At 52.5% G+C, this 57,671-nt stretch carries 45 protein-coding genes (1 of these 45 cut by a window edge); 13 read left to right on the forward strand and 32 right to left on the reverse strand.

Annotation, left to right across the window (positions count from 1 at the left end; all coding sequences use genetic code 11):
• Positions 1–51: 51 nt before the first annotated feature.
• The 26 genes from FAES_RS03805 to FAES_RS03935 all read right to left on the reverse strand — a co-directional run bounded on the left by FAES_RS03805 (position 52) and on the right by FAES_RS03935 (position 32,114).
• Complete coding sequence (locus FAES_RS03805; RefSeq protein WP_015329875.1) at positions 52–609, reverse strand: NADH-quinone oxidoreductase subunit J family protein; 558 nt, start codon at positions 607–609, stop codon at positions 52–54.
• 7 nt (positions 610–616) lie between these two features.
• Positions 617–1,177 carry a NuoI/complex I 23 kDa subunit family protein gene (locus FAES_RS03810; RefSeq protein WP_015329876.1) on the reverse strand — a complete coding sequence of 187 codons (561 nt, stop codon included), beginning with the start codon at positions 1,175–1,177 and terminating at the stop codon, positions 617–619.
• A 116-nt stretch (positions 1,178–1,293) separates the two neighbouring features.
• Positions 1,294–2,448, reverse strand: coding sequence for an NADH-quinone oxidoreductase subunit NuoH (gene nuoH / locus FAES_RS03815; RefSeq protein WP_015329877.1), 1,155 nt, complete (start codon positions 2,446–2,448; stop codon positions 1,294–1,296).
• 115 nt (positions 2,449–2,563) lie between these two features.
• Complete coding sequence (locus FAES_RS03820) at positions 2,564–3,646, reverse strand: NADH-quinone oxidoreductase subunit G (RefSeq protein WP_015329878.1); 1,083 nt, start codon at positions 3,644–3,646, stop codon at positions 2,564–2,566.
• A gap of 146 nt (positions 3,647–3,792) precedes the next feature.
• The gene (locus tag FAES_RS03825; RefSeq protein WP_015329880.1) at positions 3,793–4,797 is read right to left on the reverse strand and encodes an STELLO glycosyltransferase family protein; all 1,005 of its coding nucleotides are present in this window, start codon (positions 4,795–4,797) and stop codon (positions 3,793–3,795) included.
• Between the two features lie 134 nt (positions 4,798–4,931).
• Complete coding sequence (locus FAES_RS03830) at positions 4,932–5,633, reverse strand: glycosyltransferase (RefSeq protein ID WP_015329881.1); 702 nt, start codon at positions 5,631–5,633, stop codon at positions 4,932–4,934.
• A 40-nt stretch (positions 5,634–5,673) separates the two neighbouring features.
• Positions 5,674–7,344 carry a hypothetical protein gene (locus FAES_RS03835; protein ID WP_015329882.1) on the reverse strand — a complete coding sequence of 557 codons (1,671 nt, stop codon included), beginning with the start codon at positions 7,342–7,344 and terminating at the stop codon, positions 5,674–5,676.
• A gap of 157 nt (positions 7,345–7,501) precedes the next feature.
• Positions 7,502–8,842, reverse strand: a complete 1,341-nt coding sequence (nuoF, locus tag FAES_RS03840; protein ID WP_015329883.1) for an NADH-quinone oxidoreductase subunit NuoF — start codon at positions 8,840–8,842, stop codon at positions 7,502–7,504.
• A gap of 9 nt (positions 8,843–8,851) precedes the next feature.
• Positions 8,852–9,352 (reverse strand): NADH-quinone oxidoreductase subunit NuoE family protein, encoded by a 501-nt coding sequence (locus FAES_RS03845; protein WP_015329884.1) that lies wholly within the window; start codon positions 9,350–9,352, stop codon positions 8,852–8,854.
• Between the two features lie 57 nt (positions 9,353–9,409).
• Positions 9,410–10,654: an NADH dehydrogenase (quinone) subunit D gene (gene nuoD, locus FAES_RS03850; protein ID WP_015329885.1), complete on the reverse strand. Its 1,245-nt coding sequence runs from the start codon at positions 10,652–10,654 to the stop codon at positions 9,410–9,412.
• 118 nt (positions 10,655–10,772) lie between these two features.
• Positions 10,773–11,270: an NADH-quinone oxidoreductase subunit C gene (locus tag FAES_RS03855; protein ID WP_015329886.1), complete on the reverse strand. Its 498-nt coding sequence runs from the start codon at positions 11,268–11,270 to the stop codon at positions 10,773–10,775.
• 72 nt (positions 11,271–11,342) lie between these two features.
• Positions 11,343–11,888, reverse strand: a complete 546-nt coding sequence (locus FAES_RS03860; protein ID WP_015329887.1) for an NADH-quinone oxidoreductase subunit B — start codon at positions 11,886–11,888, stop codon at positions 11,343–11,345.
• 85 nt (positions 11,889–11,973) lie between these two features.
• Positions 11,974–12,348, reverse strand: a complete 375-nt coding sequence (locus FAES_RS03865) for an NADH-quinone oxidoreductase subunit A (protein ID WP_015329888.1) — start codon at positions 12,346–12,348, stop codon at positions 11,974–11,976.
• Positions 12,349–12,399: 51 nt separating this feature from the next.
• Positions 12,400–14,589 carry a sialate O-acetylesterase gene (locus FAES_RS03870; RefSeq protein WP_015329889.1) on the reverse strand — a complete coding sequence of 730 codons (2,190 nt, stop codon included), beginning with the start codon at positions 14,587–14,589 and terminating at the stop codon, positions 12,400–12,402.
• Positions 14,590–14,713: 124 nt separating this feature from the next.
• A complete protein-coding gene (locus FAES_RS03875) occupies positions 14,714–17,875 on the reverse strand; it encodes a T9SS type A sorting domain-containing protein (RefSeq protein WP_015329890.1) in 3,162 nt (1,053 codons plus the stop codon).
• 88 nt (positions 17,876–17,963) lie between these two features.
• Positions 17,964–18,968, reverse strand: coding sequence for a GTPase ObgE (obgE, locus tag FAES_RS03880; protein WP_041257521.1), 1,005 nt, complete (start codon positions 18,966–18,968; stop codon positions 17,964–17,966).
• Positions 18,969–19,098: 130 nt separating this feature from the next.
• Positions 19,099–19,680 (reverse strand): adenylate kinase, encoded by a 582-nt coding sequence (locus FAES_RS03885; RefSeq protein WP_015329892.1) that lies wholly within the window; start codon positions 19,678–19,680, stop codon positions 19,099–19,101.
• Positions 19,681–19,804: 124 nt separating this feature from the next.
• Positions 19,805–21,607 (reverse strand): tetratricopeptide repeat protein, encoded by a 1,803-nt coding sequence (locus tag FAES_RS03890; protein ID WP_041257523.1) that lies wholly within the window; start codon positions 21,605–21,607, stop codon positions 19,805–19,807.
• A 92-nt stretch (positions 21,608–21,699) separates the two neighbouring features.
• A complete protein-coding gene (locus FAES_RS03895) occupies positions 21,700–22,635 on the reverse strand; it encodes a PstS family phosphate ABC transporter substrate-binding protein (protein WP_015329894.1) in 936 nt (311 codons plus the stop codon).
• Between the two features lie 347 nt (positions 22,636–22,982).
• Positions 22,983–23,813 carry an energy transducer TonB gene (locus FAES_RS03905; RefSeq protein ID WP_015329895.1) on the reverse strand — a complete coding sequence of 277 codons (831 nt, stop codon included), beginning with the start codon at positions 23,811–23,813 and terminating at the stop codon, positions 22,983–22,985.
• Between the two features lie 3 nt (positions 23,814–23,816).
• On the reverse strand, positions 23,817–24,350 hold the full coding sequence (locus FAES_RS03910; protein WP_015329896.1) for an ExbD/TolR family protein: 534 nt from the start codon (positions 24,348–24,350) through the stop codon (positions 23,817–23,819).
• Positions 24,351–24,453: 103 nt separating this feature from the next.
• On the reverse strand, positions 24,454–25,080 hold the full coding sequence (locus FAES_RS03915) for an ExbD/TolR family protein (protein WP_015329897.1): 627 nt from the start codon (positions 25,078–25,080) through the stop codon (positions 24,454–24,456).
• Between the two features lie 53 nt (positions 25,081–25,133).
• On the reverse strand, positions 25,134–25,967 hold the full coding sequence (locus tag FAES_RS03920) for a MotA/TolQ/ExbB proton channel family protein (RefSeq protein ID WP_015329898.1): 834 nt from the start codon (positions 25,965–25,967) through the stop codon (positions 25,134–25,136).
• 515 nt (positions 25,968–26,482) lie between these two features.
• Positions 26,483–29,626: an efflux RND transporter permease subunit gene (locus tag FAES_RS03925; RefSeq protein WP_015329899.1), complete on the reverse strand. Its 3,144-nt coding sequence runs from the start codon at positions 29,624–29,626 to the stop codon at positions 26,483–26,485.
• A 75-nt stretch (positions 29,627–29,701) separates the two neighbouring features.
• Positions 29,702–30,787 (reverse strand): efflux RND transporter periplasmic adaptor subunit, encoded by a 1,086-nt coding sequence (locus tag FAES_RS03930; RefSeq protein ID WP_015329900.1) that lies wholly within the window; start codon positions 30,785–30,787, stop codon positions 29,702–29,704.
• Between the two features lie 73 nt (positions 30,788–30,860).
• Positions 30,861–32,114, reverse strand: coding sequence for a TolC family protein (locus tag FAES_RS03935; protein ID WP_041257529.1), 1,254 nt, complete (start codon positions 32,112–32,114; stop codon positions 30,861–30,863).
• Between the two features lie 144 nt (positions 32,115–32,258).
• Here FAES_RS03935 and FAES_RS03940 point away from each other — a divergent pair, with 144 nt between their 5' ends.
• A complete protein-coding gene (locus FAES_RS03940) occupies positions 32,259–32,984 on the forward strand; it encodes a hypothetical protein (RefSeq protein ID WP_015329902.1) in 726 nt (241 codons plus the stop codon).
• Between the two features lie 91 nt (positions 32,985–33,075).
• Entirely contained in the window at positions 33,076–35,118 is a 2,043-nt protein-coding gene (locus FAES_RS03945; RefSeq protein WP_015329903.1) for a kojibiose hydrolase, read from the forward strand.
• A 102-nt stretch (positions 35,119–35,220) separates the two neighbouring features.
• On the opposite strand, the gene FAES_RS03950 is transcribed toward FAES_RS03945, so the two are convergent.
• The gene (locus tag FAES_RS03950; RefSeq protein ID WP_015329904.1) at positions 35,221–35,892 is read right to left on the reverse strand and encodes a TetR/AcrR family transcriptional regulator; all 672 of its coding nucleotides are present in this window, start codon (positions 35,890–35,892) and stop codon (positions 35,221–35,223) included.
• Between the two features lie 219 nt (positions 35,893–36,111).
• Between FAES_RS03950 and FAES_RS30595 the strand changes: the two genes are divergently transcribed.
• Positions 36,112–37,083 carry a ferredoxin--NADP reductase gene (locus FAES_RS30595; RefSeq protein ID WP_262493758.1) on the forward strand — a complete coding sequence of 324 codons (972 nt, stop codon included), beginning with the start codon at positions 36,112–36,114 and terminating at the stop codon, positions 37,081–37,083.
• Here FAES_RS30595 and FAES_RS03960 read toward each other — a convergent pair.
• On the reverse strand, positions 37,047–40,196 hold the full coding sequence (locus tag FAES_RS03960; RefSeq protein WP_015329906.1) for a ligand-binding sensor domain-containing protein: 3,150 nt from the start codon (positions 40,194–40,196) through the stop codon (positions 37,047–37,049). The two genes, FAES_RS30595 and FAES_RS03960, sit on opposite strands and share 37 nt — an antisense overlap.
• Positions 40,197–40,450: 254 nt before the next feature.
• The gene (locus FAES_RS03965; protein ID WP_015329907.1) at positions 40,451–42,070 is read right to left on the reverse strand and encodes an ArnT family glycosyltransferase; all 1,620 of its coding nucleotides are present in this window, start codon (positions 42,068–42,070) and stop codon (positions 40,451–40,453) included.
• Positions 42,071–42,793: 723 nt separating this feature from the next.
• Here FAES_RS03965 and FAES_RS03970 point away from each other — a divergent pair.
• The 10 genes from FAES_RS03970 to FAES_RS04010 all read left to right on the forward strand — a co-directional run bounded on the left by FAES_RS03970 (position 42,794) and on the right by FAES_RS04010 (position 54,523).
• Complete coding sequence (locus FAES_RS03970) at positions 42,794–43,654, forward strand: polysaccharide biosynthesis/export family protein (RefSeq protein ID WP_229364417.1); 861 nt, start codon at positions 42,794–42,796, stop codon at positions 43,652–43,654.
• A gap of 41 nt (positions 43,655–43,695) precedes the next feature.
• Positions 43,696–46,023: a GumC family protein gene (locus FAES_RS03975; RefSeq protein ID WP_015329909.1), complete on the forward strand. Its 2,328-nt coding sequence runs from the start codon at positions 43,696–43,698 to the stop codon at positions 46,021–46,023.
• 36 nt (positions 46,024–46,059) lie between these two features.
• Positions 46,060–46,752, forward strand: coding sequence for a sugar transferase (locus tag FAES_RS03980; RefSeq protein WP_015329910.1), 693 nt, complete (start codon positions 46,060–46,062; stop codon positions 46,750–46,752).
• A complete protein-coding gene (locus FAES_RS03985; protein WP_015329911.1) occupies positions 46,742–48,040 on the forward strand; it encodes a flippase in 1,299 nt (432 codons plus the stop codon). The genes FAES_RS03980 and FAES_RS03985 overlap by 11 nt, the downstream gene beginning before the upstream one ends.
• Positions 48,041–48,110: 70 nt before the next feature.
• Positions 48,111–49,304: a glycosyltransferase family 4 protein gene (locus tag FAES_RS03990; RefSeq protein WP_015329912.1), complete on the forward strand. Its 1,194-nt coding sequence runs from the start codon at positions 48,111–48,113 to the stop codon at positions 49,302–49,304.
• Positions 49,258–50,373: a glycosyltransferase family 4 protein gene (locus FAES_RS03995; protein WP_015329913.1), complete on the forward strand. Its 1,116-nt coding sequence runs from the start codon at positions 49,258–49,260 to the stop codon at positions 50,371–50,373. Before FAES_RS03990 ends, FAES_RS03995 begins: the two co-directional genes overlap by 47 nt.
• Positions 50,374–50,396: 23 nt before the next feature.
• On the forward strand, positions 50,397–51,650 hold the full coding sequence (locus tag FAES_RS04000; protein ID WP_041257534.1) for an O-antigen ligase family protein: 1,254 nt from the start codon (positions 50,397–50,399) through the stop codon (positions 51,648–51,650).
• A complete protein-coding gene (locus tag FAES_RS28840) occupies positions 51,622–52,494 on the forward strand; it encodes an alpha-1,2-fucosyltransferase (protein ID WP_015329915.1) in 873 nt (290 codons plus the stop codon). The genes FAES_RS04000 and FAES_RS28840 overlap by 29 nt, the downstream gene beginning before the upstream one ends.
• A gap of 16 nt (positions 52,495–52,510) precedes the next feature.
• Entirely contained in the window at positions 52,511–53,383 is an 873-nt protein-coding gene (locus FAES_RS29495) for a glycosyltransferase family 2 protein (RefSeq protein ID WP_083891461.1), read from the forward strand.
• A 39-nt stretch (positions 53,384–53,422) separates the two neighbouring features.
• Positions 53,423–54,523: an acyltransferase family protein gene (locus FAES_RS04010; protein WP_015329916.1), complete on the forward strand. Its 1,101-nt coding sequence runs from the start codon at positions 53,423–53,425 to the stop codon at positions 54,521–54,523.
• A gap of 31 nt (positions 54,524–54,554) precedes the next feature.
• Here the strand turns inward: FAES_RS04010 and FAES_RS04015 are convergent, their stop codons facing one another.
• From FAES_RS04015 to FAES_RS04025, 3 genes are all read right to left on the reverse strand, one after another.
• Positions 54,555–55,742: a glycosyltransferase family 4 protein gene (locus tag FAES_RS04015; protein ID WP_015329917.1), complete on the reverse strand. Its 1,188-nt coding sequence runs from the start codon at positions 55,740–55,742 to the stop codon at positions 54,555–54,557.
• The gene (locus FAES_RS04020) at positions 55,742–57,214 is read right to left on the reverse strand and encodes a capsule assembly Wzi family protein (RefSeq protein WP_229364418.1); all 1,473 of its coding nucleotides are present in this window, start codon (positions 57,212–57,214) and stop codon (positions 55,742–55,744) included. Before FAES_RS04020 ends, FAES_RS04015 begins: the two co-directional genes overlap by 1 nt.
• Positions 57,215–57,295: 81 nt before the next feature.
• Positions 57,296–57,671 carry the 3' end of a hypothetical protein gene (locus FAES_RS04025; RefSeq protein WP_015329919.1) on the reverse strand. The gene runs 524 nt beyond the window's last position, so 376 of the gene's 900 nt are visible here — the last part of the coding sequence; the start codon falls outside the window, past its right edge; it ends in the stop codon at positions 57,296–57,298.

The raw sequence follows: 57,671 nt of genomic DNA on the forward strand, positions 1-57,671 counted from the left end.
AGCCGCCTTGTAAGGCGGCTTTTTTGTTAAATAGCATGTGTGTGGCGCGTCTCAGAAGTGTGGGTCACCAGCTTCGCGTTTGCCCAGCATGACGGCCCCAACCATGGCGATCAGGAAAAGAACAGACGCCAACTCGAACGGTAGAATGTAGTCGCTGTACAGCACAATACCCAGCCGCTCAACTAAGCCCGTCTGCGTATCGAAATTGCTGGGGTCATACGTACCTACAGGCGCCACGTTGAAGATTGACAAGAGCAAAACCATCAGCACGCCGCCCACGATGGTCGCCGCCATTTTGGTCAGGTTGGTCTTGGCGTCCTCGTCGTCCGACTTCAGGTTCAGGAACATAATGGCGAAGAGAAACAAGACCATAATGGCCCCTGCATACACGATGATGTTGACGATGGCCAGGAACTGCGCGTTGAGCAGCATGTAGTGGCCCGTGAGGCAGAAGAACGTAAAGATCAGGGCCAGTACGCTGTGGATCGGGTTACGGGCCGTAACAACCGAAATGGCGCTAATGAGCGTGATCAGGCCCAATCCGTAGAACAGATACCCGGCAGCCGTCAGGTTCTTCAGATTACCTAGTAAAGAGTTGACTTGATTCATAGTATTCTTAGCCTACAGACCGTGACAGGCTTGGCTCGGTGGGCGTAGCTTTTACGTCGGGATTAGTACGGATGTAACGATCGTCGAGTTTTTCAACCAGTTTGTCTTTCCCGTAGATCACCTGATCGCGCTCAGTCATGACGGGCACCATCCGGTCGTGGCGAAGGTAGACCGCCTGTTTGGGGCAGGCTTCTTCACATAGGCCGCAGAAAATACACCGGAGCATGTTGATCTCGTATACGGCTGCGTATTTCTCTTCGCGATACAGCGTTTCTTCGCCTTTCCGGCGTTCGGCCGCGACCATCGAAATGGCTTCGGCGGGGCAGGCTACGGCGCACAACCCGCAGGCGGTACAGCGTTCGCGGCCCTGCTCATCGCGTTTGAGGACGTGGTGCCCCCGGAAAATCGGACCCAGATACCGTTTCACTTCGGGATACTGGATCGTCGGTTTCTTCATGAAGAAGTGCCGGATCGTGATGGCCAACCCGCCCAAAACGGCAGGAAGGTACATCCGTTCGGCCAGCGTCATTTCTTTATTGCTAACCTGCTTCGAGCGATTCGTGAGCATATTGAAAGAGTTTTCAGTTTTCAGTTTTCAGTTTTCAGTTTTCAGTCTTCAGTTGTGCTGCCAGTAGAACGTACTAGATTAAGCGAAGCAACTAAAAACCGAAGACTGAAAACCCTTTAAACTGGTTGGGCCGCAGGTTTGCGGCGTGGGGCTTTAATGGCATTGGTGGCAGCCAGGCCAATCATGACGAACACAATAGCCCAGGTGCCGTATTTGAAATCGTAGAGCAGACCCGCGCCCGTCAGGATTACGTTCAGGATCGACAGCGGAATGAGCGCTTTCCAGCCCAGGTTCATCAACTGATCGTAGCGGAAACGGGGCAGGGTCCAACGTACCCACATGAAGAAGAAGATGAAGAAGAAAATCTTGCCGAAGAACAGCAGCGTACCGATACCCGTCGCGATGTTATGGCCGACGGTGCCACCTAGTTTGTTCACCAGCAGATCGTGTACCTGGTTCATGAACGGATAATGGAACCCGCCAAAATACAGGGTAGCGATGACCGCCGACGACGTGAACATGTTGATGTACTCGGCAAACAGGTAGAAGCCGAGTTTCATCGAACTGTATTCGGTATGGTAACCACCAATAAGCTCGGTTTCGCACTCGGGCAGGTCGAAGGGCGTCCGGTTACACTCGGCAAAAGCGCAGGTCAGGAAGATAATGAAGCCCAGCGGCTGCGTAAATACGTTCCATTCCCAGACGTTGGCCTGTTCGGCAACGATCTGCCGCAATGACAGCGAGCCGGTCATCATCAGGATGGCGATGATCGACAGGCCCAGCGCCACTTCGTAGCTGATGTTCTGCGACGCCGCCCGGATAGCGCCCAACAGCGAGAACTTATTGTTCGACGCCCAGCCGCCAATCATAACGCCGTAGACGCCTAGCGACACCACGCCAAACACGTAGAGGATGCCCACGTTGACGTCGATGCCCTGCACAGGTACGTCGTACGCACCAAACCGGATGCTGTCGCCAAACGGTACTACGGCACTCGACATCAATGCGGTGAGCATGGCGAGGCAGGGACCCAGAATAAAGAGCCACTTGCTGGCCTGCGCCGGAATAAAATCTTCCTTGAAGAACATCTTACCTGCATCGGCAATTGGCTGCAACAGCCCCCACGGCCCCGCCCGGTTCGGGCCAAGGCGATCTTGCAGGAAAGCCGCCACCTTCCGCTCGGCGTACGTCGAGTAGGTAGCAATGAGCAACGTGACGCCGAAAATGACCAGAATCACGAGCGCTTTGATAATAAGAACGGTTAAGTCCATTGTTAAGTTAGTCTGTCCGCCGTTATCCGTCTTCTGTTGAGTTACTTACGCACGAATCAACTATTGACTCGGCACCACAACAATAGACAGGGAACGGCGGACTGTGAACTAAAATTTATTCGTTTGCTGAAGGCAGCGCCTTGTTGAAGCGCTCGGGCGGCAGTTGCTGAATAGCCAGTTGTTCGGCCGCGTTGTGGCGGGCGTCGTCGATCGGCTTGTATTCGGCAGCGGCCAGGCGTTTGCCAAAATCGGGCTTGATGAGGTCTTTGCGGTATTTGTTAGCCGAAATCACCGACGAGCGCGAGATCTTGGTCGGTCCTTCGATCACCCAGGCTGATGTGTTTTTCGTCTCAAACCGGCAGGTGTTGCAAATGAACTCCTGCACTTCGTTCCACTCATTTTTCCGCGCCGTCACCCGGATCACTTCATCGCCCCGATACCAGAGCGATACCTTACCCGAACAGGTGGGGCAGTCGCGGTGCGCATCGACGGGTTTGGTAAACCATACCCGGTTTTTGAAGCGATACGTTTTGTCGGTCAGGGCACCCACCGGGCATACGTCGATTACATTGCCCGAGAAATCATTGTCGATCGCCTTCTCGATGTACGTACCGATTTCGGCGGCGTCGCCCCGGCCCAGTACGCCATGCACGCGTTTGTTGGTTACCTGATCGGCCGTGTACACGCAACGATAGCACAGGATGCAACGCGTCATGTGCAGTTGGATGTAGGGGCCCAGATCGTGCTTATCGAACGTGCGGCGCTCTTCTTCGTAGCGGGTTGTCGCCGCGCCGTGGTCAAACGCGAAGTTTTGCAGGTCGCACTCGCCCGCCTGGTCGCAAACGGGGCAATCGAGCGGGTGGTTGATGAGCAGGAATTCGACTACGCCTTTCCGGGCTTCCAAAACGGCCGGATTCGAGAAATTCTCGACGACCATACCATCCTGAACGGGGGTAATGCACGAGGCCACTAATTTGGGCATCGGGCGCGGATCTTTGGCTGAACCAGCCGCCACCCGCACCAGACAGGCCCGGCATTTGCCACCACTCCCCTTCAGGGGTTCGTAATAGCACATGGCCGGCGGGGCTACTTCAGGACCAATTTTGCGGGCTGCCTGCAGGATGGTCGTCCCCGGCTCAACCTCAACCTCGATCCCATCGACGGTTACTTTAAGTAATTGGACTTGATTATCAACCATATGAACTGATCACCGAGCATCTGCTAACGCCCATTGGGTACGTTGTTTCAGCGACGAATTACGCACTGACAACGTACCCAATGACGGCAACAAATGATGAATGACATTTTTGCCTTTTTTGCTACCGTAAAATAACGACACAACCGTTAGAAACCCAACTTTCGTAAGTCAGCAACCCACGCTTCGACCAGCGGCATTTCGGCTTTACCAACGTAGCCCTTTTCGGTCAGCAGGCGGTAGCAGGTCAGCAGATTCTCGTGAATGTGTTCGGTGCCCTCGGGCAGGTCGAGCGCAGCCAGATCGAGGCAGATCTGGCGGTTCTGCGTGTAGCCGCTCACTTCGTCTTCGAAGTCGCGCATGAGGTTGTGCTCATTGCGCTCCTGCCAGACGGTGGCGTTGTGGAACAGGATGCTCCAGCCGCAGGTCCAGGCTACGCGCTGGGCCACATAACTGCGCCAGATGTCAGTCATGCGGAAGCTACAGTGCGAGGGCAGGTAAAGCAGCGGAAAAGCCTCAGGGAACCAGGTCGTGTTCTGGCTGTTGAAGGCGCACCAGGCACCGTCGCCGAGGGCTACGCTGTCGCGTTGCTCAAAATTGAGTGGCAGGGGCAGGGTGAGGCGGTAGATGGCGTCGACATCGGGGTTCTCGTCGGCTAGTCCCTGCTGAATGGGACACACCACCTCCGACAGGCCGGGCAGATCGGGCAGGGTATCGTGCAGGTGCTCGAGGGCATAGCCACGCGGCCAGATGTGCTTGTCGGTGAAATACTTGTAGACGTTGGTCCAGCCGGTCTGCGTCAGACTGTGGGCAGGCTGGGTACGTTGCCGGTTGGTCCAGAACCCTTCCCGCGGGAAATTATCGTCGTCGGTTTCGATAATCACCTGCGCGCCTTGCTGCATCGCAACCAGATAACCCAGGTTTTTCCGGCCATAGTGGCGGGTCGGTAAATTCTCGACCAGCGAGAAGGGGAGAGTCAATTGCCGGTCGATCGACCAGAAGTCGCAGCCTGACAAATCGAACTGGGTGGGCGATTTGGTGTCGCCCATAACCACGAACTTGACGCCATGTGCCGTTGACTGTTCGGCACAGTCGATCAGAACGGCATTGGGCGCAGCAATGGACGTGATGACTAAAAAGGTAGACTCGTTCATAAAGGATTGATAAGTCACAGAGTGAGCAGATAATGTGGGTTTATACAGCTTTTGCCTTGACAATAATTCGGATAAAAGCTGACAGAATCTGCGCGAATTAGCAAAATCTACCCCATTAGTAACTCGTTTATTGACTACTCGATGAGGGCAGGTTTACCGCTCAGCCGGAGTTTGAAATAATACCAGAGGGTCGACAATGAATTTTTTATGGCCTTTTCCGACACGCTGGGCGACGGTGCCCGGTAATGGATCGGAATTTCGGCAAACCGCTTTTTTCGCAGCAGATAACGCAGTTCGGTCTGGTAAAAATGGGCGGTCGACTTCAACGGATACGCCAGAAATTCCGCCACCACGTTGGCATGAAAACCCTGGTAGCCCGATGTCATGTCGTGCATGGTGCTACCCAGCAGCGTGTTGGACATGATTGTTCCGATTTTAGAGAGGAACGTCCGCTTGAAATTCGACTTGTAAATCGACCCGCCGTTGATGAACCGGCTGCCAAACGCGCACTCGTTCCCTTCGTTGAGCACCCGCAGGAACATCGGAATGGCCCGTGGATCGTGCGACAGGCCGGCGTCCATCTCAATGATAATGTCGTGGCCATTTTTGAGGGCTTCGCGGTAGCCACGCAGGTAGGCATCGACAATGCTGCGGTTTTCGGGTGCCCAAATTGTCACAAAGCGATCGTCGCGTGCCGACAGCGCCCGCGCCAGGCTGAGTGTGTTGTCTTTGGTTACGTTATCGATAACCATGTAGACCCGGCCACATTGCAGTTTGTCCAGCTCGGTAGCCAGCGTAGCTGTGAATTCGGCAAACTCGTTTTCTTCGTTCGCCATGGGCGTAATGATGGCGAAGTTATTCTTATAAAAAAGCACGTTAGCGAACAGAGGGGGGATGAGCGATGGAAACGGTTGGTTCCTGCACCAGCACGTATTGGTCAGGTACGTTGTTGATTGTGTATTTGGTATAACCCGCCGCCGCCGGATTAGCGATTAGGCTGGCAAAAAACGGATCGTTGGCATACCGACTAACGACATCGGGCTGAATGTGAATGCAGTTGATGGCGTTCTGCGCAAGGAATGCCTGCACATCCGTTGGGCGGTAGCGGTCCATGTGCACAAACTTCCAGTCGGGACCCAAGTAGATCCGATACATTAGAGATAAATTACCGGTCATGGTCACAGGTCGGCCAACTGGTAGCTTCTCCAGCGTACGTAGCACATCGGCTGTCGGCGTGGGCTTCGTCTGCTGGCTAAGCTGCCACTGCGGCCACAAGAAAAGCCCTAACAATACAACAGCTGCGCCATAACCCAGCGTTGGCACTAGCTGCGGCATCGGCCGTAGCGTGTAAGCCCGGAGCAGCACCCCCGCCAGACTTACGTAAATAATCATCTGGAAAACGACGTAATGGTCGCGGGGCAATAGCAGAATGCAGGAGATGAAGGTCGGCAGGAGAATCACAAATACGCACAGCCAATACCAGCCGTCGCGACGGAAGCCCTCGATCAGTTTCCGCCCCGTTTGTGGCCAGTTGGCCAGCCCAAGCACAGCCACCAGCATGGCGAGCAGCAGATAGCGCCGACCCGGAAACGCCAGCCGGGACAGCCAGGGCGTCAGCAGCATCTCACGGACGAAATGTTCGGTATGCACAAACAACGTGACTACGTTGGCCCAAATGTGGCGCATGAACATGGCCGGATTCAAAAAGAAGGCCTCGCTGATCGACGAGACATCACGGCCAAAACCTGCCCGGATAAATACCTGTGGATGCATCCAGGGCGATAGGTTGATCTCGGGATGCCAGACCGCGTAGTTCATCGCAAAGTGCTGCGAAAACGCAATGATACTCCGTTTACCCGACAGCGGCGAACCAAAGGCAATTACCAGAAGTAAGGCAATCCCCATCAGCCCAAAGAGTGGATAAGGCAGTGCAGGTCGACCTGTTACAGGTTGGTCGCTTTTAGGCTGGGTACGTCGTCGTTGCCAGACGTACCAGCCCAGTGCAAGCGTACAGAGAATCAGAAACGATAGGAAAAACTCGGGCCTTGCATACGTAGCGAGCAGGGCGCCAGCGGCGGCGGCGCTGAGCTTGTAGATCGGGTTTTTCTGGTAGTTACTGGCGATCAGCCCGCCCATTAGCCAGAGCATGGTAAAGGGCGACACCTTCTGATCTTGCGGAAAATTGAGGGGAGAATACAGAAAGAGCACCGATAAGGCCACACTCGGCACTACCCCAACGCGCAAACTGCGCAGCAGAAAGTAGAACAACAAGCCCGGCAAAACGGATAGCAACGCCCAACTGGCATATTGGGTATCAATGCTGTTTTTGTAGAAAGCATCGATCAGCAGATACCAGGCGCTGAACAACGGAGCCATCTGAACCGGCAGGGCCTCGTGCTGGTAAATGGCGCGTAATCCGTTGTCGAAATAGACATCGTCGTCGGAGGCGACCAGATCAAGCCGATGCGTGATACCGTAGGTTAGCACTACGCCACTCAATACCACCAGCAACAGTCCGATTACATCGCCTACCTTCGTACGCTTCATTTTAGTTCTAAAAAAATCAGGGCGCAAGTTAGCTTTTTCCAAGCATCAAGTCCTTAGATCTGATTGTTTGGCCGTGTTAGTCAACTTGATCACGCTATAATGCAAAAGGCAACCTGTACAGGTTGCCTTTTGCATTATACTTAGGAAGACGGTTACATTATGCCAACACCAGATCGCCCCGGAATACAGCCCCTGGTTGAGTGGCTTCAAACGGATTGGTAATGTGCCACTCGAATTCGTCACGGAAATGCCGGATCGCACTGGCAACGGGCCAGGCGGCAGCATCGCCCAACGGGCAAATGGTGTTGCCTTCTATTTTCTTAGCTACGTCGACGAGCAAATCGATGTCGTGCATCGAGCCATGTCCGTGCTCAATCCGGTGGAGCACTTTCTCCATCCAGCCGGTGCCTTCGCGGCAAGGGCTACACTGACCGCATGACTCATGGTGGTAGAACCGGGCAAAATTCCAGGTGTTGCGCACGATGCAAGACGTTTCGTCGAACACGATGAACCCACCAGAACCGAGCATCGTACCGGTTTGGAAACCACCCTCTGAAAGTGACTCGTAGCTCATCAGGCGGGGTTCGCCATTGGCCAGTTTCAGGGCCAGATTGGCGGGCAGGATGGGCACCGATGAACCACCGGCAACCAGTGCCTTCAGTTGATGCCCTTCACGAATACCGCCACACCACTCATCAGAATAGATAAATTCTTCGACCGGCACACCCAGCTCGATCTCATAAACCCCCGGCTTTTTGATGTGACCCGACGCCGAAATGAGTTTGGTACCCGTGCTCCGGCCGATACCAATAGCCGCATACGCATCGCCGCCGTTGTTGACAATCCACGAGGTCGTCGCAATCGACTCGACGTTGTTGACTACCGTGGGGCACTGGTAGAGGCCTTTTACGGCCGGGAAGGGCGGTTTGTTGCGTGGGTTACCGCGCTTTCCTTCCAGCGATTCGAGCAGGGCGGTTTCTTCGCCGCAGATGTATGCACCGCCGCCTGGCTGCACGACCAATTCAAGGTCGTAGCCGCTGCCCAGGATGTTTTTACCCAGGAGGCCAGCTGCTTTGGCTTCGGCGATGGCCTTTTCCAGAATGTTGATGACGTACATCAACTCGCCGCGGACGTAGATGAACGAGGTATTGGCCCCCAGCGCAAACGACGAGATAATCATCCCCTCGATGAGCAGGTGGGGGAGATTCTTCATCAGGTAGTGGTCCTTGAACGTACCTGGCTCCGATTCGTCGGCGTTGCAGACGAGGTAGCGGGGTACGCCTTCGGGCTTAGCCAGAAAGCTCCACTTCATGCCCATCGGGAAGCCCGCTCCACCACGGCCACGCACGCCGGCCTTTTTCACTTCCTCCACCACGGCCTCCGGGGTCATGGTTTTCAGTGCTTTTTCAACGGCCGAGTAACCGCCCTGCTTGCGGTACACATCGAGGGTCTCGATGCCGGGTACGTTGATGTGTTCGGTTAATATTTTCCTGCCCATAACGAAAGGTTATTTCGATAACTCTGCAATGATTTCATCGACACGCTCATTGGTCAGATGCATGTAGTACTGCTCACGAATCTGAAAAACCGGCCCCATGCCACAGGCCGCCAGGCACTCCACTTCCTTGATGGTAAACAAGCCATCGGGCGTGGTTTGGCCCGCTTCGATGCCCAGCCGTTGTTTGAGGTGCGCGTAAACGTCTTCGCCACCCATGAGGCAGCAAGGACCCGTCCGGCAGTACTCAATCACGTGCTTACCAACCGGATCGAGGTGGTACATCGTGTAGAACGACGCCACTTCGTATACCTCAATCGGCTGGATCTGAAGCAGACCAGCTACATAATCCATACCTTCTGGGCTGGTCCAGCCTTCCTGCTCCTGCAACAAATGTAGTAGGGGCAACAGGGCCGACTTCTGTTTGCCCGCCGGGTAGCGAGCGATAATTTCATTTGCTTTGGCCAGCCGTTCTGGTGTGAACGCAACGGGCGTATTAGCTTCTGTAGTCATAGCGTAGTTAGGCTGTGTACTGATAGATCCTGCCGGTTTTATCAGTTTTGCTAGCCATTAGGCGTCTAGCTCACCGGCGATTACGTTGAGGCTACTCATAATCACGATAGCGTCGGACAGGGTGGTGCCTTTACACATTTCCGGGAAAGCCTGGTAATAGATGAAGCAGGGACGGCGGAAGTGCAGCCGATACGGAGCCCGGCCGCCATCACTGATCAGGTAGAAACCCAACTCACCATTACCCCCCTCGACGGCGTGGTAAACTTCACCCACCGGGGCGTCGATCTCACCCATCACAATCTTGAAGTGATAAATGAGGGCTTCCATGTTCTTGTATACCTCCTGCTTGGGCGGCAGGTAATATTCGGGCGCATCGGCGTAGTAGGGGCCGTCGGGCAGCTTATCCATCGCCTGCTCGATTATGCGCAGGCTTTGCCAGATTTCTTCGTTACGCACCATGAAGCGGTCGTAGGTGTCGCCGCTTTCGCCAACGGGAATATCGAACTGGAAGTCTTCGTACGAAGAGTAAGGATTCATCACCCGAACGTCGTAGTCGACACCCGCCGCCCGCAGGTTAGGGCCGGTAAAGCCGTAGCTCAGCGCCCGTTCGGCCGAGATTGGGCCTACGTCGACTACCCGGTCCATGAAAATCCGGTTGCGGTTGAAGAGCCGTTCAAACTCCTTCATCACCGGGGGGAAATCTTTCAAAAACTTCCGGATTTTACGGATTGCTTCTGCTGACAGATCCCGCTCCATGCCGCCAATCCGACCCATGTTGGTGGTCAGGCGGGCGCCGCAGACTTCTTCGTAGATTTCGTAGATATTCTCCCGCTCTTCGAAGAGGTAGAGGAAGCCGGTGAAAGCCCCCGTATCTACGCCCAGAATCCCGTTGCAGATGAGGTGGTCGGAGATACGAGCCAGCTCCATCATAATCACGCGGATGTACTCGGCCCGCTTCGGCACCTGCACACCCAGCAACTTCTCAACGGTCATCATCCAACCCAGGTTGTTGATGGGCGATGAACAGTAGTTCATCCGGTCGGTGAGGGTCGTGATCTGGTAGAAAGGCCGCCGCTCGGCGATTTTCTCGAAGGCGCGGTGGATATAGCCAACCGTTTGCTCCCCCGATACGATCTTCTCGCCATCCATTTGCAGGATGTTCTGGAAGATACCGTGCGTGGCCGGGTGCGTTGGGCCAAGGTTCAGCGTCGTCAGTTCATTGACGTACTGAATCGGGCCTTCGGGCGTGGCCGGGGTGTTGCGTGCCCCAACTGCATCTATACTTAGGTCTTCAGTAACCATATCTAAGAAGTAAATGAGCGAAGGAGTGAAAGAGCGATCGGTCGGGTAACGTACCTGAGGAAGCAACCGGAGCGCCGGGCTGTCACTCGTTCACGCTTTTACTCGTTCATGCTTTGAGTCATCGTCCAAACAACGCGTCGATCTTGTCTTCGCGGGTGCCGTCTTCCAGCGGGTACTCTTTCCGCATCGGGAAATAATCCATTTCTTCCATGTTCAGGATGCGCGTCAGGTTGGGATGCCCGTCGAACAGAATACCGAAGAAGTCAAAGGTTTCCCGCTCCATCCAGTTGGCCGAGGCGTAAAGCAACGTCATGCTGGGTACGTGCAGGTCGTCGTTCGCCAGGTACACTTTCACCCGAACGCGGAAATTATTGACCAGGCTATGCGCATGATACACCACGCAGAACTCCCGCCCGGCATCGTCGGGGTAATGAATGCCTGTAATGTCGGTCAGGAAGTTGATCTGATACTGCTTGTGGTCTTTCAGGTACGTCATCAGCGGCAGCAACTGCTCACGACTGACCGTCAGCGTCAGCAGACCAAACGGTTCGTCGAACTCAGAAACAGCTTCGCCAAACTGACGGATAAGGGCCTCGGCGACTTCTTGATTACTCATGAAAATGGATGAGTGAATGAGCGATTGGGCAAACGCGCCACCCGCAAAGCTGGGTACGTGTTTGCGCCTTACTTATTGAATTCCGTACGAATTGAGCAGCAATTGATACTCTTCGGTGTTGCGCCGCCGGGTCGACTCGTTACGTGCCAACTCCTGAATCTGCATCAGCCCTTCGATCACTTGCTCGGGGCGCGGCGGGCAACCCGGAATGTACACGTCGACGGGAATGATGCGGTCAATGCCCTGCAATACGCTGTAGGTGTCGAAAATACCGCCGCTGCTGGCACAGGCCCCCATGGCAATCACCCACCGGGGTTCGGCCATCTGGAGGTATACCTGCTTCACAATCGGAGCCATTTTCTTGGCGATCGTTCCCATCACCATCAGCAGGTCCGCCTGCCGGGGCGAGAAACTGGGCCGCTCCGAGCCAAACCGGGCGAAATCATAATGAGCGCCCATGGTGGCCATGAATTCGATGCCGCAGCAAGAGGTCGCAAAGGGTAGGGGCCACAGTGAGTTGGCGCGTGCCATACCCACTACTTTATCCAGGGAGGTAGCGAAAAACCCGGCACCTTCATGGCCCGCCGGGGCTTCTACCATCTTTATTTCAGATGCCATTCGAAAATCAGGTTTCAGTTTCAGTTGCAAAGTCTTCAGTATAACAAACTTGTAGACCGGAAACTCCTAAACTGACGACTTCTTTTTATTCCCACTTTAAAACGCCCTTGCGGAGCACGTAATAGAAGCCTGCCAGCAGCAAACCCATGAACAGGATCATCTGAATGAACCCGGCAGTGCCCAACTTCAAGAAGTTAACGGCCCAGGGATACAGAAAAATCACTTCCACGTCGAACAGCACGAACAGGATCGCGATCAGGAAGTACTTGACCGAGATCGGGGCGCGGGCATCGCCCACGGTGGGAATGCCACACTCGAAAGGATCGTCTTTCTTCTGGCTGTGGCGCTTGGGGCCGATGCTGTGCGTAACCAACATGGTCACGACGATAAAGCCAAGGGCCAGCCCCAACTGGATAAAGAGAGGGACGTAATCGGAGGGTAAATACGAAACGGCGTTCATAGCGAAGTCAATGCAGAAAACTGTTGCAAGTTAACGAGAAAACCAACACGCTTACCGGGTGATAAATACACGCCGGGCTACGTCGAAGCCTTCAGAACGTACCCGCACGATGTATTGCCCCGACGCGAAGTTGGCCACCGGAATCAGGCGGCGCGCGTTGAACGACGGGATTTTCTCCGAGTACAGAACCTGCCCCGTTATCGACTGGATTGTCAGGTCGGCATTCTGGAGGTCTTCGATGGTCTCGACAGCGATGTAGCCGTTGACACTCGGGTTGGGGTAGATGCTGACGATCTGTGCCGACTCCGACGACGTGAACAGTACTTCGTTGGAGAAGCCCGAATAGCAGGTGAGCGCGTTGCCGTTGGGCAGCGTAAATAAGGCTTTAGCCCGGGCCGTATACGTACCGCTGATGAGCGCTTTGGCTACGGGGCCGTTCTGGTTATTCAGAAACACCGATCCGCGCCGCCAGTCGAACTGCTCATTGTTCGGGAAGCCGGGCAAGGTCGCCTGAATCGAGTAGATGCCTACCTGCTCGATCGTGGGCGTAGCCAGACGGGGTCGCACGGTCAGGCCGATGGCCGACGAGGTATTCGAGCGGCACCCATAGGTATTGACGGCCTGCACGGTATACTGCCCGGCATTGGCTACCCGCAACACCGTGTTGTTGATACCATTACTCCACTGCGCCGACGATTGGGTGCCCACGTTGGCGACCAGTGTCAGCACCGAGTCGGCACAGATTTGCTGTTGGTTGTCGGCAACGGCCGTACCGTTGCGAGCCAGCGAAATGGTGGGCGTTGCCGGTTGAACCGGCAGCTGAATGTTGACTGTCGGCGACAGAAAGGTGTTACCGATCGCATTTTTCAGCTTTGCCTGATATTGACCCGGCTGACTGACGGTGATTGTTGAGCCAGTCTGCCCGTTCGACCAGAGATAGCTCTGGAAGCCGGTGGGGGGCAACCGCAGAGTAACGCTGTTGTTGTTGACGCACTCAACCGTAACGGTTGGCTGCGGTTGGGGGAGTAGGGGGAGCGCCGCCGCAAAAAAGGTGGGGCTCATGCTCTGATACCAGGCATTGGCGAGTTGAATCAGGCCGTCGCCCTGGAAGTGAACCCCATCGAGGCGGTTCGGCTGAATCGGGTCTGTAAAAGGCCCGGCATACACGTTATTGCTAAACGTGTTGATTACATCGGTTTGCCCCCCCGTGACCTGGTCGTTCGTCCGGAAAATTCGTGGGCAGCGGTTGATACAATCAGCGTTGTTACCGCATTGCGCAAAGCAGGTAGGGTCTGGGTCACTATTGCGCGAGGCTCGGGCCAACATCCAGGCCGGGTAGCGTTGCGTATCGGTGCGCGTCTTCGCCACGAGTTGCTCCATCTGCCGTTTGTAGGTAGCTCGCACGGTGTTGGAGTTTTGCAGGTTATCGCTCTCGCCCTGATGCCAGAGAATAGCGCGCAGCCCCTGGAGCGAGGCATAATACCGCAACGCGATGCGCAGGTTGGCGTACGGCATCCCCTTCGGGAAGAACCCGTCGAAATACACACTCTTGGTAAAGCCATCGTCGAAGCTCTCGATCCAGTTCTGGATGGTGGATCCACCCCAGGCCGTGTTGATGAAGAGAATCGGGATGTTGTATTGCTGAGCCAGCAGATCGCCGAGCCGCCCCCAGCACCAGGCGCCGTAGCCACGGGGGCCAATAATACTCTGGGCGCTTAGCTGCTCAAACGTGGGGGCCGGGGGGTCTGCCAGCGAGTGCGCTTCGCGGTTGTCGTAGCTGACGCAGTTGACCCGATCATCGCTGGCGCCAATGGATGAGTACTCCAGAAAACCCTGTGCATTTGACTGGCCGGTGATGATGAACACTTCACCGATGCCCACTTTTCGCACAACGTCCTGTGCAATCACTCTGCCACCCTGAAAACCCTGCACTTCAAGCCTATACCAGCCGCCTGTGCCATTGATAGCGCCCTGAAATACTCCGCCCTGCGGATTGCGGCGGATGGTGGTCCAGTTGGTGTTGAGTCCCTGCCCGTTTACTTCAACAACCAGCCGCGCCTGGATGCTGTCGACGGGCTGGAAGTACGTACCTGAGAGATAAATGGTACTGGTATTGTCGTTTTCACGTTGAAAGACAGCCCGACTCGATGGGTACGTGACTGACAGGCCGGTAGGAACAGTTTGAGCAGTTGCTGATGCGACTGTCAACCCCAGTAAGAAGCCATATAAAAGTCGATACATAGAAATCAGTTCAGTATACACTCCTGAATGCCAAGAACTAGCGAAGTGTTTTTAAAAAGAAAAGACGTACAAAGTAAACACTTGGCACGTCTCAACTTTAAACGAAAAGGTATTTAGTTTATTACTAGCGGTTTCCGATCAGGATACGCTTTGAGACATGCACGCCATCGGCATCTACTTTCAAGATATAGGGGCCGGGTGCCAGCCGTAATAACTGAATCTGTTTACGGTCGTTCAGGGTCGTTTCCGTGCTTCGGTACACCAATTGACCGGTTAAAGTGTAAACCGTCACGGAGGCGTTGCTTAAATCAGCCAGCGTTTCGATCAGGAAAATACCATCCGGGCTTGGGTTGGGGTAGATGCTGACATCCTGGTTGTTGGTAGGCAGATCGTAGTTTACAACCGCCGACGGCAGTGATAAACAGACGTAAGCGGGGCTGTACGTAATCTGCGTCCGAACACTGTATTGCCCTGACTGATTAACCCGCAACAGCGAGCCTGTGATCGCCAGTGAATCGGCATTGCGGCGCCAGTAATAACGTTCGTTTTGCGGGGCACCGGAAGCTTCCAGCAGGTACGTACCCACTTGTTGAAGAGTAGGGGGCTGGGGGCGGGCCAACGCTTGTGCCGTCAGCACGTTACTGTTTGGCGACAGGCAGCCGTTGCCATCCCGTACCCGGGCGGTGTAAGCTCCCGTTTCGCGCACCGTAAGGGTTTGCGTGGAGTCGCCTGTTGACCAGAGCGCCCGCAACTGCGAATCGGTTTGGAGCAGCAATTGCCCGCCCTGGCAGAACGTGAGTGAGCCACGCGCCGAAATAATGGGCGGCGATGGTAACGGATTGACCAACACATTAACGCTATTCGACGGGGCCGAAATACAGTTAAACTGATTTCGGGTGCGTAGGCTGTAGATCCCTGTCTGGTTCACGTTGATGCTTCGGGTGCTCTGCCCACTGCTCCAGTTGTACCCAGCGTCTTCGGTTGACGTAAGCGTGATCGATTCATTGGCGCAGAAGGTAGTGCGGCTGCTGGCCGTGAGGATCGGCGTGGTAGGTAGCGGATTGGCAACGACCGAAACGACGGCCGAAGCGGGCGACGTACACCCATTCTGGTCGGTTACGGTTAGCGAGAAGCTGCCGGTTTGGCTGACGGTGATGCGCTGATCGCCCTGTCCGTTGCTCCAGTTGTACCGGAACGCATTGCTACTGCTTAGAATGGTGCTCTCTCCCTGGCAGAACGTTGTGGGGCGCTCGTTGGAAATGGTTGGCTGCGCAGGCAACGGAAACGCCGTTACGTTAATGGCGTTTGATGGCGCCGAATTACAGTTGAACTCGTTGCGGGTACGTACCGTATACGTACCTGACTGGTTGGTATTGATGCTACGGGTGTTCTGGCCGCTGCTCCAAACGTAGGCAAGTCCTTCGGTCGAGGTGAGCGTAACTGATTCGTTGGCGCAAAAGGTGGTGCGCCCACTAGCGGCGAGTTGGGGCGTCGATGGCACCGGGTTCACCGTCACGAATACAGCGGCTGAAGCAGGCGAAGTACAGCCATTCGCATCCGTGACCGTGAGCGAGTAGCTGCCAGCTTGCGTAACGCTGATCCGTTGATCGGTCTGTCCATTGCTCCAGTTGTAGCGATTGGATGAGGTGGAGGCCAAAACGACATTTTCGCCCTGACAGATGGTCGTTGATCGGTCAGGCGTAATCGTTGGTTGGGCGGGTAACGGATTTACGGTTACCCGAATGGTGTTCGACGTGAATGTGCAGCCACTGACGTCGTTGTAGCGGACGGAATAATCGCCGCCGGTGTTGACCGTAATTTGTTGGGAGGTCTGACCATTGCTCCATACGTTGGCCTCGCTGTAACTGCTACGGAGTGTCAATGAACTGCCTTCACAGAGCGCTGTCGCACCAACTGATTGAATCGTAGGAGCATTGTTGATGGTAATAGTAGGCGTGAACACCAGATTCCCTTTGCCGTCACGCACCTTTGCGCGTACGGTGCTCCCCGCCGCCCGTGTAATGGTGCGGCTCGTCTCGCCCGAGTCCCAGGCAATGTTGTCGTAGTTAGTAACCGTCACCGACACATTATTACCACCTGCGCAGGCGACTGTAATGGCCGGAGCCGCAGCCGGGCTGAACGGCGCTGCACTGTTGAAGAAATTGTCGGTCAGGCTTGCATTCCAGGCGTTGGCTACGTCGCGCAGGCCGGGATTATCGAAATGCACCACGTCATAAAGCGGTGCTCTGGAACGTGGCACCTGAATGTTATCCGTGTTGGGCCCGGCAAACACGTTACCAGCCGAAGCGATTGCCTGATTTTGCCCATCAATGACTTTGGTATCGACGCCACCGAGCAGGTCACCGTAGGATGCCCGCGCCACAACCCAGGCTACATTTCGCCCAAAATCAGAGCGGCTTTGGTTGATAACGGTCCGTAAGCGGTCAGCGTAGGTAGCGGGTGGTGTGTCAAATTGGTTGTCGGCTTCCCCCTGATGCCACAGTACCGCCCGAACCCCATACGTATTGGCGTAAAACTGAAGGGCTAACTGAAGCGGGTAATATGGATGCTTAGGCTCATAATACACCGGGGCGTAGTCACTTATCGTTTGGGGGCCAGTGGCTGTCTCGGCCCAGTTACGCACCGACGTACCTTCAAAAGCCGCGTTGAAAAACAGGATAGGTACGTTCAGACGGTTGGCAAGCAGATCGCCTAACGTACCCCAGCACCAGGCCCCCATGCCACGTGGCGCTATGGAGTTTGGGCCTTCCAGGTGAATAAACTCGGGCGCTGGAGGGTCGTTCGGGTAATTTTTGGGTTCGTAGAAATAGTTGACGCTGTTGACTCGGTCATCCGTAGCCCGCTCGCCATCACGCCGAACGCCCTGCGCGTTGGACTGACCGGCAATCACGAATACTTCCCCTACACCCACGCGCTCCACCCGGCTCGTAGCTATTTGCTGATTGTCGCGGATAAGTCGTACATCCAGATCATACCAGCCACCCTGAACGGTCAGCTGACCACTAAAGACGCCCCCCTGTGGGTTATTAACGATCGTTTGCCAGTCGGTCGAGGTGCCTTTCCCGGCTTCACGGGCAATGACTCTTGCCTCTATACGCGAAGTCGCTGTCGCATACGTACCTGAAATCGTAATGGCTGCATTGTTGGCCGTATTACGCTGGTAAACGGCTCGACTTACCGGGAATGAAATGTTAAGTTGGGCAACAGCCTGAGAAGCCGCCATCAGACTAAAAGCGACTGCCCACATCAATAAACGTTGTTTCATGAAAGAAATAAAAACAGAGGGTAGACCCTACCCAATAACGGCAGATTGGTATTGGTCATGTTCAACTTTCCTGAATCGGCATAGCGGCCTACAGGTCAACTGTTTGGGTCAACGTTTTCCAAAGTAAATCCTTCAGTTCAGTCAAACCCCGCTGTTGAACAGACGAAATAAACACAGCAGGCACATTTGTCGGTAAGTTACTTTTTGTACGGTCCAGGGTTTCGTCATCAACTAAGTCGATTTTAGTAACCGCCAACACCCGCGTTTTATCGGCTAACTCGGGGTTATACGCCTCCAATTCGTTGGCAAGGACCTGGTAGTCGGCCTCAATGTTTTCGCTGGTAGCCGGTACGAGAAAAAGGAGTACAGCGTTGCGCTCTATATGGCGCAGAAACCGTAGTCCTAGCCCTTTACCTTGCGAAGCCCCTTCGATAATGCCCGGTATATCGGCCATTACAAATGACTTGTAGTCGCGGTAAGCCACCACACCCAGATTCGGGACTAGGGTCGTAAACGGATAATCGGCAATTTCGGGGCGAGCGGCCGACATAACGGATAAGAGCGTCGACTTGCCCGCATTGGGAAAGCCAACCAGCCCCACGTCGGCTAGTAATTTCAGTTCAAGAATGATCCAGGCTTCCTGCCCCGGCTCACCCGGTTGGGCATGATAAGGCGTTTGCTGGGTGGCTGATTTGAAGTGGGTATTACCCAGACCGCCCCGGCCGCCCGGTAACAAGATGAGTTCCTGCCCGTCTTCGGTGAGCTCGGCCATGACTTCATTGGTCTCTGCATGGCGGGCAATCGTGCCCAGCGGCACTTCGATGATTACGTCTTCGCCTTCGGCGCCAGTGCGACGGCCCCCTTCGCCGCCTTTACCTGAATCGGCCTTAATGTGCTTCTGGTATTTGAGGTGCAGCAAGGTCCAGAGCTGAGCGTTGGCGCGCAGAATGATGTGGCCACCCCGGCCGCCATCGCCGCCATCGGGCCCCCCTTTGGGTACGTGCTTCTCCCGGCGGAAGTGCATAGACCCCGCGCCACCGTGGCCAGATCGGCAATTTATTTTTACGTAATCGATGAAGTTGGAGGATGACATAGGTATGTTGTGGTATGCAGCGCAGTAGGATGCGACTGGCGCCAGTTAGGTGGGGAGCGCCATGGATGACAAGCCACAAACCGTAGCGTTCGGCCCGGCCGGATGTGTCGGCAGAGCGTCGAAAACGATCTTAGCTCAATTGCGCCAGCTCAATCTTTTCACAGATGAGGGCGAAAATCTCATCAATGCCACCCACGCCGCTAATGGCTGCAAATTTGCCCTGCTGCTTATAGTAGTCGGCAACGGGGGCTGTTTTATCGTTGTATTCAGTGATGCGTTGGCCAATGATCGTCTCGTTCTGATCGTCGGGCCGGCCAGAGGATATGCCCCGGATCAGCAACCGACGCGTCAGTTCCTCACGGTCAACGACGAGGGCAATCATGGTGGTGATGTTTGTACCATGCTGGGCCAGCAGGGCATCCAGTGCTTCGGCCTGCTTTACCGTGCGTGGAAAGCCATCGAAAATAAAGCCGGGAGCCGCCGCATTTTCCGTCAGCTTTGATTCGATCATACCGATAACGACTTCGTCGGGAACCAGCATGCCCTGGTCCATCAGTGTCTTGGCCTGCAAGCCTAGTGCCGTCCCGGCTGCAATCTGAGACCGCAACAAATCGCCAGTTGACAGATGCACCAGGTGGTATTTTTTAATCAGACTTTCGCTTTGTGTGCCTTTTCCGGCACCCGGTGGGCCAAACAGTACAAGATTAAGCATAGAGAATTTTGACGCGAGTTAGCGGTGTTTTGAAAAAGCAGCGGGCAAAATTACAAAAGAAAAGGCGCGGGCCAATTAGCCCGCGCCTCATTGTATTCAGTAAGTGCAAAAGTTGGGTTCAGCCTTACTTGGTTGTGCCCTTCTTCGGCGCCGGTTTCGTCGTGCCTTTCACCGGTGTTTTGCCCGGTGTCACCGTTGATTTCGGACCTTCCAAAAAGTCTTTGGCGTCCTTATCGTTCGGATCTAATTCGAGCACTTTATTCGCATAATCCTTCGCCTTGCCATCATCCTTCTTGGCAATTGCATCAGAGATCAGGTACTTGTACGAAGTGATCAGGTACTTACGGTTCTGCTCTTTCTTCGTGGCGCCCGTCTCGGGGTTTTGCTGCTCAGCCAAGGCCTGCTCGATGAATTTTTCATACATGGGAACCGGAGCACCACTGGCCAGCGAAGCGTCACGACCGTTGGCATAGTAGTTTGATTGAGCACGGTAGTAGTACGCCAATGGGTACGTCTTACCGTCTTTTTCAACCACTTCGGACAGCTTAGCAAAAGCTGAATCGGCTTTCATGAAATACTCGCGGCGCAAAGTACGCTGTTGGGCCGTGTCAGCTACCGTTTTGCTTACGGCAAAGCCTTGTTGATAATTGGCCAGGCCCAGCTTGAGGTAGTCGTTCGTCGACGGCTTTTCTTCTGCGCTGATCGCCTTTTCAAAATAACTCACGGCTTTGTCATACTGCTTGGTACCGTAATACTTGTCGGCGATCTCCTTGTAAAGGTTCTCCGTTGTGTCGAGCGGAGCTGCCTTTTCCAAGTTCACAATGCTCAGCGAGTCACCTTCTGGGGTGCCCAACTGGGCATAAGCGCGGCCAAGGTATTTGTAATCATCGAAGATGACTTTCTGCGGTGCGGCTGAGATAAACTTGTTCAGCGAAGCAACAGCTACATCGTTCTTACCCAAAGCCAAGCTCGACCAGCCAGTCATCCGGTCGATGATCGGGTCATTTACCTGGCCCTGCAATTTAGACAGGTAATCAAGCGACTTCATGTGGTCACCTGCCAGGAAGTAGTACTTGGCTACGTTGAGCAGCAGTTCGGGGTCTTTCGTGCCGCTTTTCGTTACATACGTATCGTAGGTGCTCGACGCTTTCTTGTAAGCTTTTGACCCAACAAGCGCATCGGCGTACGAACGGTAAGTGGGCGCAAACTCAGGGTCAGCCGCAATGGCTTTCTCGAAAAACTCCTGCGCCAGTTTGTACTGCTTTGAACGCAGGTATAACTGCCCGATTTTAGCGTTGGCTTCTGCTTTCGTCGTGTTGTTCGACTGAGCGGCCATCGTACCATCGATTACTTCTTCGTACCGGCTAACGGCGGGGCCGCCTTCATTCCGCAGCGTATAGGCATCGCCCATCGCCATCGGAATTTCTACGTTCTGGTTTTTCTTGTCGAGCGTTTTAGCGCGTTCGAGCAGTTCGATGGCACGGGCCGGATCGTTGGCTCCTTTGTCGCCTTCAAACAGGGTATACATTTCACCCGCCCGGAACAGCACCTCACTATTCTTGCCTTTGGTGGCAGCAATAGCTTCGTCGGTTTTAGCCTTAGCCGTGTTCAGGTCTTTTTTGGTCAGCGCTACACCAGCCAGACCAACGTTGTTCAGTTGATTCTTAGGGTCGGCTGCCAGCCCTTTTTCAAAGGCGGCTTTCGCTTCATCAGGTTTGCCGGTTTTAAGCAGGAAATAACCCAGATAAAACTGGTTTTCTGCTGATGGCGAACTCGATGCCAACTGCCTGAACGTTTGCTCGGCCTTCGGAACGCGCTCGGCTTCGAGGTCTTTCAGAGCCGTCTGCACATCTTGTGCAACGGCGGGGGCAAACGTTGTAGCTCCCACGAATAGGGTAGCCAGCAGTGTTTTTTTCGATAGGTTCATTCGCATTCGTAGGTTGTGAAAAACGAAGGTTGTCATTTTGAGAACAAGCCGCGAAACTAAAAAATTGCCTCCAAACAGAAAAAAATGACTGTTCATTTGAGGAATACTTCCCGATTATACGGTATTGCGGGCCACAATCCTAACTTCTCGATGAGGATGCTGCCCGCATCGCGGATCAGATAATTGGTTAAGCCACTGCCCAAACCGGGGTGGGCCTCACGGCTCAGGATGTACACATCACGACGAAGTGGGTAATCCTTCAAGCCCAAAGCGCGTTGAAAAGGCTGGAAATAATCAGCCCGTGAACGTGGGTTTTCTTTCTCAGAGATCCCGACAACCTGAATATCTTTTGACAGCTCGGCCGACAGGACGGTATCGCCATCGCTGATCCAGTTTACGCCGATAAACCCGATAGCGCCTGCATGCTGACGAACATACTCGATCACCTGTTTGTTTGATTTCACCGTATAAACAGGCAGCCCCGTGATGTCTTTGATGCCAAACGTTTGCAGTATGTAATCCAGATTACTTGAGTTGGCATTATCGAAAACCAGCGTAACCGGCCCCTGTTGGTTGCCACCTGACAACTGCGACCAGTTTGTCAGTTGCTTCGTAAACAAACCACGAAGTTCGCGCATCGTCATCAGGGTATCAGTGTTGGCTTTGCTCGTGATTAAAGCTACGCCGTCTGTAGCAATCCGGGTACTTGATCCTTTGATCTTCTGCTGAACAAGGACCTGCTGTTCGTTGGGTGTCAGTTTGCGCGATACCACACAAATACGGGCCTTGTCGTTGAGCATTAGATTGATGGCCTCCCGCTCTGGTTTAAACACCAAGTCGAATTTTGTTCGCGGATACAGCAACTGGTACGTCTTGGTGATTTCTTCGGTCAGTAAGCGGTATGATTCATCGGCCGCAACCGTAATGCGCCCCTGTGAGGGCGTATCGGCTGGGTGTTCTTCCTGGCAACTGGCTAGGTACGTGCCAAGGCTCAGGCCTATGCCGAGCAAAGCAATAAGTCGTTTCAAGATAGTATGTCGTTAACGTAAACAAACCGTTGTTTCGACATAACGTAGATGCCGGAACAACGGTTTTTCCATAAGCATGATCAAGCGTCGGTAGTGCAGTGTACAACTCACCAATGACCAATGCTACTGACTATCTCTGTACTGCTGCCAGGCCCGATAGGCCCGAAAGGTCCCGTAAACCAGCATAAGCGCAGCCAGAACATAGCGCAGTGGACCTGCCAATACCGCAATCCCAAAAGACTGAGAGGAGGCGATCAGTCCGATGCCTCCTCCCAAGTATGCGATCGATGCTAAAACGGCCAGGGTTAACCGAAGCGTTTCAGCCATACGATTCTCTGTGCGTCTCATTACTCCAACTGGAAGCTGATAGGCAGGTTGTACTTCACCCGAACAGCGCGGCCTGACTGCTTACCAGGCTTCCACTTCGGCATTGACTTCACTACCCGGATGGCTTCTTCGTCCGTACCGAAGCCAAGGCCTTTCAGTACCTGAGCATCCGTGATCGAACCGTCGGTGTTTACTGTGAAGCTAACGAACACTTTACCCGAGATGTTGGCCCGCTGAGCCGCTGCCGGGTATTTGATGTTCTTGCCCAACCAGGCATACATCGCCGCCTGACCACCTACGAACTCAGGGTTCTGTTCTACGACCGTAAAGATTTCCTCTTCTTTGGGCGCAGGGGCTTCAACGACAACTTCGGCTTTTGACGGACCGGCTGACTCTTCCGGTGCGGCAATTACTTCCTCGGCGTTGGGGTCACCTTCCTGGGTTTTTTCGGCAGCTACCGCTTCTTTCAGCTCTTCAACTGCCGGGGGCGGAGTTTCTTCCGGTACTTCCTGATCCGGCTTTACTTCGGGCGGAAGGAACTGCACCGTATTCACTTTCGGCACCTCAACTGGTGGCGGCGGCGGTGGTGGTGGTTCGTTCGGATCGATGGGCGGCGGGGGCAGCTTCATCAAATCCACTTCCTGCATGTTCATCTCCGGTGCCTCTTTGGGCGCAATGGCATCAATGATGCGCGGAGCGAAAATACCCAGAAGCGCAACGGCAGAGCCAATCAGCAAGGCACGGGTCGAGAACTTCCGGTACGAAGTCCGAAGGTCATACGCGCCATACTCTTTATGGCGGTTCGCAAACACGATATCATCGAGTGTTGCGTCTTTTGCGAGTTCAGCCATAGGTTAGATCTCCAGTTTTGCTTTTTCCTTGAGCAGCGTCTTTTCGTCGGGCGTGAAGTCATACACGAGGGCACGACGACGAATTTTAGCGATACTCAACTCATCCATCATATCAACCAGATTCTTGTAGGTTGACTCTTTGGTCGGCTTCACGACGATGACGAAGTCGGGGCCAATTTTGGCTTGCTCTTCGAGCATCACTTTGCGCAGGTCGTAGCCGTAACCAACCGTTTTGACTTCAGGATCTTCGTTGGCGGCTTTTCCAACGATGTAAACAACCTGATTGTCTTTGCCTAAAAACGCGGTCATTACCTTCGAGGCCTTAATTGGGTTGGTCTCGTTGGTTTTCGTTTTATCGGGTACGTCGAGGGTCATCGACGAGGGCTTACTCAGTGTGGTGGCTAGAATGAAGAAGGTAATCAGGAGAAAACCTAAGTCCACCATCGGCGTCATGTCGATGCGGGTTGATGCTTTCTTACTGCGTACCTTCCCACCTTTGTCGTGTCCACCACCACCACCGGTTTCAATTGCTGCCATGTTCTGTGGGAGTTTTCAATAATTCAGTTTTAATCGTTTTCAGTTTGATGCAGCGATCCGCTTTTTTCCACAACTGAAAACGATTAAAAACTGAATCGGTTGGTTAGTCTGCTGTCCAGCCAGCCGGAGGCGCCTCCGTACCGGTAATGAGGTTGAACTTGTTGATGTTCTGAGCCTGCAACGTAGCCAGGATGTTTTTGAAGGCCGGGAATTTGGCCACGTTATCACCCTTGATGGCAATCCGCAAGTCGTTATTGGCTTTGCGGGAGTTGTACACCCATTCTTTCAACTCGTTTTCAGGACCTGCACCGGTTGAATCGGTAGGAACACCAGGCTGTTTCAACTGGTTACGCTTCTCGGGCTCAAGAGCCAGAAACTGCTTCATCTGCGCAAGCGGAACCCCAAAATTGGGCAGCAGCGAAAATTTCTGTTTTTCCAGCTCAGTGAAGCTAATGCCTTTTGCCGAGGCTACGTTTTCGAGCATCTCGCGGCGTTTCGCCTGATTGTCGATCCCGAAGTACACCTTGCCATCTTTGTCCAGGCTGATGGTCATGATGTCTTTGTCGGGCACTTTGATGCCGGAGATTGACGAAGGCGTTTCGATGCTGGCGGCGTCCTGAGCCTTAAACTGGGCCGTCAGGATGAAGAACGTCAGCAACAGGAACGCTACGTCGCACATCGCCGTCATATCCACGGCCGAACTGGCGCGTTTGGGCTTTACTGCGGGCATTTTGTTGCTTGTTTAAAAAGTTGGTTGCTACGCAAAACGCAGGGCACAGCGACTTAATTGTGTGCCGAGAAGTTTTGCTGGATGCTCAGACCGATCTCGTCGATGTTGTAGGTCAACTCATCGATACGGCTGGTGAAGTAAGAGTACATGATCGTTGCGATAGCGGCAGTACCGATACCCAGAGCCGTGTTTACAAGGGCTTCTGAGATACCCGTTGCCAGAGCGGCCGTGTCAGGCTGACCCGTCGTACCCATAGCGGCGAAGGCACGGATCATACCCAATACCGTCCCGAGCAGGGCTACCAGCGTTGATACCGACGCCAGTGTAGCGATGATCGTCAGGTTCTTCTCAAGCATAGGCAGTTCAAGCGACGTAGCTTCTTCTACTTCTTTCTGCAGAGCTACCAGCTTCTGCTCTTTCGTCAGGGCTGCGTCGCCGCTCAGTTGCTGATACTTCAACAGGGCCGTCTTCACAACGTTACCTACTGAACCTTTCTGCTTGTCGCACTCAGCGATGGCAGCTGATACTTCGTTACGGTCGAGGAGGCCTTTTACTTTCCGAACAAAGGCATCGATCGAGCCTGATCCTTTGGCGCGGCCGATAGTGATAAAGCGTTCAATGGAGAACACAAGTACGGTCAGGGCACAAGTAAACAGGATCGGTACGATAGGACCACCCTTGTAGATGATGCCGTAGTAATCGCCGTCGATCGGGTTTTTCTCAGGATCCCCCCCCTGGAAGTGGCTGGGGTCACCGAAGACAAACTTGTAAGCCAAATAGGCGACGATAGCCAGGATCGGGATGATTAGAACGGGATTCAGACCACCTGACGACTTCTTTGGTGCGGCTGCCTTGGCGGGTGCGGGGGTTGCTGATTGTGTTTTCATTGAACTGTGTACTATTGGGGTTGAATTGAAAGTTAGGTTTTGAACGTAAAAAAAGTGAAAATTCTCTATCAGCGACTTTTCAGAGAATAAAATTCCGAATAATCACCCGACTATTGCTGACAAATCTACGTTTTTTCTGTCCATAAACGGACAATCCGTTTTTGTAAAAAAATCGTGAATTGTAATTTTCTCAGCAAACTATAGGACAAAACCTTATTTAAGAGCGATCAATTTGTACGCTTTACTTGTTGATCGTCAACACCCTAAATAGCCAGCAGAATCTATACAATCAGAATGGGCTTAGTTGGATTTTAGGAGGAGCGCGGAGTTTCATGGCGTTGCTGCTTTTTTGAATCACTAGGCTACTATTAAGGGTAAACCCTTGATGCAACCTCGCTCCGGTTTCCACAAAACTACCGCTGTCTCTCTGAAATGAGCCTTTCTTCCTACGTGGATTAGCATCCCGTAGACAGCTCGGCCAGCCAGATTAGTAGTTGATCAAGCTGTTTTCGTGACTAGATCGCTTCCGCAATAGCCTTCCGTTTCCGCCCGCCCCGCCGGGCAATTGTGTGCGTAATGTTACGGTTGAAGAAGCGGTAGATGATCGGGAAGATCAGCAACGTCAGCACGGTGGCGGTGATAAGTCCTCCGATAACGACAATCGCCAGGGGCTTCTGGGTTTCGGAGCCAATGCCGCTGCTGACGGCGGCGGGCAGTAGCCCGATGGCCGCCATCATGGCCGTCATGACCACGGGGCGGATGCGTGATTTTACCCCGGCAGCAATCGCTTCATCGAGGGTCATGCCTTCAGCGAGGTTGGCGTTGAAGACCGAAATAAGGATAACGCCGTTCTGTACACAAATGCCGAAGAGGGCAATGAATCCAACGCCCGCCGAAATGCCAAAGATGGTGCCCGTAATATGAAGCGCCAGGATGCCACCGATCAGCGCGAATGGAACATTGAGCAGGACCAGGCCGGCGTCTTTTGCATTGCCGAAAAGGACGAACAGAATCACGAAAATGGCCATCAGGCTGAGCGGAACGACCTGCCCCAAGCGTTTGGTGGCACGTACCTGATTCTCAAATTCGCCCGTCCATTCGGCTTCGTAACCTTTATCGAACTTCACCGTCTTCTGCACACGCTGTTGGGCATCGGCAATGGTGCTGCCTAAATCGCGCTCCCGAACGGAAAACTTGACGCCGATGAACCGCTTGTTTTTGTCGCGGTATACAAAGGCGGGGCCGGTTAGGGTTTTGATGGTCGCGATCTCTTTGAGCGGGATCTTGTCGCCTCGAATGGTGGGGACCATCAACAGACCGATGTCTTCCTCATTCTTGCGGTAATCGGGCTGGTAACGTACCCGGATATCAAAACGGCGTTCACCTTCGTATAACTGCGTGGCCGTTTTACCACCAATAGCCATCTCGATAACGGCCTCGGCGTCGCCCACCCGTACGCCGTAGAAGGCCATCTTCTGCTTATCGACATAGATGCTCATTTCGGGCTGACCCACATTGCGCAGAATACCCACATCTTTTACGCCAGGTACGTCGCGAATGGCCGCGATGACCTGATTGGCGTATTTGTCGAGTTCGGCTAAGTCGTTGCCGAATATCTTCACGGCGTTGCTGGCGTTCATGCCCGCAACGGCTTCGGCCACGTTGTCAATAATAGGCTGCGAATAGTTGTAATTGATGCCCTGAAATTGCTTGAGCTTCGCGTCCATCTCCTCGATCAGCTGATCGGTGGTGATAGGGCGAGTCCAGTCTTTCTTGGGTTTTAAGTTTACCTGCATCTGGACATAGTAGAACCCCGAAGGATCGGTGCCATCGTTGGAACGCCCCGTCTGCGACAACACGCCCCGTACTTCGGGAAACTCACTCAGCTTGCCACGCAGGGTATGCACCATCTTCACCGTTTCGGCCAACGACGTGCTCATGGGCAGCTTGGCCTCGACCCAAAGGGCGCCTTCATTCAGTTGGGGTAAAAATTCGGTGCCCAGCAAGCTGGCCGACGCGAAGGTGAGCCCCATGAACAACAAGGCAACTAGCATGCTGATGCGCTGATGGGCGTAAGTCCAGCCAAAACCCCGCGTAACGATCCGGTCGAAGAAATTGACGATGGGGTTATTCTTCTCACGCACGTTTTTATTGAGCAGCATCGAACACAGCACCGGTACGAGCGTGAGGGTGAAAATCAGCGCACCGAGTAGAGCAAAACCCAGTGTCCAGGCCAGAGGACTGAACATTTTGCCTTCAACTTTCTCAAAAGAGAAAATCGGCAACAAGGCTGTGATGATGATCAGCTTGGAGAAGAAGACAGCCTTACCTAGCTCCGTGCCGGTTTTTCGAATGAGCCCCAGCTTCGCCAGCCGGTTGTAGCGCGGCATGCCGAAACGGTGCGCCTTGTGGTCGAGCACAACGAAGATGCCTTCAACCATCACAACGGCGCCATCGATGATGATACCAAAGTCGACGGCGCCCATCGACAGCAGGTTGGCCGACATACCCCGCAGCCGCATGCAAAGGAAAGCAAACAGCAAGGCCAGCGGGATAATAATGCTAACGATGACGGTTGTACGCCAGTCGGCCATAAACAGAAAGACAATGACCGTTACGAATAGAATTCCCTCGGCCAGATTGTGCAGTACGGTTTCGGTGCAAAACCGCATAAGGTTATCACGATCGTAGAACGTAACCATCTCGACGTCGTCGGGCAGCACTTTCTCGTTGAGCTCGTCGATCTTGGCTTTCACCCGCGCCAGCACCTCCGACGGGTTTTCCCCCTTCCGCTGCACAATGATGCCCTCAACGACGTCGTCGTTTTGGTCGAGGCCAACCTGCCCCACCCGCGGCTGATTGGACAGTGACACGTCGGCCACATCACGCACCAGCACGGGCAGGCCACCCTGTTCATCGACGATGATGTTTTCGATGTCTTCGATGTTGTTCAGCAGCCCGATGCCCCGAACCACATAAGCTTGCCCATTTTTCTCGATGACATCGCCGCCCACATTGAGGTTGTTCTGCGTAACGGCATTGTACACCTCTGATGGGGTAATGCCGTATTTCTGCAACAGAATCGGGTTCACGCTGACCTCATACGTTTTCTCGCGACCACCAAAGGCAACCACGTCGGCCACACCGGCCACCGACCGCAACTGTCGGTCGATCACCCAGTTTTGCAGGGTTAGCAGCTCGCGGGTATCGCGCGTTGGCGATTTAAGCGTATAACGGAAGATCTCGCCGGTGGGGCCATAAGGCGGCTGAATGTCGGGCTCAACACCGTCGGGGAGCGACACCGTACGCAGCAGGTTATTGACCTGTTGCCGGGCGAAGAAATCCTCTACGTCGTCCTCGAAGATGATTTTCATCACCGAGAGGCCAAACATCGTGATCGACCGGACGTTGGTCTTACGCTGCACCGAGTTCATGGCCACCTCGATGGGCACCGTCACAAACCGCTCCACTTCTTCAGCGCTGCGCCCGTTCCATTCCGTCACGATGATAATCTGCGTGTTGGTAACGTCCGGGAAGGCTTCGATGGGCGTTTTCAGGTAGCTGATGACGCCGGCTACCGTCAGCGCCCCGACCATGAAAAACACGAAAAAGCGGTTCTTCAGCGAAAACGTGAGAATGGATTTAATGAGCGCGTTCATAGGTCGGTAAGTGGACAAGTGAATTCGGCTGGCCCGCTAACGTACCTGAGCGGTGCTGATTCACGCATGCACGAATTAGTCGTTTAGAGCGTCGTAGATCAGCAACTGAGCCTGCGTAATGACTTTTTCGCCGGGTTGCAGCCCATTGCTTATGTAGGCCAGATCGCCCTGCGAGCGGAAGACCGTCACCTCGCGGGTATCGATGTGTTGCCGGTCGTGGTAGACCATGACGTACTGCTTGCTCTTGTCAAAAATGAGGGCTCGGGCCGGAATGGCCGGCATAGCGCCGCCCTCATCGAATGCCAGCATGACGGTGGCATTCATGCCGGGTTTAAGCTTCAGTTGCTCGTTGGCCAGCCGGATACGTACCTGAATGGTTTTGGTAGCAGGGTCAAGTACGTTGTAGACCTTGTCGACGACACCCCGGAAGGTTTTGTCGGGGTAGCTCAACGTTTTGATCTGCGCGGGCAGCCCCAGCCGCATCTGGCCAATTTCCGATTCATTAACGTTGGCCAGCACCCAGATTTCGTTCAACTGCGAAATGGTGAAAACGGCGTTGGCATCGTCGGAGCGGAGCTGCATGCCCCGATTGATGTTCTTTTCCAGCACGTACCCGGAAATTGGCGCCTTGATCACTGATTGGGCCTGTTTGTCGGCACCGTAGATTTGAAGCACCTCGCGCAGGCGGGCCAGTTCGGCCTGCTCACGCTCCACCTCTTTCTGCGCCGCCACCACGTCGCGTTCCGAGTTGAGTTTATCCACAAACATGTCCTGGGCTACCTGCAAGTTCTTCTGTGCCAGCCGAAGTTCGGCCTGCGCCTGCGCCAGCTCCCGGTTGTAGCCCGCCACCTCGCTCGACTGAATGACGGCCAGCGTTTGCCCTTTCTGAACGTAGTCGCCCAGTTCAACCCGCACGTCGCGCACGTTGCCACCTACCAACGGAAACACCCGGATCAACCGGTTTTCGTCGGGGACGACGCGCCCAATCAGCCGCAACTGGCTCCGGATGGGCTGGCTGACCACCGGCTCGGTCTGTACACGGCTAGCCATGGTATCGGTCAAGGCGAAGGCTGCTTTAGGCGCTTCTGTCGTTGCTTTTGGTTCTTTCGAGCAAGCCAGTATTAACAGAGACAGGAGTAAAAAATGAGGTTTCATAGGCATTGGCCCGGTAGTTCGGGTTGATGGCTTTTAAACGGAAGATGCGTTGGTCAGGTACGTTAGGGCGCGGGCGTAGCTACCGGAAAATATCGGTGCCGATAACGTAGGTAAGCTGCTCGTAGGCGTTGACCCGGTCGGCCCGGAGCCGATTCAACTGGCGCGTATTGTCCAGGTACGTTTCAAACAGATCCACAAACTCGACGAGCGACAGGTTACCCTTTTCGAAATTGCGGAGCACGCTCTGGATCAACTCGTCGTATTGGCCTGAGAAATTGGGGTCAATGCTCCGGTAAGCCTGCTCGGTCTGCTGAATCTGTTCCAGCGAGGCGCGGATTTCGTTTTCGACGACACTTTGCAGATTGCGCTGGCCCAACCGCAAAAACTGCCCCTGCGCCTGAGCCGAGCGGATGTTACCCTGGTTCCGGTTCAGGATGGGCAGGTCAATGCTGGCCGTCAGGCCGATGTAGTTGGGAGTGTAGCTGGCGTTCTGGTCAAACATACCCCCCAACCGTACGTCGGGCGTGGCCAGTGCCCGTTGCAGTGCCAGATTAGCATCGGCTTGCCGAACCGCCACGTCGCTGCCCTGTAAATCCGGGCGGTTGCTGAAGGCAAGGGCCGTCGCTTCCTGTAGCGACGGCAACGATTGGCTGTAGCGCACGATATCGGCGTCGAGCACAATCGGGCGCACCGCCGCCTCCGTTTGTAGTAATACTCTCAGGTCGCGTTGCTGATCGATGAGCAGGTTGCGCAACTCGAGTTGATCGTTGGTCAGTTGCAACAGCAGCGCCTTCAACCGGACGATCTCCCGAAGCGACACATTGTTTTTGCCGTACTGCCGCTCAAACGCCGCGATAATCTCGGTGAGCCGCCCCCGCTGCTGATCGTAGATACGGAGCGAACTGGCCGTAAAATAGATGGAATAGAACCGGCTGTGCAGGTCGAAACGCAGCGAGCGGAGCAGATCCGAAAACTGGAGTTCGGTCAGGCGAGCCTGCTGGGTTGCTACAGCTACGCGTTTGTTTCGTTTGCCAGCCAGTAAAATCGTTTGCTGGATCGACAGCGCCTTTTGCCCCCCCGGTCCAACATCAAAGAGCTGCCCGGCAGTGGGGTTGAACGCGTTCAGTTCAAGATAAACGGTGGGGTTATCGAAAAGCCGGGCCTGCGCTACCTGAGCCCGCGCCGCATCGATCTGAAAGCGGCCCGCCAGCGCCTGTAAGTTTTGCCGGAGAAACAAACTATCGGCTTGCCTAAGCGTCAGTGACAGGGTATCCTGCGCTGCTGACGGTAAGACGCCAAGGCTACAAACGGCAGCAAGCAGTTTTAAAAACATTTTTAGAAAAAATAGGCTATTTACAGTACGGTTTTGGGTGCAAATATCCGGCTTAATCGTAGCGGATTTAATTAAAAGGCTATTAATAGAGCGAACATTAATGCTTTTTAACGTGTCATAAATGCTCATCTACTCAAGGCACCTATGAAGACCTCGCTACCTGTGTGGGGCTGTATTGCCCTTCTGAGCTTCCTCTCGGGCACTGCCTGCGCTCAGGAATCTTATTTCAACGTAACCGAATCCGACGTGGCCGAAAAAGGGAAAATCGTTGTGCAGCAACAGTTCTCGATTCAGAATTTTTACCGGTCGATCACGACGTTCGACTACGGTCTAGCTGAGGATCTTGAGTTGGGCGCCAATCTGATCAATCTGGATTATTACCCCGTCAGCCGGCGGTTTATGCGCAACGACTCCAGCACCGAGCAGGCCTACTCGCCCTTGCTGATGCTCAACGCTCAGAAAATCATTAAGCTACCGCATGATTTTCACGTGGGCATCGGTGGACAGGCGGGCTGGAACCTGACCCCTAATCTGGGGCAACACCGCTTCGTGCATTTTGTCTACCTTAACCTGAACCGCACGTTTCTGGACGACCATTACAAACTCACGGCGGGGGTGTTCAACGGCCATGTGCGCTACCTCGGCGACGGGCCGCCGGTAGGCTTCCAGACGGGGTTCGAAGCGGCCATCGTGTATCAGAAACTGCACCTGCTTGGCGATTGGCTATCGGGGCAACACGACGCCGGGCAGCTGGTGCTGGGGCTTGAGGTGTTCCTGTCGAAAAAGATACCCCTGTCGGTGGGGTGGCAACGGCGGAATCAGGATGGGTCCTCGGCGCTGGTGTTGCAGTTGACCTATCGGAATGAATAAACCAACCGGTCCGGTAACCGCTCGGGTTTGTCTAGTGTCTTAGTCTAGAGACGCCTATCTTCGCTTCTTACAACGAAACCTATGTTTTTTTATGAAGCGAAACCTGTTTACCCAAGTGGCGTTGCTGCTGCTTACCTGTACTCTACCTCAGCGAACGCAGGCCCAGAACGCAGACTGGCAGATTGTCGGGCAAAACATCAACCCGGCTAATTACTATGGTATTACCGTTGCCAATGGCATGATCGGGCTGGTGTCGTCGCCAGAACCCATGAAGGTGAAAGACGTCGTGCTCAACGGCGCCTTCGACACCTACGGGCGGGGTCGCGTGTCGAACATCCTGAAGGTGTTCAACTTCGCCAATATGAATCTGGACGTCGACGGAACACGCATCGGCCCGCGCGACATCGCCAATTACCGGCAGACGCTCGACATGCAAAAGGCAGCGCTCACGACTACCTTCGACTATAAAGACAAGGTGAGTGTAAAGCAGACGATGATGGCCCTGCGCCACCTGCCGTTTTCAGAACTGACGATGGTGGAAATCACCGCCCGGAAAGACTGCGAAGTGATGCCCATGTCGGTGATTGAATCGCCCGAAAATCTGAAAGAGGTGAAGAACTTCTATTCGGAAATCGATCGCCCGCACGTTACCATCCGCCTGCTTACGTCAGTTGCCAAAAGCCCCAGCGGTCGGCATACGGTCGCGGCCTCGACCTCGTTTCTGTTCGATGAACTGCACGGGCAGGAACCCGACGTGATCCACGAAGACTGGGATTACAACATGCACCTGGCCAAATTCAAAAAGCGGCTGAAAGCTGGCGAGACGTACCGGTTCAGCGTAGTCGGTTCGGTATCATCGACCGCCCACACGGCAGACCCGCACAACGAAGCTGAGCGCCTGACCATCTTTGCCGCCCTGGAACGTACCCAGCGCCTGCTTAGCCGCCACAATGCCGAGTGGGACAAACTCTGGCAGTCAGATATCATCATCGACGGCGATCCCGATGCGCAACGGGCCGTTCGGCAGGCGCTGTATCACCTCTATTCGTTCGCCCGCGAAGGTACCGCCTACAGCCTGTCGCCAATGGGCCTGTCGGGGCTAGGCTACAACGGGCACGTGTTTTGGGACACCGAGCTCTGGATGTACCCGCCCTTGCTGATGCTGAAGCCCGAGATTGCCAAATCGCTGCTCGAATACCGTTTTGAGCGGATGGCTATGGCCCGGCAGAATGCATTCAGCCACGGTTACACAGGGGTGATGTTTCCGTGGGAATCCGATGCCGACGGGCAGGAAGCGACACCGGTTTGGGCGCTGACCGGCCCTTTCCAGCACCACATTACGGGTTGCGTAGGCTGGTCGTTCTGGAGCTATTACCAGGTAACAAAAGATAAAGAGTGGCTGCGTACGCGCGGGTACCCAATGCTGAAAGAGGTCGCCGATTTTTGGGTGAGTCGCGTTGAGAAGGGTACCGATGGGCAGTACCATATTAATAATGTAATTGGCTCCAACGAATGGCAGGAAAACATCGATGATAACGCGTTCACCAATGGCATGGTCAAAACCGTGTTGCCGATGGCGACCAAAGCCGCGCAGGAACTGGGCATCGCGCCCAATCCGCAGTGGAATGCCGTCGCGGCTAACGTACCCATCCTGACTTTTCCCGACGGTACGACCAAAGAGAACCGGACCTACGATGGCGTGATGATCAAACAGGCCGACGTAAACCTGCTGGCGTTCCCGCTCAAACTGATCACCGACGAGGCCCGTATCAGGAAAGACTTGGCCTATTACGCCCCCCGCTATTCGCCCGACGGCCCGGCAATGGGCTGGTCGGTGCTGTCGACGCTGTATACGCGCATGGGCGACCCCGAAAAAGGATTTGAGTGGTTTGTGAAAAGCTATAAGCCTAACGAGGTACCGCCGTTCGGGGTGTTGGCTGAAACGGCAGGCGGCACCAATCCTTATTTTGCGACGGGAGCAGGCGGCATGCTACAGGCGGTACTGAACGGCTTTGGCGGTCTCGACCTCTCCGACGCCGGCATCAGCCAATTGAAAAGCCGACTGCCCAAAAAATGGAAGTCGTTGACCATCAAAGGTATTGGCGTGGAGAAAAAAACGGTTGTCGTCAAGTAGAGCCCCGCTATCAATTATAAGAGCCTCTTTCGGGTGCATCATCTGTGAACGATGCGCCTGAAAGAGGCTCTTCTGGTAGTTGAAGTGTACGGTGGGTGACGGTTATTTCCAGTGTCCATCCAGCACGGCGCTATGCGCAGGGCTGAACCGGCTGCCATCTGTGTGGCTAACCGTTTGGCTAAGCGTTGAATAAATGAGTTCGATGGCTTGCTCGATCCGTTTCCAGCCCGATTCGCTGCGGAGGTCAATACCAACCAGCGTACGGTTATTGTCGGCGAGTAAGGTCAGGTACGACATAGCACCCAGCACCACGGCTGAAACGGCTTCAACGTCGGTTCCCTTGACAAATGAAAGCTGACTAACCAGCCGCTGTATTTCCTGATCCTGCGATTGACTGGCTGCCTCCGCCGTTGGATCATGTTCGATTACGTTGGCCTTAAGCAACTCACGCGCCGCCTGATTGGCCCGAAACTGCCGAAAAAGTTGCGTAACCTGTCGATACCACAAACGCCCTAATTCGGTTTCGTTTTCAGGACGGATCTGTTCGAGCAAAGCAGGAGGAAAATCAGGATAAATTTTCCCCATTTTAATGTAGTAATCGATCAGGCCATTGAGCCCGCCAAAATACCGGTAAATCAACACTTTACTGACGCCAGCTTGTTCAGCAACCCGGTTTACGCCAACATGTTGGAGGCCCCGTTCTGCTAGAATAACTTCGAACGCATCAATAATTCGTTGGGTGGTTTGAGCACGGTTACGTTTGACTTTTTCCATGATGGTGTTGCACGGCTTTTTTTGGATACGTGTGGGGTCAGACGGGGCTACTGAGTAAAAGTCACGGTTTCTCAACAAACTTTACGTAAAATCGAGCGAGTGATCCTACTACATCAACGAAGACACTAAGCGCGCATGGTTATAACGAGTTATCACCTGACAATCACTGATATCGTTGTTGATACAGTTGATGTACATACTTACGTATTTCAACCAGTAATGGTTTCGTATCAGCCTGGTCAGTTTTTAACGTTGTTAATTGATATTGACGGCCAGGAAATAAGGCGCTCTTATTCCATCACGTCGGCGCCAATCGTCGCTGGTGAATGGCTGGAGCAACCGCTGGCAATCACCATTAAACGGGTAGAAAATGGGCAAATATCCCGCTATCTGATTGATCATCTGCGCGTTGGTGACGTAGTGACTAGCCTGCCACCCGCCGGCCGGTTTACTGTACCCGCCGCAACCGGGCCCCGTGATCTTGTCCTGATTGGGGCGGGTAGCGGCATTACCCCACTTTTTTCAATACTTAAGTATATTATGGACCAAGAGCCAGAGACGCGCGTGGCTTTGCTGGATGCCAATACGTCAGAACATACGATCATTTATCGCGAGGCACTCGATGTGCTTCAGCAGCAACACCCGGCCCGGTTTAGGCTGGTGCACCTGCTCAGCCAACCAACTGATAGCTGGACTGGGCGGCGGGGCCGGTTAACTAATCTGTTGCTTGAGCGTCTGCTTCCCGACCTTACCAGTGGCCCACCGGCGTTGGCTTTGTGGTATATCTGTGGGCCGCCCGATTTTATGCGCACAGTGCGGTTCACGCTAACATATCTGGGCATTCCAGCCCAACAAATTCGGCGTGAGCTATTTGTTACTGAACCCGTGAACGTACCCAGCGCTGCCCGTTTCGTGGTGCCTGACCGCACTATACAACTGCGGTTTCGGGGCGAGACATACAGCCTGTTTGTCCCCAGCCGCTCCACCATATTGCAGGCGGCGCTGGCGGCCGGTATTGCGTTGCCCTACAGTTGTCGGGGTGGGCGTTGTGCTACCTGCGCCGGTGTTTGCCGAAGTGGTCGCGTACAGCTGAGCATTAACGACGTGTTAACTGAGCGCGACCTGGCCGAAGGGTGGGTATTGACCTGCACGGCCTATCCCGAAACCGACGGGATTTTTATCGACGTCTGAACCCGGCGGGGCTTCCCGTCGGCGTAGGGTAATGGCACCAGCAGCACCACCGACGTGCCTTTGCCGGCTTCGGTTTGCCATTGAATGCTTCCCTGCAACATTACCACCCGTGATTCGATGTTGCCGATGCCCAGCCCCTGATGGGTCCGCTCATACGAAAAGCCCTGCCCATTATCGGCATAGGTGAGTTGCAGCCGGTCTTCCCGGTAGCGGCAGGTAATGTCAATCTGCGATGCGTTGGCGTGTTTGAGCGTATTGTTGACCAGCTCCTGCACAATCCGGTAGAGCATCGTTTCGGTATTGATGGGCAGGCGGGGTAAGCTTTCGTCGAGAATCAGCTGGGTCTCGATGGCACCCGTAGCGCTGATGCGCTCCAGGAGTTCTTCCAGTGCCGGGCCAAAGCCATACTGTTCCAGCGTGCGGGGGTTGAGTTCGCGCAGCAGGTCGCGCACGTCGCTGATGATGTCGTTGATCAGGCTGTTGATCGCGTTGCGTAAGGATCGGGGGGCGTCGTCGTCACCGGCATAGCGGGCCATTTGCGTCGTGTAGAGCTTCAGCGTGGCCAGCCGGGTGCCGATCTCATCGTGCAGGTCGCGGGCGATGTCTTTTTTGACCTGTTCCTGCACATCAAAGGCCAGCCGCAATTGTTCCGACTGTTGCTTGCGGATGGCCTCTTCCCGATAACGTACCCAGTACAGAATCAGCCCGGTCGTTGCCAGAATCAGGCCAAGGATAAACGGCCACGTACGCCAGAAAGGCGGACTGATGTAAATCACGAGTTTTTGCACCCGGTTGCTCCAGTGGCCGTCTTTGTTCGCCGCCCGCACCTCCAGCGTGTACGTATCCGGGGGCACGTTGGCGTACCGGGCATAGTTGCGTTCGCCGGCCTCGACCCAGTCGTTGTCATAACCGGTCAGTTTATACGCATAGCGGTTGGTGCCACTGCTGAGGTAATCGACGGCCGAAAATTCGAGCGAGAACGTATTCTGCGAATGATCCAGGTGCAGTTCTTTCAACTCGCTGATCACCGTTTGCCCAACCGGCGCCTCTTCATTGATACGCAGGTTATAAAAATAGACGGGTGGATTCGTTCGGGTACTGTGGTACAACTCGGGGCGGCACACGTTGAACCCATTGATGCCCCCAAAGTAAAGAAAGCCCTGCTGGGTTTTCAGGTACGCGTTACCGTTGAATTCCAAGCCCTGCAGGCCGTCGCTCAGGCCGAAATTTTTGAAATTGGCATTGTTCACGTCGAAGCGGACGATCCCTCGGTTCGTGCTCATCCACAGGTTGTTGTTACTGTCGGCGAGCACCCCGTAAATGAATGAATTGGCCAGTCCGTCGCGCTCGCTGTAGAGCCGGATGCGATTGGTTTCCCGGTTGAGCGCCGCAAGCCCCCGGTCGGTCGATAGCCAGATGGTGTTGCGGGCTGGGTCATCGTGAAAATGAAGGATAGTGTAGCCCATCAGCCCGTTGAGCACCCGTCGCCACGGTGCCGACGACCCCTCGGGCGGGAGCTGATAGCAGGTGAAGCCATTCAGGTACGTACCCACCCACAGGCGGCGGGTACCCGATTGCCAGTGTAGCGAAAAAATGTTGTCGTTGGCCAGCTCGGGGCGCTTTTGCCAACGTCGTTTGGCCAGACTCATCAGGTACAGGCCATCTTCAGTAGCTGCCAGTAAACTATCGGCGCTTAGTGCCACCAGCCGCCGGGCAAAATTGGTGTTTTGCTCGCCGCTTGCCGGTGCGGGTTTGGCGGGCACGAAAGGTAGTATCTCAAACGATTCGTCGCGCGGGTGAAACAGGTAAGCACCGCCTTGTGTACCCACCCACATCCGGCCGTAGCTATCGGCATACAGGTGCTTGACCTGGTTATGCATGGATTGGCTATTCCTGACAGTATGGGTGAGGTAGCGACGGAGCACTTGTCCAGTTTGTGGGTCGATGACGTCGATACCTGCCTCGTTGCCTACCCACAGGGGCAAACTCGCCCGTTGCCTGTCGGCGGGGGTGATGGCAAATTCGGCAAAGCTCCGGATCGTGTAACTGCTCAACTGCTGTTCAACCGGACTTTGCTTCGACTGGAAATTGCGGTTGATTCCACTGAACATGAAGGCGTCCGGAATCATTTTGACAATACCGTCGGGGTCGATGTTGGCCCAGATGATGCCCTGATTATCGACCATCAGCTTGCTGACCTCAAACCGCGACAGCAACACCATGTTATTCGGCGGATTTTCGACCGTGCCGTATAGGCGGGTCCGTGTGTCGAAATACAGCACCCCCCGCTGTTGCGTGCCCAGCCATAACCTCCCGAAGGTATCGTCATCAATCGAATAGACAGGGCCCGGCGAAGTAGTACCTGCCAGCGGATAAGTGCGGGCGGTGCCTGCCCGATGATCGAACCGGATCAGGCCCTCTGCCGTACCGATCCAGGCTACGTTGCTTTGGTCGATGTAAAACGAGAAGACGGTTTGAGGCGTCCCGAAAGCGTTATCGGGGTGGCTGCTGAAATACCGATATACTTTGCGTTCGGCCAGGTTGTAGCGTAACAGGCCCGACTCGGCATGCAACCAGATGTCGTCGGCGGGCGTCCGAACCGTCGAGCTTTGCATGTTGTATTCTCGCCGGGGTTTCAGCGACGGGTTCAATACCTCCTTTTTATCCGTTCGGTAATCAAGGCGCACGAGCCCTTGCGTTTCGCTGAGGTATAACAGCGCGTGGGCGTCAACGTAGAACGGAAGCGTCCGGTCGGGGGTGGGGCGGGTGTTTGGGCGGGGCGGATTCGTGTAATAGCACGTGAAGCGGTCGGTCAGCCGATCGTAGCGATTCAGACCTTCCTCCGTGCCAATCCATAAGTTGCCCTGTGGGTCTTCGACAATGCCGAAAATATTCAATCCACGAATGTTGCCCGCCCGTCGGTCATCGGCCCGGTAGGTGCGGAAGCGTTGCCCATCGTAGCGGTTCAGGCCGTCCTGCGTACCAAACCACATAAACCCCCGCGAGTCTTTGTGCATGAAGTAAACCGACCCCTGCGTCAGGCCGTTCGACACGCCGATATGTTCGAGGCGAAAGTGGGCCGGCGGGAGTAGCGGGTCAGGCCTAGCTGGCATACTAGCCACCAACAGCCAGCAAAGGGCTATCACCCATTGCCTTATTCTGTAAGTAGCTGCTTTGTTCATGCGACCAAACCGTTAACACGCTGTAACTGAATCGAAGTATACTAAAAAAACAGGCTAGTCGATGCATCGCGCTGCTTTTATGAAGAACGGAAAAACGAGGCGCCGCGTACAGCGAACCGTTAGCTTGGTATAGGTATTGCTAGCGCATGGCTTCGGGCAAGGCTTCCTCAATCAGGCAGGGCAGGCTACTCGATCCGAACGACCCAGGCCCGATGCTCTTTAAAGAGCAAAATAGGGGCCACAACCCGGTGCTTATATTGACTAGCCCGGGTTGAGTCCATAATATATAACTGACCCGGCCGGATTGTCGCCGTTTTAGGCAGAATGGCCCGGCGAGTGGCACTGACGTAAAAGCTGTTCACGTCGGTCGCTACCTCATCGGCAAACGTATTGGTTTCGGCCCAAAGCGGTTGCCCCAGCGTCAGGCGAGCCGCCGCTTCATTATTGAGCCGATACCGTTCCCGACTAGCCCGTCGGCCGGGGAGTATAATTTCGTTGAACAGCAGCCGCACGATGACCAGAAAAAAAAAGACGAGCATCATGCGCTGAGGGGGGCGTTTCCAATAAAACCAGCTCACTGCAAGGAATGTCGGGATGCCAACGGCAGCAAGGAGCGGCAAAGAGGGGAGGGGGCGGGTTGCTGGGTGAAATAAAGCCACAACTAATGCCATTGGACACAGCAGCATCGCCAGTAGCCAACTATGCTCGATCCACCAACGTACCCGGCTCAACTGCGGCCACGGCAGCGCGTAGGCGCTGGCCAGCACGACAAACAGGAAAGGCAATAGCATCAGTACGTAGCGGGCATATACCTCGGGCGAGAGCCAGTATACCCAGATATTGCCCCAAAACATCAGCCAGCAAAAGCGGATATACCTGTCCTCAAACAGCCATTGCCGCACCGATCGGCGCCACAGCAACGTACCCAGCAGTGTCCAGGGCGCAAAATGAAGCAGAAACTCGCCGGGGAACGTCAATAGGTGGAGTGCTGTGTCGACCAGGCCTCGCTCAATCGGCGTGCGTTTGGCGCTCTCGCTCACCAGCCGCCCCAACAAGGTAGCCGCCGGTACCGGGCTCTGCCTGAAATAGATCATGTAATACGTACCCAGCCCAAGGGCGGCTACCAACAACCCGCCCAGGTGCGCCGGATGAATCAGCAGCGACCACCGCCCCGTAGCACCAAACCAGACGAGCAGTGACAGACCAATAAAGACAAATGCAGGCAACCCTTTCATCAGAAAGGCCAACGTACCCAGTCCATACAGACAGCTGTATAGCCAACCGTATTGTTGCCGTTTGTCGAACACAAACAGGCAACTGAGCATGGAAAACACAAGCCAGGAGAACGTGATGTCGATAAGCCCAAGCAGCGTTTCGTAAAACCAGATGCGGGCACAAAGCGCCACCATCAGCGCCACCCGAACGGCCAGTTGGCTGTTACCCGTTTGGCGACGAACCACCGCGAAGATGGTCAAGGCATAGCCAACCAGTGATAGCGCCATGGGCAGCCGCAAGGCCAGCGAATCGAAGCGCCCGAACAGCCGGAATGAGCCCGCAATGAGCCAGTTGTAGAGGGGCGGTTTGTTTAGGTATGGTACTCCGTTGAGCGTGGGTACTATGTAATTGCCCGAGAGCACCATCTCCAGCGCTACCAGTCCCCGCCTCGCTTCATCGGACCGATTGTCGACCGGCATGTAGCCCAGCCAGCCAAACAAGGCCAACAATCCCAGAATAAGTACAGCGACCAGGATGAATTTATCGATACGGGAGGAGGGATATAACGCTACAAGTGGTGACTCTGTCATATGTACATTGAGTAGAAAATACCGTAGTGATCACTATTGTAAATCAAGACTAGACCGATAGACAACATTACTAGGATAGGCTGATTTATGCGCTCATATGAGACATAATTTATATAAATCAATAATTAATTTCAGATACATAGGGGGTATCTATTGAACGGTACTGAAGGTTTTTTACTAGACAATTCAAAAATAAGTTTGGATTGTAGCTAGTTGAATGCCAAAGTAAGTAGGGTTGAGCAACGCTTGATGTAAACTAAAAGAGATAAGTAGCTATAAATAGGTTCTAACTTATGGGGTTTGGAAAAATTTATGATTTGTATTTCTCCCCAAGCGGTGGTAAACTTCTATAGAGTTCGCTTGAAACGCACAGCTGCTCTACCGAGTCGGTTAGTGGGGCAATGAGTAATTATACGCGAAAAAAAATTGCCTGATTAAGTGATGAGTAATTTCGCTTGATGAACGTGTTGTTTATGATTAAAGTCATTCAGTCTCATAATGGCATCATTTATGACAGGAATCCGTTGGTTGGTCTTGATCAACACGATCACGTTTCAAGGAGAATTAGTTGCGGTACATGAATAAATGTACAATATTTGTTTTGTTTTTGGGCGATCTTGAATGATGGATCGGTCAAATGAAAAGTTTTTGTTGATATGTATTTCTAAACATTTGGTTCACGCGTTATTTTGGAGGCTGAGTCTGACAACCGACGCAAACCAGATGCCCGAGACGCATAGCACACCACCAATCTTTACGAATTTGACAATGACAGTAGCGAGTTTCGGCAGGGGTAAAAAAGCAGTTAAGTGGTTTGTGGTATCTCTTTTATTAAGTAGCTCATTGCTAATGAGCTGCGTCAATTCGAGAGAGTTGGTTTATTTCCAGGACTTGACCAGTCGCGTAGATAGTGCCCGCCAACAAGCCTATGCGGCAGCGGTTCGCCCCGGCGATGTATTGTCTATTCTAGTCAGCAGCCTGAGCCCTGAAGCGTCGTCGTTTTTTAATCCTTATGCCATGCAACAGGCGATGGCGGGCCAAGCAATGCAAACCAATCCGACTACGCCAATTGCGGCCTCACCCGGTTACCTAGTAGCTGCAGATGGCACAATCACAGTGCCGTTGTTAGGGGCTGTGCCGGTAGCTGGCAAAACCAACGTGCAAATTGCCAACCTGCTGCGCGATAAACTGAAGACGTATTTGAAAGAACCCACCGTCAGCGTACGCAATCAAAATTTCCGCGTAACGGTGCTAGGCGAAGTGGCCAGACCGTCGCTATTCAACATTGCCAATGAGCAGATCACACTGCCCGAAGCCCTTGGGTTGGCCGGTGACCTGACCATCTTCGGGCGACGTGATAACGTGCTGGTCGTGCGGGAAGAGAACGGCCAACGTACCTATGCCCGCCTGGATCTGACAAAACGCGATGTATTCCAGTCGCCCTATTACCACCTGCATCCGAATGACGTGATTTATGTGGAACCGAGTAAAACGCGTGTGGCCGCCACCGATCGTTTTTACCAGATAACGCCACTCATACTCAGTGCACTTTCATTCATTGCCATTATTGCTACCCGTTTTTAGTCCAACTAGCAACTTCTCAGCTTTTCTGATTTACTCAAATTATGGCTAACAAACCGTATTCGTACGTTCCTTATCAAATGGTGGATGGGGAAACCAAGAACCTGCGTGCCGTGCTGATGCGCTATGCCCGCAATTGGCCGTGGTTCATCGTCAGCATCGTTGTAGCAATGGCTGGTGCTTATGTGTATCTGCTGTATCAGCCACCAGTCTACAAAGTGCAGGCGAGTCTGCTGATCAAGGACGAAAAGAAGGGGATCGATCAGGATAATATGCTGAAAGAGCTCGAAATCTTCACGCCCAAGAAGGTGGTTGAGAATGAGATCGAGATTCTAAAGTCGTACACGCTGATGGACAAAATCGTGAACCGGCTTCAACTGGCAACTCGTTATTACCAGCCCACGAACTTCGGCGATCGGGAAACGTTTACACCCCCCGTTAAGCTGATCGTGGAACAGCCTACGTCGGAACTTTACAAAGACAAGCTGACGCTAAGCTTTCCTAAGGCTGATCTGGTCGATATCAACGGCAAGGTATATCCGCTGAATCAAAGCATGCAGACGCCCTATGGCCGACTGCGCGTATTCGGCCGGAAACCCGTTGGCCCAACCACTGAACCCGTGCGGGTACTGGTGCAGCAGCAGTCCGATGCCGTGACTGGTTTCCTGCGAAACCTGAAGGCAGAACCAACGTCTAAAGCGTCGAGCGTGATTATGCTCACGATGGAAGATGCAGTGCCGCAGCGCGGCGAAGTGATCCTGAATCAATTGATCGACGAGTACAACCAGGCCGCTATTTCGGACAAAAACAAGATGGCCGCCAACACGCTGAAATTCATCGAAGATCGGCTGGGGCTGATCACCGGTGAACTGAAGAATGTGGAGGGCGACGTAGAGCGCTATAAATCATCGCAGGGGATTACCGACCTGAGCACGCAGGCGCAGGGTTTCCTGATGACGGCGCAACAGAACGATACGCAGCTCAACCAGGTGAAACTGCAGTTGGGCGCGCTGGGCGACATCGAACACTACATGCGTAGCCAGTCTACCTCGCAGGGTGTTGCCCCCGCTACACTTGGTCTTGCCGACCCAATCATGCTGGGCATGGTGAACCGGCTGTCGGAACTGGAAATGAAGCGCGAGCAGGCCATCAAAACGACGTCGGAACAAAACCCGATCGTGCAAACGCTGGACAGCCAGATCAAAGAGACACGCACGAGCATCAACGAGAACCTGGAGACCATGAAGCGGGAGTTGACGACCTCGCGGCAGCAACTGCAGGCCAACAATAATAAGATCGAAAGCATGATCCGCACGATCCCGAGCAAGGAGCGGTCATTGCTGAATATCTCGCGGGAGCAGGGCATCAAGAACGGCCTGTATACGTACCTGCTGCAAAAGCGGGAAGAAACAGCCTTGTCCTTTGCCTCGACAATCTCTGACAGCCGGACGATCGACATCGCCCGCTCACTGAAAGATCCGGTTAAGCCCGTGCGCCGCTTCTATTTTCTGTTGTTTGGGCTGATTGGTTTCCTGCTGCCCATCGGCGTAATGGCGAGTAAAGACGCCTTGAATAACCGGGTACTACGCCGCACCGACGTAGAAGATACCACGCAGACGCCGATTCTGGGTGAGCTTATGAAGAGCAAGAAGGGCGAAGCTATCGTGATCCGGGGCCGCAGCCAGTCGGTTATTGCTGAGCAGATCCGTACGCTCCGTACGAACCTGCAATTCCTGAAATCAGACCCCGACAAAAGCCAGGTGCTGCTGTTTACGTCAAGTATTAGCGGTGAAGGCAAATCGTTTATCTCGCTCAACCTGGGAGCTAGTCTCGCACTGATTGGTCGGCCAACGGTCGTACTCGAGATGGACTTGCGCAAACCCAAACTGCACAAGAATCTAGGGATGTTCAGTGGGGTTGGTATCAGTAATTACCTGATTGGCGACGCTACGCTCGACGAAGTACTACAACCCATTCCGGGTCAGGACAACTACTTCATCATTACGTCGGGGCCAATTCCGCCGAACCCGTCGGAGTTGCTGAGCACGCCCAGACTGAAGCAGTTGATCGATGAACTGAAAGAGCGATTCAACTATGTTATTGTCGATTCGCCGCCCATCGGTCTGGTAACAGATGCCCAATTAATCGCGCCGTTGGCCGATGCGACGATGTATGTGGTACGCCATGACGTAACCCCGAAAAATTACCTGCGGCAGCTTGATGTCTTCTATCGGGAAAACCGGTTCAACAAGCTCAACGTAATTCTGAACGCCATTGGCGAAGGAGAGTCGTATTACAATAGCTACAGCTACGGGTACGGCCACTATTACACTGACGATAAGAAGCCAACGAAGACGCAGAAAGACGTGTAGTGTTTGCGTGCCCCATCCATAAAATGTCCTGATGTTATGCTGTCCGCTAATCCAACCACGTATTCGCGCCACTCAACACGTGCTTCAACGCCAGCCGGTCCTGAACTAAGCTATGTTGATGTTCCTTCGTCGCTATATACACGTTACGGGAAACGGCTGTTTGATCTAACAGTTGCAGCGTTCGTCACCGTTTTCGTGCTCTCATGGATGATTCCGCTTATTGGCTTGGCTATTTGCCTCACGTCACGTGGCCCTATCCTGTTTGTACAGGTACGTAGTGGGCGCAACGGGCGGGTATTTCACTGCCTGAAGTTTCGAACGATGTATCATGCCCCAACGGCCGCGTTTGCTCAGGCCCGTAAAGGGGATGCGCGGATAACCCGTATTGGCGCCTTCCTGCGCCGCACGAACCTCGACGAGATGCCGCAGTTCTGGAATGTGCTGATGGGTGATATGAGTATCGTGGGGCCACGTCCGCATGCTGTACAGCATGATGATCTGTATTGGCATACAATTCAGAACTATCGTTCTCGCTATGAGGTACGACCTGGTATTACGGGGCTAGCGCAGGTACGTGGTGCCCGTGGCGAAACACGGGAACTGGTTAATATGAAGCATCGCGTTCAGTATGATCTGCTGTACGTAAAGAAACAGTCAATTGGGCTGGACGCTAAGCTGTGCTTGGGAACAGTTCAGGCTATGCTGAAAGGAAATGTGAATGCGTGGTAGACTCGTTGCTTTATTGCCGCAAGGGCAATGGCGTAAGTTCTCGATTAACATAGCTTCTCTGTTTAGCGTACAGGTGGCTAATTATTTGTTGCCATTGCTAACGGTGCCGTATGTATCGCGGGTGATTGGGCCGGAACGAATGGGGTTGCTTAACTTTTCAATGAGTTATAACAACTACTTCGTGCTTCTGGTAAGCTTTGGATTCGATGTTGCAATAGTGCGGTTAGTCGCTGCCAATCGCGATGACCATGCTTACATCAATCGCCTGTTCGCGCAGGTGCTGTCGGCCAAATTACTCTTGCTGGCATTAGCTGCCTGCATCTTCTTTGCTCTGGCTATAGTTGATTCTAGCTTTCGGGCGTATTTGCCGCTCCACATGGCCACATGTTTATATTGCGTAGGTGTGGCATTGTTCCCGCAATGGCTCTTTCAAGGCATGGAAGACCTTAGCCGCATCGCCATGCTGAGCTTACTAGGAAAATCTATTATTACGCTTGGTGTGTTTGTGCTGGTACGGCAGGCCGATGACTTTATTTACCAGAACCTGATTATGAGTTCGTCTCATGTGATCGTAAGTACGATAGCGTTGGGTATTGCAGTTAAGCGTTATAAGCTCACTTATCAGGTTCCAGGATGGCAGTCAATCAGGCAAAGATTTCGGGAAGGGTTCACTTTTTTCCTGTCATCAATTAATAATACCCTTTATAGTTCATCGCATGTGTTCATGCTGGGCATATTTAGTACGTCCTATGCGGTTGGCGTATTTTCTGCGGGGAGTCGGCTGGAACTTTTGTTACGAGTTTTTGTGAGTATGGCACTCAATCAAGCGCTCTTCCCGATCGTAGCCAATGGTTTTGGTCAAAGTCAGGAACGAGGGCTAGGTATGGTTCGTCGAATTGCCCCAGTACTTCTAACTGGCACAGCGCTGATTGGCGTCCTGCTTTTTGTTAGTGCGCCCTTAGCTGTCTCGTTGCTATATGGCAATCGGTTCAACGAAGCCGTTGTCGTAGTCAGAATACTGGCGGTATTGCCCGTCTTATTAAGTATGAACAGCCTACTTGGGATGCATACCATGCTGAATTTGCATATGGACAGGCCCTACTTCTTCATAACCTTGGTTGGTTCTGTCATCGGGTTAAGCCTCAATTACAAGCTTATCCACCAGTACAGCTATGTGGGTGCTGCCATTGCCTGGGTGTGTACGGAGGCATGCGTCGTGATCGCTATGCTCGGTTGGCTGATTTATCGACGAATTGCTATCGTCAAGTTAATCAGATTGAACGAATAATCGTCATACCCTCCAATTTGGATATCTGAAAGCGAGATTAATCACGTACAACGTAAAAACAAGTAAGTGTATGCAACACATTGGTATTGTTGGTCCGGTAGCAACGAGTCAGCTGGCTCCCTTGCTCAACCTGCCAATGGGTAACGTACCTGAAGGCATGGGTGGGGTCCCCGTCAATAACCAGATTATTGAGCTGCACCGTCGTGGCTATCGTGTATCGGTATTCTCTAATTCATTAGACGTACCTGCAGGACAGACAATCAAGCTAAGTGGCCCCAACCTCGACGTCTATTTCTGTCATTATCGGCGGCGGGCACGGAATCGGGTGTTCGATTTGTTCAAAGCGGAACGCAAAGGTGTGACGGAAGCAATTCGGCAGGCAAAGCCTGATATGCTTCACGCCCACTGGCAATACGAATGGGGCTGGGCCGCGTTGGATTCGGGCATTCCTACTCTGGTAACCTGCCACGATTCGCCAATCGATGTGTTGGTGTCGATGCGTGATATGTATCGAACCATTCGGTTGGGAATGGCTGCATACGTATTGCGCCGGGCTAAGCACCTCACCGCCGTATCGACGTATACAGCTAAAGGCGTAAGCCGGTTCACGAAACGGCCCGTTCGCGTAATTCCTAACTTTGAACCGAACTCCGTGTTCGATCTATACCAGGAGCGCCAATTGCCTAACGTACCCAGCGTGGTAATGGTCAATAACAACTTCGACAAACGAAAGAATGTTGGAGTAGCCATGCAGGCGTTCAAACTATTCCGGCAGAAATTTCCCGCAGCAACGCTGAACCTGTATGGCTTCGGTTTTGGTGAGGGAGAAGCCGCGCATCAGTGGGCACAAGCTCATAGTTGCGAAGAAAACGTTCGGTTTCATGGCCCGACCAACTTTAACGACCTGATGCAGGCTGTTAGCAAGCACGATTTGTTCCTGCATACAGCTCTGGAAGAATCCTGCCCAATGGTGTTGATCGAGGCCTCTGCTATGGGACTACCCATTGTGGCGGGCGATAAGAGCGGAGGCGTTCCGTGGCTTTTGTCCAACGAATCGGGTGTACTCACCGACATCACCTCACCGCAGGCGGTTTGTGAAGCCCTCGAACAACTGGCATCCGACGCTATATATTACCGTACTATGAGTCAGCGAGCCCGCCAGAACGCGCTTGATCGCTTCTCGCCGGGCACTGTTGTCGACCAATATCTGAACGCGTATGAACAACTCAGCCAATCCCAAAAAAGTACTGCACATTCTGTGTGAATTGCGTCACTCCGGGGCCGAGGTCATGATTCGTGATGCCAATGGTGTGTTCAATGAGCATAACCTGGAAACACATATCCTGGGCACCGGCCCCATACCGGGTGAGTTTGCCGATGAGCTGCAGGCACGAGGGTACACCATCCACCACATACCGTTTCAGCGAACGCTTGGTTACTTTAAAAAAGTTAACCAGTTCTTAAAAGAACATCGGTTTGACGTTGTGCACATACATCCTGAACAGGCCTTTGTGTACTATGCCTTTCTAACGTACCTGAATCGGGTGCCGCGTGTGGTTTCATCCATTCACAACGTCTTCGTGTACCACAAGGCGATGTTGGCCCGCCGAGTTGTACACACCTGGCTAACTGAAAAGGTATTTGGTGTACAACGTCTGGCTATTGGGGAGGCAGTTTTTAACAACGAACGTCGCTATACCAGCCAGCCTATCATCCTGCATAACTGGATCAACACAAACCTATTCGTTCCTATTTCGGAGACGGAAAAGAATCAACGACGCGCTGAACTTGGTCTGTCACCAACCGATTTCGTATTAATCATGGTGGGAGGCTGTTCAAAAGTGAAAAATCATCAGCGCGTTTTTGAACTGATGGCACAACTCCCGCCTGGTTACGAGCATGTGAAATGCCTGCACATTGGCACAGGTGAAGCCGAAGCTGCTGAAAAGGCTTGTTGCGAGACACACCAACTGAGAGACCGGGTTCAATTCCTAGGTACACGACAGGACGTTTATCGCTATATGCAGGTAGCTGATCTGCACGTATTGCCCTCGTTATACGAAGGAGTAGGCAATGTATATCTCGAAGCGTCTGCCTGTAAGCTATTGAGCTTGGTCAATGACGGGCCGGGTTTGCGTGAAGTGATCCAATTTGGAAAAGCAGGAGTCATTGCCGATGTCAGTACGGATCAATTCCGCCAAACGATTATTGACATCGTTGACAACCCAACGGCTTATCAGCACATAGCTGAAGCGGCCTACCAGCTTGTGATGAATCGCCATCGGCTGGATACGAATGCTCGCCAGTTGGTGGGACTATACCAAGTAGCTTAAAGGCATGCTAAACAACAGTATTGATGAACTTCGAAGCTATTTTCAAACGACTGCATTTGTACCTGTTCCTTTTTAGCGAGCTGGCACTTAGCAGCCCTTTGGCTGCACCACTACAGTCAAGCGTCCGCCGGATTGTCGTTATCGGAGGGGTAAGCTACGCCATCCTGTTTTTTCCCCGACTACCTCGGCATCTGCGGATAGGAACGGTACTGTACCTTGTACTCATTGCGCTACTGATGAGTACATCGTATTTCAAGTATGGGCAAGCAATAGGTTCATTGCAATATATGTCATTAAGTCTGTCGACGACAGTCGTTTATGGCGGATTTATGGGAGCTTGGTTCATGCGTGACATTAGTGTCAAAGAAATTGTCACGGTTACGCTGATCCTATTTGCCTTTAATCAACTGGCTTTGGGCCGTATTCTAACGCACCAGTTTAACTCGACAGACCGATCTACAAGCTCAGAAGAAACCTATTACTTAACGCTGGTTTTTTGCTTTTACCTGGTCAGTTTCTTACAAGATAACAAGGGAAAGAACATGAACATGGCTATTTTTTCCCTATTACTAATCATCGGTTTTTTCCACCGGACATTATGGATAACAACCGGTGTGGCTATAGTTATCATCATGCTGGTGATGCGTGGCGCTGTGCAAAAGCGGTTTATGCGCATAACAGTGTTAGCGTTGCCTTATTTGATTATAGGAGTTATCAGCGTAGCGCTCTTGGTGGCTGCCAAACCAGAGATTATGGACAGTTTGCTGGCTAGCGTGGATGATATTGAGAATTCGAATACGCAGGGGACATCTGGTTGGCGGTATAATCAACGAGAGTTATATCTAGAGCGCATTGTGCAACGCCCTTTCTTCGGTTGGATGTATGACGGCTATGATGATGGAGAGTTAACCGCCGTGCTAGAAGATATTCAAGATTGGATTGGCGTTAAAGGAACGTTTATTCATTCTGGCTATATCCACGTTTTGTATCACTATGGCATATTTGGTATTGTCCTTATTTATGGTCTACTCATAAATACTTTACTGTTTATGTGGCGACATTTCAGGCAAGATCCTGGTTATATTGCTCTGTTTGTCTTTCTATGTACAGGCTTTATTTTCAGTTGGTCATATCAACTTCCACTTTTCTATTGGGCACTCGTCGGCGTAGGCTCATATATGGCTTGTCTAGTACCTGTGGAGCATGTCGATGGACAGCTACGGCGTGTAGGAGTGCACGAATTAGAAGATGAAAACAGGCCTGTTTTGGCTAACTGATATGGTTATAGTGGCAGGAACGCATGGGCAGTTCTGTAATCAGCTGTTTCGGCTGGGGCATCATGTCGCCAACGCTATACAGCTTGGCTACGAGGTGAATTGTGCCGATTTTGAACACAAACATTTGTTCCCACATCTGATGCAACATCGCCTGGTCTCCGACAAACCCCTTTTGTCTGGATTTCAACAAAAGCTGCTAAAAGTGGGAACCCGCCGTCCGTTTCAGGGTACTATCCGGCGCCTCTTCGAGCAACAAGGCTACGCGGTGATCGATCGGGCGTATGAGTTCAACCATGCCGATCAACGCTTTCTGGAACAGGCTACACAACAGCGGGTTATTGTTACCCATTGGGACTTCCGGGATTATGAATCGTTCAACCAGCAATATGCTGCGTTGAAAAACATGTTTGCATTACCAGCGCAGGCGCAAAAGGAGGCGACTGAGTTAATAGAAAAGGCCCGTTGTCAAGGAAATATGGTAGTTGGTGTTCACTTACGTCGTGGCGACTATGCAGCGTGGAAAGGAGGCAAATACTATTACGATGATGACGCTTACGCCGGAATGATGGCGCATATAACTGACTTATTACCTGAAAAGAGGGTAACGTTTGTTTTGTGTTCTAACGAGCCAATAAGGCATGCGGCGTTTGCGAACTGGTCGACAGTGGTATCCGACAAGACATTCTTAGGCGATCTAGCCACACTTAGCCAATGTGATTTACTGTTTGGCCCTCCAAGTACCTTTTCTGGTTGGGCGTCCTTTATTGGGCAAGTACCTCATTATCATATGCATCAACCTAATGCTAAGCCTCGGTTTGACGAGTTTAAGGTAGCACGTGGTTAAATCACATTTACTATTCATGATTTACGTCATAATTCCCGTACATAATCGTAAGCATTACACACGTGAATGTTTACGCTGCTTGCATGAGCAAGTATATAAGGATATTCGTGTAATAGTTGTTGATGATGGGTCTACAGATGGAACCACAGAACTTATCAAAGAAGAATTTCCAGAAGTTACCGTATTACATGGTGATGGAAACCTCTGGTGGACGAAGGCAATCAATATGGGCGTTAGTTATGCAATAAAACAAAGCACAGATACGTCAACTGACGCAATTTTGACTCTAAATGATGACTTACTAATCAAGCCAGATTACATAGAGAAATTGGCGTCCTTTTTTATGCAGAATCAGCCTTGCCTAGTAGGTTCACCTGTGGTTGATGTTAAAAACCATAACTATCTAGAGTATGCGGGGACTACTTGTAACTACTATTCTGCAAAATGGAAAAGTAATGCTAAAATATTTCATAATAATTATGATGAATTGAAGTCTAAGTCATCACTGTTACCTAGTGATGATCTTTCTGGAAGAGGAACATTGATTCCCATGTCATTTTTCTGTCAACAAGGTTTGTATGATGAGCGGAATTTTCCACACTACATGGCCGATATAGAATTATCTGTTCGTGCTAGAAAGTCTGGTTATAATTTATTTGTTGTTACAGATAGTTTGGTTTATAATTACATGGATGCAACTCGCAATAAACGGCAATCTTGGGATGTTTTTATTAAAGGTTTCGTCTCTTTCAAGTCTCCAAATTATCTTCGAAGCCGTTACATTTTCGCGGTTCGGCATACACCACTCCGACAAGTGTTTTTTTTGCTAGATCTGAGTAGAATGATATTCGGATTTGTTAAGAATAAAAATGAAACGGCTACACTTTAGCTACCAATTTTTTGGAGAATCAAAGTTTAAAACAAGCTTGTGGAAAATAATCAGACTTTAAAATTAGATTACATTGATACCATTAGAGGTACGGCTATTTTAAGTGTTTTATGTGTTCATTGCTCTCAATATGGTGAAAGCTTAAACGGTTTGTTTGAAGTAATTGTCAGGCAAGGGGCAAAAGGTGTACAGTTGTTCTTTATTGCATCTGCATTTACACTTTTCTTGTCTATGTGGAGACGTAAGGGTAAAGAAGAAAAGATTTTACTTTATTTCTCCCGTCGGTTTTTTCGTATCGCTCCGATGTATTGGATAGCCCTTGTTTATTTTTCTATTCAGAATGATTATTGGAACAAGGATGATATATTTGGTTTTTTTGTGACAAACTTGACTTTTACTCACGGTTTTTTTCCTAAATATTTTAATTCTATAGTTCCAGGTGGGTGGTCAATCGCAGTAGAAATGACATTTTACTTGATGGTACCATTTCTTTTTTCTAGAATAAAGTCTTACAGGTCAGCTGTAATATTTACAGCTTTGGCATGCTCAATTCACATATTTACTATATGCATTATAAAAATCTTAGTCCCCTCTTTTGAAATTTATTCAGATTATGACTTTTATTTTAATCATTATATTATTAGTTCAATTCCGGTTTTTTCATTTGGTATCTGTTTTTTTTATATCATAAAAGAAAATATTTCCTTTGAAGGAATGACCACCTTATTTATTATATCGTTAATAGCTTCGGTAATATTGTTCATTCTGAAAGTCGATTATCTTTATATAATTATTAGTTTTGTTTTTGTCTTATTTTCTGTTTTATTAGCAAGGGGCTATGTGAGTTGTATGAAAAATGTGCTATTGATGTATATTGGCAAAGTAAGTTATAGCTTATATCTAGTTCATTTTGCTGTTTTGTTTTGGCTTGAAAAATTAGACTTAGTTGATTATGGATTTACTAAAAGTAACAAAATAGATTTTTTTGTTAGACTTGTTTTAGTTTTGTTGTTTTCTGTTCCTGTAGCTGCATTATTCTACAAATTTGTAGAAGTACCAGTTCAAAAGATAGGTAACAAAATGACAAAGCATTATTTTGATAAGAGACTAGATGGAAAGGTAATTAAGTCTAATGTTTGAGTTTTTAGTAAAAGTTTTACGATATGACAATTTAGAGATCAGCTATATTCTTGTCCTCTATTATTAATTTGTATAGCGACACTAGTTGATCCATAACTACCAAAGAAGTATATTTTTTCTCGAAACAAAGCCTTCCTTTCCTACCCCAATTTATTGATGTATTGGGAGTTTGGTAAACGTCTGTAAGTAACTTCGATAATGATTGGGGATCGCCAGTTTGAAAAAGTAGTCCGGTTTTGCCATCTTCTACGATCTGATTCAAGTTTCCTTGGTCAGAGCATATAACAGGCGTACCAGTTGCGAACGCCTCCAGAATAACGGTAGGTAACCCCTCATACCAGATAGAAGGCACAATAATGGCCCGGCATTGACGCATCCGTTCTATCACCTGCTCTCTCGGTAGGCTTCCTCGGTAATATACATGCCCCTGTTGAGCTGCAGCTTCTACAGCTGCCTGTAATGGGCCTTCGCCAATTATTTCGATAGGCAAGGCTACTTGTTTGGCTGCTTCAAGCAACACGTCAATTCCTTTCTCCTGCGACAAACGGCCCACGAAGAGAAAAAAATCACCGCGTTGATCGGGTGCCGTGTACCCTAGATCAGGTACGAAGTTTGGCTTCACAACAACCTGTTCAGGCCGCAGTTGCAGCGATGATTGCAACATTTTCTGGCGAGCAAAATCGGTTAGTGTAATGAACCGGTCGACGCGTTGCCATGTATGCGCCAGTTTGTGTAAGCTGGTAATGGCTGTAAGTTGGGCTGATTGTGCCTGCGAATCACGAAAACAGCCAAAGCGAATACCATCGAGTGGGACCGTTTTGGTCAGACAACGTTCGCAGGGGATTTCGCCCGGCCGCATGAGCAACCCGCTAGCACATACGAGCCGATAATTGTGCAACGTCATCACAACGGGTACGTTGCAGGCTTTAGCGGCATTGATAACGGCGGGCGAAGCTGTGTAAAACAGATTATGGATGTGAATAACGTCGGGCTTAAACCGAGCAATCGCTTCCTTGACTCGTTCTGCCGACGCCCGGTTATTGAGCGTTTGAAATGCTGCTATCAGCTTACCGCCGACTGACTTCCCAAACTGGTCATTATTAAAGATAACAGCGTCTACGTCGTGCCCCAACTCGCGTAGCTTCGCAAACTCCTGCTCGAAAATGGTATCCTCACCGCCTCGTAGTCGGTAGTAATTATGAATGAACAGGATACGCATTACTGAGGACGGGCAAAGATTTTCCGAAGTCGAATCCAGCCGCCGAAATTATTCGTCAGCCATTGGCCCTGATCAAGCGAAACAGTAGCTGCCAGTTCTGAACCACCTAGCCAGCGCAAGGGCACCGACGCTTCAGCCATACCCGAGAATTGAGCCAATGGCACTCTGGGATCGCGCAGAATAGGACGGCCAAAATGCTGACTAAAAGAGAAAAGAGCACGTACCTGAGCCCCCGAAGGCCACCCACCCAACAAACCGATATGGATGACCTGAGCGCGGTTGCTGCTTACCGTTAAGCGGCCGTATGCCGAACGGAGGTCACGTAGGTCTGGACGAGTGTCTTCACGTAACGTAATAAAGGGTGTCCCAATGATATGGCGTCGGTAAGCCCATCCGTCAGAATATTGGTAGTTGTTAAAATAATCGTCGGCTCCCGCAAACAGCCCGTTCTGATCGGTCGTAAAACCACTCTGGTTCATCGTAGACAACACTTCCGCTGTTACCTGTTGAAATCGGAAACCGCCCGTAACAGCGCCTGCGTTACGCCAACGTACCCCGTAAAGGCCGTCGGGCATGTTCTGAAAAGCAACGCCTGACTTATCTTCGTAGGGATGCTGGTAATACAAAAACCAATTGGACCGGTCGCCCAGAATTTCTACTGCGAAATCGATAGATCCCAAGTGGTTACCTACCCGGTTGAGCCGGTCAATTTCGACATAACTGGTTGAGTCTGCGATGGGTGTCTCGGATGCTGTAATAACGCGCAGATAGTCTTTAAACGTGTTGGGCAATTGACCATTGACTGACAACGTACCTACATTGCGCCGACCGGCCCACTGTGCGTTATGTACTACGCCCGCGTACAGATTGACTCGTCGTTTAAACAGGCTAACCCGCCCGTAGAGCGCTTTCTGATGGAGATAGGAGCCCTGCACCGAATCGGCTTTACCAAACCAGCCATGGGCATAAAAGGCGTTAATCGCTACAATGCCATTGGTGAAGCCGAGCGGCGCAAAACCGCGCGTACCAAGCTGAATCTTCGGAATGGGTAGCGCATTGCCCGACCAAGAGTAAGAACCCGACGTCAGCAGTGTGTCCATCAACCCGAATACTTCGCGTCGTCGTCCGCCATAAAGCTCGAATTGACCTAGCCGAAGACTGGCATATGCCTCAGGCAGTAGGATCCGAACCGCGTTTGGCTCAGCAGGCGTTGTGGCACTACTGATCAGCGCGCCTTCAATACCGACTTTCAGATGCACACGTCGTGGGTCGGTAGGATCACCTTTGAAAAAGGTCGTGCCCGCCCGGACAATACCTGCCGGATTATTGAGTGGCACAAGGCCATACTGACGGGTACGAAGCCAGAATGGCGTTTGACTGGCCGACGCGGCGAGCCCACCCACTTCGACAAACGAACGGGTACCCCGGCTGGTTGTATCAGGAATGGCTTGGGCTGCAGCAAGATGAGGCAAGCAGAGAGTAGCAAACCAAAGTGTAAATTTCTGCATATGAGACCGTTGAGTTGCGGCAAAGATACATGAAAACAAGGTCCTTTACCGCACGCCCGCCATTGTCTTCAGGCGGTTGTAGAGTCGTATGGTCAGACTAAACTGATGACGTACCTGCTGGGTGTAGTAAGGGCTCTCAAAGGCCTGTCCTGGCATTCGAAACTGACGTTGCTCACCTGTATCCAGTGTAGTTTTATACCGGTCGTATACGTTGGCATGCATACCATCGCCGCCACCGAAACCGATGTTAGTCGTTTTCGACACGGTTGGATAAACCGTCAAGCCCTGTTGTTTGTAAAGGGCGTAGCAAAGGCGGATATCCCAGGTGTCGATGTCGCCTTGTATGGTCCGGCGTAGCATACGTACCCGATCACTACCGTAATAGTTGAAGGCCCGCCTCGCCCCCGAGTCGGCCATAAAC

It is taken from the genome of Fibrella aestuarina BUZ 2 (assembly GCF_000331105.1).
Lineage (GTDB): Bacteria > Bacteroidota > Bacteroidia > Cytophagales > Spirosomataceae > Fibrella > Fibrella aestuarina.

Bases quoted from the DNA above. Each gene is read 5' to 3' on its own strand.
- FAES_RS03805 (WP_015329875.1), bottom strand. From the start codon at position 609: ATGAATCAAGTCAACTCTTTACTAGGTAATCTGAAGAACCTGACGGCT.
- FAES_RS03810 (WP_015329876.1), bottom strand. From the start codon at position 1,177: ATGCTCACGAATCGCTCGAAGCAGGTTAGCAATAAAGAAATGACGCTG.
- nuoH (WP_015329877.1), bottom strand. From the start codon at position 2,448: ATGGACTTAACCGTTCTTATTATCAAAGCGCTCGTGATTCTGGTCATT.
- FAES_RS03820 (WP_015329878.1), bottom strand. From the start codon at position 3,646: ATGGTTGATAATCAAGTCCAATTACTTAAAGTAACCGTCGATGGGATC.
- FAES_RS03825 (WP_015329880.1), bottom strand. From the start codon at position 4,797: ATGAACGAGTCTACCTTTTTAGTCATCACGTCCATTGCTGCGCCCAAT.
- FAES_RS03830 (WP_015329881.1), bottom strand. From the start codon at position 5,633: ATGGCGAACGAAGAAAACGAGTTTGCCGAATTCACAGCTACGCTGGCT.
- FAES_RS03835 (WP_015329882.1), bottom strand. From the start codon at position 7,344: ATGAAGCGTACGAAGGTAGGCGATGTAATCGGACTGTTGCTGGTGGTA.
- nuoF (WP_015329883.1), bottom strand. From the start codon at position 8,842: ATGGGCAGGAAAATATTAACCGAACACATCAACGTACCCGGCATCGAG.
- FAES_RS03845 (WP_015329884.1), bottom strand. From the start codon at position 9,352: ATGACTACAGAAGCTAATACGCCCGTTGCGTTCACACCAGAACGGCTG.
- nuoD (WP_015329885.1), bottom strand. From the start codon at position 10,654: ATGGTTACTGAAGACCTAAGTATAGATGCAGTTGGGGCACGCAACACC.
- FAES_RS03855 (WP_015329886.1), bottom strand. From the start codon at position 11,270: ATGAGTAATCAAGAAGTCGCCGAGGCCCTTATCCGTCAGTTTGGCGAA.
- FAES_RS03860 (WP_015329887.1), bottom strand. From the start codon at position 11,888: ATGGCATCTGAAATAAAGATGGTAGAAGCCCCGGCGGGCCATGAAGGT.
- FAES_RS03865 (WP_015329888.1), bottom strand. From the start codon at position 12,348: ATGAACGCCGTTTCGTATTTACCCTCCGATTACGTCCCTCTCTTTATC.
- FAES_RS03870 (WP_015329889.1), bottom strand. From the start codon at position 14,589: ATGTATCGACTTTTATATGGCTTCTTACTGGGGTTGACAGTCGCATCA.
- FAES_RS03875 (WP_015329890.1), bottom strand. From the start codon at position 17,875: ATGAAACAACGTTTATTGATGTGGGCAGTCGCTTTTAGTCTGATGGCG.
- obgE (WP_041257521.1), bottom strand. From the start codon at position 18,968: ATGTCATCCTCCAACTTCATCGATTACGTAAAAATAAATTGCCGATCT.
- FAES_RS03885 (WP_015329892.1), bottom strand. From the start codon at position 19,680: ATGCTTAATCTTGTACTGTTTGGCCCACCGGGTGCCGGAAAAGGCACA.
- FAES_RS03890 (WP_041257523.1), bottom strand. From the start codon at position 21,607: ATGAACCTATCGAAAAAAACACTGCTGGCTACCCTATTCGTGGGAGCT.
- FAES_RS03905 (WP_015329895.1), bottom strand. From the start codon at position 23,813: ATGGCTGAACTCGCAAAAGACGCAACACTCGATGATATCGTGTTTGCG.
- FAES_RS03910 (WP_015329896.1), bottom strand. From the start codon at position 24,350: ATGGCAGCAATTGAAACCGGTGGTGGTGGTGGACACGACAAAGGTGGG.
- FAES_RS03915 (WP_015329897.1), bottom strand. From the start codon at position 25,080: ATGCCCGCAGTAAAGCCCAAACGCGCCAGTTCGGCCGTGGATATGACG.
- FAES_RS03920 (WP_015329898.1), bottom strand. From the start codon at position 25,967: ATGAAAACACAATCAGCAACCCCCGCACCCGCCAAGGCAGCCGCACCA.
- FAES_RS03925 (WP_015329899.1), bottom strand. From the start codon at position 29,626: ATGAACGCGCTCATTAAATCCATTCTCACGTTTTCGCTGAAGAACCGC.
- FAES_RS03930 (WP_015329900.1), bottom strand. From the start codon at position 30,787: ATGCCTATGAAACCTCATTTTTTACTCCTGTCTCTGTTAATACTGGCT.
- FAES_RS03935 (WP_041257529.1), bottom strand. From the start codon at position 32,114: ATGTTTTTAAAACTGCTTGCTGCCGTTTGTAGCCTTGGCGTCTTACCG.
- FAES_RS03940 (WP_015329902.1), top strand. From the start codon at position 32,259: ATGAAGACCTCGCTACCTGTGTGGGGCTGTATTGCCCTTCTGAGCTTC.
- FAES_RS03945 (WP_015329903.1), top strand. From the start codon at position 33,076: ATGAAGCGAAACCTGTTTACCCAAGTGGCGTTGCTGCTGCTTACCTGT.
- FAES_RS03950 (WP_015329904.1), bottom strand. From the start codon at position 35,892: ATGGAAAAAGTCAAACGTAACCGTGCTCAAACCACCCAACGAATTATT.
- FAES_RS30595 (WP_262493758.1), top strand. From the start codon at position 36,112: ATGGTTTCGTATCAGCCTGGTCAGTTTTTAACGTTGTTAATTGATATT.
- FAES_RS03960 (WP_015329906.1), bottom strand. From the start codon at position 40,196: ATGCCAGCTAGGCCTGACCCGCTACTCCCGCCGGCCCACTTTCGCCTC.
- FAES_RS03965 (WP_015329907.1), bottom strand. From the start codon at position 42,070: ATGACAGAGTCACCACTTGTAGCGTTATATCCCTCCTCCCGTATCGAT.
- FAES_RS03970 (WP_229364417.1), top strand. From the start codon at position 42,794: ATGCCCGAGACGCATAGCACACCACCAATCTTTACGAATTTGACAATG.
- FAES_RS03975 (WP_015329909.1), top strand. From the start codon at position 43,696: ATGGCTAACAAACCGTATTCGTACGTTCCTTATCAAATGGTGGATGGG.
- FAES_RS03980 (WP_015329910.1), top strand. From the start codon at position 46,060: ATGCTGTCCGCTAATCCAACCACGTATTCGCGCCACTCAACACGTGCT.
- FAES_RS03985 (WP_015329911.1), top strand. From the start codon at position 46,742: ATGCGTGGTAGACTCGTTGCTTTATTGCCGCAAGGGCAATGGCGTAAG.
- FAES_RS03990 (WP_015329912.1), top strand. From the start codon at position 48,111: ATGCAACACATTGGTATTGTTGGTCCGGTAGCAACGAGTCAGCTGGCT.
- FAES_RS03995 (WP_015329913.1), top strand. From the start codon at position 49,258: ATGAACAACTCAGCCAATCCCAAAAAAGTACTGCACATTCTGTGTGAA.
- FAES_RS04000 (WP_041257534.1), top strand. From the start codon at position 50,397: ATGAACTTCGAAGCTATTTTCAAACGACTGCATTTGTACCTGTTCCTT.
- FAES_RS28840 (WP_015329915.1), top strand. From the start codon at position 51,622: ATGAAAACAGGCCTGTTTTGGCTAACTGATATGGTTATAGTGGCAGGA.
- FAES_RS29495 (WP_083891461.1), top strand. From the start codon at position 52,511: ATGATTTACGTCATAATTCCCGTACATAATCGTAAGCATTACACACGT.
- FAES_RS04015 (WP_015329917.1), bottom strand. From the start codon at position 55,742: ATGCGTATCCTGTTCATTCATAATTACTACCGACTACGAGGCGGTGAG.